Origin of the sequence: Bacteriovorax sp. BAL6_X, assembly GCF_000443995.1 — a bacterium.
GTDB lineage: Bacteria > Bdellovibrionota > Bacteriovoracia > Bacteriovoracales > Bacteriovoracaceae > Halobacteriovorax_A.
Genome location: NZ_AUMC01000003.1, coordinates 346,029 through 403,699 on the forward strand (window position 1 = coordinate 346,029; position 57,671 = coordinate 403,699).

50 protein-coding genes and 2 tRNA genes (2 of these 52 cut by a window edge) are annotated in these 57,671 nt (G+C 36.7%); 24 read left to right on the top strand and 28 right to left on the bottom strand.

Features of this window, described 5'->3' with window-relative positions:
• Positions 1–362: the 3' portion of a hypothetical protein gene (locus M902_RS01810; RefSeq protein WP_021265879.1), read on the top strand. It extends 160 nt beyond the left edge of the window; only the last 362 of its 522 coding nucleotides appear in the window; its start codon lies off the left edge, out of view; it ends in the stop codon at positions 360–362.
• Between the two features lie 61 nt (positions 363–423).
• Positions 424–2,343, top strand: coding sequence for a serine/threonine-protein kinase (locus M902_RS15650; protein ID WP_021266363.1), 1,920 nt, complete (start codon positions 424–426; stop codon positions 2,341–2,343).
• A gap of 28 nt (positions 2,344–2,371) precedes the next feature.
• Here the strand turns inward: M902_RS15650 and M902_RS01820 are convergent, their stop codons facing one another.
• Positions 2,372–3,118 carry a hypothetical protein gene (locus M902_RS01820; protein ID WP_021266474.1) on the bottom strand — a complete coding sequence of 249 codons (747 nt, stop codon included), beginning with the start codon at positions 3,116–3,118 and terminating at the stop codon, positions 2,372–2,374.
• Positions 3,119–3,281: 163 nt separating this feature from the next.
• On the opposite strand from M902_RS01820, the gene M902_RS01825 reads away from it, so the two are divergent.
• The gene (locus M902_RS01825; RefSeq protein WP_156979690.1) at positions 3,282–3,926 is read left to right on the top strand and encodes a hypothetical protein; all 645 of its coding nucleotides are present in this window, start codon (positions 3,282–3,284) and stop codon (positions 3,924–3,926) included.
• Between the two features lie 19 nt (positions 3,927–3,945).
• Here M902_RS01825 and M902_RS01830 read toward each other — a convergent pair whose 3' ends face one another.
• Positions 3,946–4,374 (bottom strand): hypothetical protein, encoded by a 429-nt coding sequence (locus tag M902_RS01830; protein ID WP_021266268.1) that lies wholly within the window; start codon positions 4,372–4,374, stop codon positions 3,946–3,948.
• Between the two features lie 246 nt (positions 4,375–4,620).
• Between M902_RS01830 and M902_RS01835 the strand changes: the two genes are divergently transcribed.
• Both M902_RS01835 and M902_RS01840 read left to right on the top strand, forming a co-directional pair.
• Positions 4,621–5,529, top strand: a complete 909-nt coding sequence (locus M902_RS01835) for a YihY/virulence factor BrkB family protein (RefSeq protein ID WP_021265899.1) — start codon at positions 4,621–4,623, stop codon at positions 5,527–5,529.
• A complete protein-coding gene (locus M902_RS01840; RefSeq protein ID WP_021265734.1) occupies positions 5,526–6,956 on the top strand; it encodes a hypothetical protein in 1,431 nt (476 codons plus the stop codon). Before M902_RS01835 ends, M902_RS01840 begins: the two co-directional genes overlap by 4 nt.
• Here M902_RS01840 and M902_RS01845 read toward each other — a convergent pair.
• The 4 genes from M902_RS01845 to M902_RS01860 are packed head-to-tail and all read right to left on the bottom strand — an operon-like array spanning position 6,949 to position 13,119.
• Positions 6,949–7,797, bottom strand: coding sequence for a class II glutamine amidotransferase (locus M902_RS01845; protein WP_021266068.1), 849 nt, complete (start codon positions 7,795–7,797; stop codon positions 6,949–6,951). The genes M902_RS01840 and M902_RS01845 overlap by 8 nt on opposite strands.
• Positions 7,798–7,829: 32 nt before the next feature.
• Positions 7,830–8,441, bottom strand: a complete 612-nt coding sequence (locus M902_RS15655) for a TetR/AcrR family transcriptional regulator (protein WP_021266503.1) — start codon at positions 8,439–8,441, stop codon at positions 7,830–7,832.
• The gene (locus tag M902_RS01855) at positions 8,441–11,638 is read right to left on the bottom strand and encodes an efflux RND transporter permease subunit (protein WP_021266486.1); all 3,198 of its coding nucleotides are present in this window, start codon (positions 11,636–11,638) and stop codon (positions 8,441–8,443) included. Before M902_RS01855 ends, M902_RS15655 begins: the two co-directional genes overlap by 1 nt.
• Entirely contained in the window at positions 11,635–13,119 is a 1,485-nt protein-coding gene (locus M902_RS01860; protein WP_021266112.1) for a TolC family protein, read from the bottom strand. Before M902_RS01860 ends, M902_RS01855 begins: the two co-directional genes overlap by 4 nt.
• Positions 13,120–13,510: 391 nt before the next feature.
• Here M902_RS01860 and M902_RS01865 point away from each other — a divergent pair, with 391 nt between their 5' ends.
• The 5 genes from M902_RS01865 to M902_RS01885 all read left to right on the top strand — a co-directional run bounded on the left by M902_RS01865 (position 13,511) and on the right by M902_RS01885 (position 18,160).
• Entirely contained in the window at positions 13,511–14,029 is a 519-nt protein-coding gene (locus M902_RS01865; RefSeq protein WP_084710412.1) for a YkgJ family cysteine cluster protein, read from the top strand.
• Positions 14,030–14,041: 12 nt separating this feature from the next.
• Positions 14,042–14,683, top strand: a complete 642-nt coding sequence (locus tag M902_RS01870; RefSeq protein WP_021265872.1) for a class I SAM-dependent methyltransferase — start codon at positions 14,042–14,044, stop codon at positions 14,681–14,683.
• Positions 14,680–15,012, top strand: a complete 333-nt coding sequence (locus M902_RS01875) for an arsenate reductase family protein (RefSeq protein WP_021265763.1) — start codon at positions 14,680–14,682, stop codon at positions 15,010–15,012. The genes M902_RS01870 and M902_RS01875 overlap by 4 nt, the downstream gene beginning before the upstream one ends.
• A 3-nt stretch (positions 15,013–15,015) precedes the next feature.
• The gene (locus M902_RS01880; RefSeq protein ID WP_021266034.1) at positions 15,016–15,747 is read left to right on the top strand and encodes a tRNA-uridine aminocarboxypropyltransferase; all 732 of its coding nucleotides are present in this window, start codon (positions 15,016–15,018) and stop codon (positions 15,745–15,747) included.
• 127 nt (positions 15,748–15,874) lie between these two features.
• Positions 15,875–18,160, top strand: a complete 2,286-nt coding sequence (locus M902_RS01885) for a hypothetical protein (RefSeq protein WP_021266088.1) — start codon at positions 15,875–15,877, stop codon at positions 18,158–18,160.
• Between the two features lie 6 nt (positions 18,161–18,166).
• On the opposite strand, the gene M902_RS01890 is transcribed toward M902_RS01885, so the two are convergent.
• The 3 genes from M902_RS01890 to M902_RS01900 all read right to left on the bottom strand — a co-directional run bounded on the left by M902_RS01890 (position 18,167) and on the right by M902_RS01900 (position 19,354).
• Entirely contained in the window at positions 18,167–18,538 is a 372-nt protein-coding gene (locus M902_RS01890; RefSeq protein ID WP_021265722.1) for a hypothetical protein, read from the bottom strand.
• Positions 18,539–18,620: 82 nt separating this feature from the next.
• Positions 18,621–19,259 (bottom strand): hypothetical protein, encoded by a 639-nt coding sequence (locus M902_RS16285; RefSeq protein ID WP_084710413.1) that lies wholly within the window; start codon positions 19,257–19,259, stop codon positions 18,621–18,623.
• A gap of 18 nt (positions 19,260–19,277) precedes the next feature.
• Positions 19,278–19,354: transfer RNA gene (locus tag M902_RS01900), tRNA-Arg, on the bottom strand.
• Between the two features lie 115 nt (positions 19,355–19,469).
• On the opposite strand from M902_RS01900, the gene rsgA reads away from it, so the two are divergent.
• The 7 genes from rsgA (at position 19,470) to M902_RS01935 (ending at position 26,155) form a co-directional block, all read left to right on the top strand.
• Positions 19,470–20,456 (top strand): ribosome small subunit-dependent GTPase A, encoded by a 987-nt coding sequence (rsgA, locus tag M902_RS01905; RefSeq protein ID WP_021266375.1) that lies wholly within the window; start codon positions 19,470–19,472, stop codon positions 20,454–20,456.
• 133 nt (positions 20,457–20,589) lie between these two features.
• The gene (locus M902_RS01910; protein WP_021265844.1) at positions 20,590–21,051 is read left to right on the top strand and encodes a PilZ domain-containing protein; all 462 of its coding nucleotides are present in this window, start codon (positions 20,590–20,592) and stop codon (positions 21,049–21,051) included.
• Between the two features lie 45 nt (positions 21,052–21,096).
• Positions 21,097–22,185 carry a hypothetical protein gene (locus M902_RS01915; RefSeq protein WP_021266354.1) on the top strand — a complete coding sequence of 363 codons (1,089 nt, stop codon included), beginning with the start codon at positions 21,097–21,099 and terminating at the stop codon, positions 22,183–22,185.
• Between the two features lie 19 nt (positions 22,186–22,204).
• Positions 22,205–22,948, top strand: coding sequence for a hypothetical protein (locus M902_RS01920; protein ID WP_021266458.1), 744 nt, complete (start codon positions 22,205–22,207; stop codon positions 22,946–22,948).
• 9 nt (positions 22,949–22,957) lie between these two features.
• The gene (locus M902_RS01925; protein WP_021266247.1) at positions 22,958–23,494 is read left to right on the top strand and encodes a peptidylprolyl isomerase; all 537 of its coding nucleotides are present in this window, start codon (positions 22,958–22,960) and stop codon (positions 23,492–23,494) included.
• A gap of 135 nt (positions 23,495–23,629) precedes the next feature.
• On the top strand, positions 23,630–25,135 hold the full coding sequence (locus M902_RS01930; protein WP_040313746.1) for a BspA family leucine-rich repeat surface protein: 1,506 nt from the start codon (positions 23,630–23,632) through the stop codon (positions 25,133–25,135).
• Between the two features lie 90 nt (positions 25,136–25,225).
• Positions 25,226–26,155 carry a hypothetical protein gene (locus M902_RS01935; protein ID WP_156979691.1) on the top strand — a complete coding sequence of 310 codons (930 nt, stop codon included), beginning with the start codon at positions 25,226–25,228 and terminating at the stop codon, positions 26,153–26,155.
• On the opposite strand, the gene recJ is transcribed toward M902_RS01935, so the two are convergent.
• From recJ to M902_RS01950, 3 genes are all read right to left on the bottom strand, one after another.
• A complete protein-coding gene (gene recJ / locus M902_RS01940; protein ID WP_021266058.1) occupies positions 26,152–27,873 on the bottom strand; it encodes a single-stranded-DNA-specific exonuclease RecJ in 1,722 nt (573 codons plus the stop codon). The genes M902_RS01935 and recJ overlap by 4 nt on opposite strands.
• A 46-nt stretch (positions 27,874–27,919) precedes the next feature.
• Positions 27,920–28,165 carry a hypothetical protein gene (locus tag M902_RS01945; RefSeq protein ID WP_021265840.1) on the bottom strand — a complete coding sequence of 82 codons (246 nt, stop codon included), beginning with the start codon at positions 28,163–28,165 and terminating at the stop codon, positions 27,920–27,922.
• Between the two features lie 145 nt (positions 28,166–28,310).
• Positions 28,311–29,654, bottom strand: coding sequence for a hypothetical protein (locus M902_RS01950; protein ID WP_021265739.1), 1,344 nt, complete (start codon positions 29,652–29,654; stop codon positions 28,311–28,313).
• Between the two features lie 144 nt (positions 29,655–29,798).
• On the opposite strand from M902_RS01950, the gene M902_RS01955 reads away from it, so the two are divergent.
• On the top strand, positions 29,799–30,542 hold the full coding sequence (locus M902_RS01955) for an acyl-[acyl-carrier-protein] thioesterase (RefSeq protein WP_021266261.1): 744 nt from the start codon (positions 29,799–29,801) through the stop codon (positions 30,540–30,542).
• Position 30,543: 1 nt separating this feature from the next.
• On the opposite strand, the gene M902_RS01960 is transcribed toward M902_RS01955, so the two are convergent.
• The 4 genes from M902_RS01960 to M902_RS01975 all read right to left on the bottom strand — a co-directional run bounded on the left by M902_RS01960 (position 30,544) and on the right by M902_RS01975 (position 39,654).
• On the bottom strand, positions 30,544–34,119 hold the full coding sequence (locus tag M902_RS01960) for a fibrinogen-like YCDxxxxGGGW domain-containing protein (RefSeq protein ID WP_021266269.1): 3,576 nt from the start codon (positions 34,117–34,119) through the stop codon (positions 30,544–30,546).
• Positions 34,116–38,243, bottom strand: coding sequence for a tail fiber domain-containing protein (locus M902_RS01965; protein ID WP_198011850.1), 4,128 nt, complete (start codon positions 38,241–38,243; stop codon positions 34,116–34,118). Before M902_RS01965 ends, M902_RS01960 begins: the two co-directional genes overlap by 4 nt.
• A 140-nt stretch (positions 38,244–38,383) precedes the next feature.
• Positions 38,384–39,181, bottom strand: coding sequence for a transglycosylase SLT domain protein (locus tag M902_RS01970; RefSeq protein WP_021266125.1), 798 nt, complete (start codon positions 39,179–39,181; stop codon positions 38,384–38,386).
• Positions 39,181–39,654, bottom strand: coding sequence for a hypothetical protein (locus tag M902_RS01975; RefSeq protein WP_021265828.1), 474 nt, complete (start codon positions 39,652–39,654; stop codon positions 39,181–39,183). Before M902_RS01975 ends, M902_RS01970 begins: the two co-directional genes overlap by 1 nt.
• A gap of 178 nt (positions 39,655–39,832) precedes the next feature.
• On the opposite strand from M902_RS01975, the gene M902_RS01980 reads away from it, so the two are divergent.
• Complete coding sequence (locus M902_RS01980) at positions 39,833–41,212, top strand: M48 family metallopeptidase (protein ID WP_021265807.1); 1,380 nt, start codon at positions 39,833–39,835, stop codon at positions 41,210–41,212.
• A 32-nt stretch (positions 41,213–41,244) separates the two neighbouring features.
• Here the strand turns inward: M902_RS01980 and M902_RS01985 are convergent, their stop codons facing one another.
• A complete protein-coding gene (locus tag M902_RS01985) occupies positions 41,245–44,079 on the bottom strand; it encodes a peptidase MA (protein WP_021265997.1) in 2,835 nt (944 codons plus the stop codon).
• Between the two features lie 92 nt (positions 44,080–44,171).
• Here M902_RS01985 and M902_RS01990 point away from each other — a divergent pair, with 92 nt between their 5' ends.
• Both M902_RS01990 and M902_RS01995 read left to right on the top strand, forming a co-directional pair.
• Complete coding sequence (locus tag M902_RS01990; RefSeq protein WP_021265748.1) at positions 44,172–44,804, top strand: NAD(P)H-binding protein; 633 nt, start codon at positions 44,172–44,174, stop codon at positions 44,802–44,804.
• A gap of 170 nt (positions 44,805–44,974) precedes the next feature.
• Complete coding sequence (locus M902_RS01995; RefSeq protein ID WP_021265841.1) at positions 44,975–46,837, top strand: CheR family methyltransferase; 1,863 nt, start codon at positions 44,975–44,977, stop codon at positions 46,835–46,837.
• Positions 46,838–46,867: 30 nt separating this feature from the next.
• Here M902_RS01995 and M902_RS02000 read toward each other — a convergent pair whose 3' ends face one another.
• The 7 genes from M902_RS02000 to M902_RS02030 all read right to left on the bottom strand — a co-directional run bounded on the left by M902_RS02000 (position 46,868) and on the right by M902_RS02030 (position 52,001).
• Positions 46,868–47,584 carry a phosphoribosyltransferase gene (locus M902_RS02000; protein WP_021266381.1) on the bottom strand — a complete coding sequence of 239 codons (717 nt, stop codon included), beginning with the start codon at positions 47,582–47,584 and terminating at the stop codon, positions 46,868–46,870.
• Between the two features lie 12 nt (positions 47,585–47,596).
• Positions 47,597–48,082, bottom strand: coding sequence for a cyclic nucleotide-binding/CBS domain-containing protein (locus M902_RS02005; RefSeq protein ID WP_021266453.1), 486 nt, complete (start codon positions 48,080–48,082; stop codon positions 47,597–47,599).
• A 265-nt stretch (positions 48,083–48,347) separates the two neighbouring features.
• Positions 48,348–48,423: transfer RNA gene (locus M902_RS02010), tRNA-Gly, on the bottom strand.
• 97 nt (positions 48,424–48,520) lie between these two features.
• Complete coding sequence (locus tag M902_RS02015; RefSeq protein WP_021266000.1) at positions 48,521–49,699, bottom strand: APC family permease; 1,179 nt, start codon at positions 49,697–49,699, stop codon at positions 48,521–48,523.
• 218 nt (positions 49,700–49,917) lie between these two features.
• The gene (locus M902_RS02020; RefSeq protein WP_021265873.1) at positions 49,918–50,847 is read right to left on the bottom strand and encodes a KamA family radical SAM protein; all 930 of its coding nucleotides are present in this window, start codon (positions 50,845–50,847) and stop codon (positions 49,918–49,920) included.
• A complete protein-coding gene (locus M902_RS02025; RefSeq protein ID WP_021265792.1) occupies positions 50,844–51,110 on the bottom strand; it encodes a hypothetical protein in 267 nt (88 codons plus the stop codon). Before M902_RS02025 ends, M902_RS02020 begins: the two co-directional genes overlap by 4 nt.
• A gap of 15 nt (positions 51,111–51,125) precedes the next feature.
• Positions 51,126–52,001 carry an exonuclease domain-containing protein gene (locus M902_RS02030; protein WP_084710418.1) on the bottom strand — a complete coding sequence of 292 codons (876 nt, stop codon included), beginning with the start codon at positions 51,999–52,001 and terminating at the stop codon, positions 51,126–51,128.
• Between the two features lie 151 nt (positions 52,002–52,152).
• On the opposite strand from M902_RS02030, the gene lpdA reads away from it, so the two are divergent.
• Both lpdA and sucB read left to right on the top strand, forming a co-directional pair.
• Positions 52,153–53,541: a dihydrolipoyl dehydrogenase gene (gene lpdA, locus M902_RS02035; RefSeq protein WP_021266414.1), complete on the top strand. Its 1,389-nt coding sequence runs from the start codon at positions 52,153–52,155 to the stop codon at positions 53,539–53,541.
• Between the two features lie 19 nt (positions 53,542–53,560).
• Positions 53,561–55,192, top strand: coding sequence for a 2-oxoglutarate dehydrogenase, E2 component, dihydrolipoamide succinyltransferase (gene sucB / locus M902_RS02040; protein ID WP_021266298.1), 1,632 nt, complete (start codon positions 53,561–53,563; stop codon positions 55,190–55,192).
• A gap of 48 nt (positions 55,193–55,240) precedes the next feature.
• Here sucB and M902_RS02045 read toward each other — a convergent pair whose 3' ends face one another.
• From M902_RS02045 to M902_RS02055, 3 genes are all read right to left on the bottom strand, one after another.
• Positions 55,241–55,813 carry a glutathione S-transferase N-terminal domain-containing protein gene (locus tag M902_RS02045; RefSeq protein WP_021266233.1) on the bottom strand — a complete coding sequence of 191 codons (573 nt, stop codon included), beginning with the start codon at positions 55,811–55,813 and terminating at the stop codon, positions 55,241–55,243.
• Positions 55,814–55,821: 8 nt separating this feature from the next.
• Complete coding sequence (locus M902_RS02050; protein ID WP_021266115.1) at positions 55,822–56,436, bottom strand: hypothetical protein; 615 nt, start codon at positions 56,434–56,436, stop codon at positions 55,822–55,824.
• 93 nt (positions 56,437–56,529) lie between these two features.
• On the bottom strand, positions 56,530–57,261 hold the full coding sequence (locus M902_RS02055) for a cyclopropane-fatty-acyl-phospholipid synthase family protein (RefSeq protein WP_021266035.1): 732 nt from the start codon (positions 57,259–57,261) through the stop codon (positions 56,530–56,532).
• A 120-nt stretch (positions 57,262–57,381) separates the two neighbouring features.
• Between M902_RS02055 and M902_RS16735 the strand changes: the two genes are divergently transcribed.
• Complete coding sequence (locus tag M902_RS16735; protein ID WP_021265781.1) at positions 57,382–57,516, top strand: hypothetical protein; 135 nt, start codon at positions 57,382–57,384, stop codon at positions 57,514–57,516.
• Here the strand turns inward: M902_RS16735 and M902_RS02060 are convergent.
• A protein-coding gene (locus M902_RS02060; RefSeq protein ID WP_021265834.1) for an endonuclease I family protein crosses the window boundary here: on the bottom strand, positions 57,496–57,671 show its end. Its footprint extends 577 nt past the window's final position; only the last 176 of its 753 coding nucleotides appear in the window; its start codon lies beyond the right edge, outside the window — the gene reads right to left on this strand; it ends in the stop codon at positions 57,496–57,498. The two genes, M902_RS16735 and M902_RS02060, sit on opposite strands and share 21 nt — an antisense overlap.

Genomic DNA, 57,671 nt, shown 5'->3' on the forward strand with positions numbered 1-57,671 from the left:
ATTCAGAGCTTAACCTAATGTATGATGTATTCTTAACAAAAATGGAGCCTAGTTCTCCTTTTTGGCAATGGTTTTCAGAAAGTGAATCAAGACGTTTAAAAGAATGTAAAGCAGTCTATGTTGCCATTACGTTTAGTTTAGACTCTGACAGAATTTCACATGCAATGTTTTATAATCAAATTTTATCGAAAGAACTTCAGCCTGTCGTAACAAATGACTTTGATATGGCCATTGCTAATCATCCAGACTTCAATAAATTCTTTTTGTCTCTATATAAGAGTAAAACGCTCTGTGCAACATCTGATATCGGTGACTTAAGGATCAAATTTCCTAATTTTAAAACGAGAACTCTGCATTTTTAGTCAAAAACATATCTAAAGTTTGAACTTAAAAGCTCCGATAAAAATTTGAGGAGCTTTAGTAATGAGTGAAGAAAAGAAATTTGAAAGATTTGGTCGATACCTTATTCTAGATCACTTAGTTGATGGTGGTATGGCCAAAATTTGTCGTGCACGCTTTCTGGGGGAGCAAGCCGATAAGATTGTTGCTATCAAAATGGTCCAACCACAATTTTCATCAGACGAAGCATTTCAGACAATGTTTATGGATGAGATTAAAACGACTTTTGGATTGTTACATCCAAATATCGTTCAGACCTATGATTATGGTTTCCATAATGGCCAGCTTTTCGTTGCGATGGAATATTGTGATGGAAGAAACCTAAAGCAATATATTGATAAGCTAAAGGAACATAATTATGTTTTTCCAGTAGAAATTTCGTCTTTCATTACGATTCAGGCCGCTCAAGGTCTTCACTATGCTCACACATTTACAGATAAACTGACAGGAAAGCCTGCCAATATCATTCACCGTGATATTTCACCTCATAATATCATGTTAACTTTTGATGGCTCTGTTAAGGTTATTGACTTTGGTATTGCAAAGTCTGAAACAAACTCTGAAGCGACTCAAGCGGGAACAATTAAAGGAAAGTTATCTTACCTTGCTCCTGAATACTTAGATGGATTAGATCTTGATCCACGTTATGACTTATTTGCAACGGCAATTACTCTTTGGGAAATGCTGTGCTCTCGAAAATTGTTTAAAGCTTCAAATGACTTAGCTGTTTTAAAGAAGATTCAGGAATGTAAAATTCCAGTTCCTTCTTCAATCAATCCAATGGTTCCAAAAGAACTTGATAAGATCATCTTAAAGGCACTTCATAAAGATCGTAATAAGCGCTATCAATCTCTTGAAGAGTTTGCTCGCGCTCTTAATAAGTTTCTATATTCGACGTATCCAGACTTTAACTCTTCAGATCTTTCATACTTCGCGAAAGAACTATTTAAAGACGAAATTAAAGTAGATCGTGAAAGAATGTATGAGTTTGGTCAAATTGAACTAGGCCCATATATTAGAGACTATAAAAATGAAACAGAAGGTAAGCCTTCTACTGGTGATAGCGTCGATGCAACTGAGCCTTCTGATGCTAAGAAGAGAAAAGAGAAAGAAGCTCTTTTTGAACTCGATATTGATGAACAAACAGATATTCAGGTTGAAGGTTCAATACCTAAGCTTGATATGGCATCAAAATCGGCAAAAACAAAGATTAATAAGATTGATATTCGCTCTAATAAAACAAGTGCGAGTACAAAAATTAAGCGTATAAAGAGAAAGAAGAAAGTTGAAACAAAGAAGAAGAATTACTTCATTCATGTTGCTTCTATTGCGGCAATTGCTGCAGGAGTCTACTTCGCTAAGGATCATATTCCATTCTTAAAGGACTCGAAGACTGCTCCGACAGAGGTTGCAGAGGCGCCGGGCACAAAAACAAAGGCTAAACGTACTCCAACGAGTAATCAAAATGGAATGATAACGCTTAAGAATTTCAGTAGAAATAAAGATAAGTTATATATCAATGGTGCTGAAAAAAGTGTTGATGTTTTAAATCGATTAAAAGTTCGTGCAAATGAACTACTGACAATTCGAGTTGAAAAGACAGGGCGTGAGCACTTTATAGCACAAGATATATCTGTACAGGATGGTGAGTCTCGCAATATTCAAGTAGAGTCGATGGCAAAGGCATACTATGGTTACCTACAGACAAGCTCTGCATGTATCCGTGGATCAATTAGCTTTGAACTATTTGGAGAGCAAAGAGAAGAAAAATTACCAATTCGCTTTGTTCCGGGGATTCCTTTTGCGACAGGTATGAATTCACAAGGTGACAGTATTCCAAAAGAGTATGAAGTCGTCATTAAGGATTCAAAGAGCTCTGTGCCACACAAGGTGAGCTTTGAGATACAGAATTCTAAAGTTGTTGATCTTTGTAAGCTACTATAAAAAAGGCCCGTTTAACGGGCCTTTTATTTTATCTTGATAATGCTTTAATTAGTGTTGCAAGAACTGACTCTTGAAGCTTTGTGATTTGGCCGATATTCGCCATGATAATAAAAGGGCTTTTTAGAATATTACCGCAAATTGATAGTTCACCCTTATCTTCATTATACTCGACAATCTGGAAAGCGTTTACGAATTCTTCTTCAAAGTGCTTCATAAGCTTTGCTTCAAAATCTTTACCTTTGACAGGGTTTGGCTTCTTGTCACCATCGATAGTGATGTGAACTAACGCTTTCTTGTCACTATTTTTCGAAACGTCTTCAATATCATTATAAATAAGCTTTAACTTGTTTGCGCCAAGGTTAATTTTAAAGATATGCCATAGCTCTTCAAAGAAAGCAGTTCTGTCATTTGGCCATAAAGCTTTTAGGTGATCTACAACTTCAAAAAGTTCCTCTAGGAGTACGATATTATTTTGTAGGATCCAATTACTTGAGATCTTATTGAATACTTGCTCAAGCTTCTCATTTGATTCTGCTTCAAATTGTTCAGAGTTTTCAAAGAACGTTCCTAGCTCGTGAAGGGGAGTATATTTTGATTCTTTCTTTAGAAAGTTGTGTACGCTTTCTTCTTCTAACAACTCAGGAGAATAAAAAATACAGTCAAAACTCTCTTCAGATACTTCCGATACATCAGCAATTTTGCTTTTTGTCGTACTATTTAAATCTCTGATAATAATTTGATTCTGATTTTTTATAAAACCAATCTGACGTTGCATTATGTCCCCTCTGTGTATCCTATTGCAAAATATTATCGAATTAGTCGAGCATACGTCAATGCTGTATGCCCGCAGGAATAAGGTTTGTAGCTGATTTTAGTTAAATAGGGGAATAAAAGAGCATAGTACTGTAGATATTTGAACTCAATGTTATAATTAACATATGTTGTCATTAAAATGGATGATTGGCCTTTGCCCGATCTTATTATTTTCAACAAATAGTATTGCTCAGGATGCCTGGCTTCTCGATGATTTTTATAACCAAGGTGCCAAGCAAGTTGATCAGAAAAAAGAAAAAGTACATTACAAGAAAGACTCGGCCTTATATCAAGTTGATATTAATGGGGACATTGTAAGAGAATATATTGGAACATCAATTACTGATGGGGTACCAACTCTACAGATTTATGATGTACAGAAACGACTCATTTTTAGTTATAAATTTCCTATTTCAGGATTTAACTCACATCTCTATCGAATAAAAAGAAGAAAGATATCTGCTAACAAGACAGCAACTCTCTTTTATCAATTTAACGGTAGCACAAATTATATCAATACTTATGGTTCATCTAACTTATGGGGAATTGTTGTTGAAGATGGCCAGTTAGATAATATTAAAATTCATAATTTTGGCCAAATCTGGCAAGAGAATAAAGATGACTATGGCCTTTATAAACGAGCACATCTCGTGAATTTCATGGATGTTAATAAGGATGGACAACTGGATGTCGTAATCTCTAGCGGGGCAGTTTATAAAGCCTACTCCCATATTAATGGGAGTAAGTGGTCACAAACTTATAAAAAATAAAATATTTTAAATGATTCTCTTATGAAGCTTTCTTAACTTCATCAGATTCTTTTGAGCTTCTCTTATCAGATAACTGAGTAACATTAGTGTGATCAGCAGATTCTTCACGCTTTAAATTACTTGCATATGAGTCCTTATTCGCTCTAAAGAAAGTATAAGCGCTAACTGCAATAGGAAGAAGAATGAAGAATAGATAAAGTAGACTTTCAGAAGCATTATTTTCAGTATAACTTTCTACTTTTAAAAGCTCCGGACTATGGACCCTTTCTGTCTTCGCTGTTGAAGGCTTTCTTGTTGGAGAAAAATCGTAGCCTTTAGCTTTTGAAGGTTCAACTTCTTTATACTCATCAATTGATGAAGTGTATGTATCTTCTACCGCTGGTTTTCTTGCAAAAGAAAATTGTGATGATAAATACATTAAAGAAATTGCGATTACTAATTTACTCATTATTTTCTCCATCCTAGAAGTGGCGATGGCCACCTTAGTATTTTACCACCATTTTTAAGGCAGTTTGAGATGGTAATCTTTGACCATCAGCTAATCTTACTTATCGGCTAATTTTCATAGGTACTTAAAATTGCACTAAAAAAAAGAATGAACAGACTAAAATTCAGGGATTTATAACCGATGAATATATATAGGAATCGATATAAAGTAGATATGGGGAGTCGGGTATTCGTGCCTGGATAGAAAATGAAAAAGTATATGAACGCCGTTAGGCTCGATCCTGACAAAATTGAAAAAGACTTTCTTGAATTTTGTAAGACATTCGTACTTCGCTTAATTGCTTCGATTTTCTTGTTTAAGAAGAGAAAGGGAGAGGTTCTTGCTGGAGCTACTACTTTTTTTACCATCTTAAGCTTTGGCCCTGCCATAATGATCTTAATTTCAATTATTGGTGCTTATCTTGGAGATAGTGATACAGCCAAAGAGCATATTATCACTATGATTTTCTCTAATTTTCCGCAAATAGATACATCTGTTTTAAATGCAATTAAGCATTTAGTTGAAGAACAGGTTAAGGGTTCATTTATCGATTGGCACCAACTAGGACTATGGTTCTTTGCCTGTCTTGGGATTAGCACTTCATTTATCTTTGGAATTAATACCCTTTCAAAAGTTGATATCGATGGAGGGATGATTCAGGATGATCTTAGATCAGCTATTTTTGGTATCGTTTTAGCTCTCTTTTTTCTCATCGTTTCTTTTCTTATGGAAAAGAATGTCATCGTTGGTTTGCTATCAAATTTAACAACACATTCTAACGAACTTTATTACCTTATCGAATTACTTTTACTACCTTTTACGATCACAACTTTTGCACTCGTTTATAAGGTTTCAGCTCAAATCAAGGTTAGTTATAAAGATGCTCTGTGTGGCGCATGTGTCTTCATTATGTGCTTTTTTGTAGGGAAGTCGACTTATTGGGTTTATCTTAAGTATTTTAAAGACGATTTAGTTAGTGATTACGGAAGTTTTTATAACCTACTCGTGGCAATGATTTGGGTTTATTATATTATATGTTCCTTTTATTTAGGGGCCTGTTATACGTATGTTCCGAAGATAAAGATTTTCGACGGTAAGAAAAGAGGTAAACGTTGATTAAAGAAGATGTCATTCTACTGATGTGCCATGAGGTATGTGAAGATTTGCATATCGATAAGGTACTTCGTAAGAACTTCTTTGCTTATTTCTACTCATGGACTTTTAGTTCATATAATCAAGTTGAAAAAATTATAAGTGAAATTGATAATGATCAATCTTTTTTCAACCGTTGGAAAAGCTCTTTCAAATATATGAATGCTAAATTTAGCTACGAAGAAAAGAAACTGGTATTCTTTCGTCTATTTGATATCTTTAGTACTAAGATAAGAAATAAAAAGGCACCTCATATTTTACGAGAAGCCTATGAATACCTAGAAATTAAAGAGTCAGACTTTGAATATATTCGAGATGGCTTTTATCGCACTCAGTATTTCAATCAAGCAGGACTTAGAGATTATTCTAATGCACTTTTATTTTCATTAATGATCTCATATTCAAATGACGGGATTTTAGATCAAACGGAATTTAAAAGTTTAAGGAACGTCTTACACCATATTAGTGGTCATATGCCAAAGGTACCAATTCATTCATTTGATATCAAAAATGTTTTGGCCGTAAATGCTTACTCAAAAGAAGAAATTTTAAAAATGAGAAGCGAGGTTGTCGAAGCAGTTAAATCTGATGGAGAAGTTAATAAGAAAGAAATTGCGGCCGTAAAGTCTGTGGTTAAAAAGATGCACCTTGGTGAGTTTCATGACGATAGCTGGAAAGTTGTTTCTCCTTTTATTTCTTTGATTGTTTTACTTGCTGATAATGAGCTAAGTGAAAAAGAAGAAGAGTGGTTCCTGGAACACTATGATGAGAGTTTTATCGTTAATAATATAGAACAAGTCTTTTGGCTATTTAGTGTTTTAATTCAAGTACCAGACGTTTTTAAGAAGAACCGTTCATTCATTCGTAAATTATGGCATGATCAAAAACCACTTTATGATATGGCGAATATGTTATTTTTAACATTTGCCAAACACTTTTTAAGATTAGATGAAAATAGATTAAAAACATTTGCGGATTATATTAAAATAGGTCGTAAGAAGGATATCGTTGAAGGTATAGATGAAATCTTATCAGGAAAGGTTGTTGAGGAAGAAATATTGCTTATCATCAATCTTGTACTAAACGATCGATATGATCTTGAAAAAATAAATGGGTTCTTAAATAAAAAATATATTGAAAGAGTCTTTAAAGGGGTAAAGAAGGAGGACTCAAAGCTAAAGTACTTGGCCATTTGTCATATTCTTTTTGCCGATGAAACTATCGATGGAAATGAGTATAAGGCCCTATGGGAAGCTTTTGCTTCATCACGATTAAATCCACAAATACTTCAGTCTGTTATCTATGACTACTCGATCTGTAATATGAAAGTTTATAAAATGGATGACTATCACGAGTACTTAAATTCAGGGAAGTTTTATCGAGCTATTTAAGACTTTTATTAAATAATCTCATCTTAAAGTCGACCCCCATAATCTCCATCGGCTTCAGATCAATCCAGATATTATCGCCAGATAATGGTTCACTAGAAAATATAAGATGATTAACATAACCGGTCTGTGTTGGGGCTTCACACTCTGGTGAGAAACTGCTACAAGTATCGCGATCGAGACATTTGTTCTTATATGTTGAGTAGAAAAGTTTTTTCCCACCGTTAAAGGCAAGCATTAGGTTTCCATTTGTTAAAATAAACGAAATAAAGTTATCTGTCGGAGGTGCTTTGGGATCAAAATTAAGTTCTCCGATTATCTCAATTAACTTATTAATTGCACTATTGATAATATTTGTGACAAATTCGATATCAATCTCTTCTTCACTTAGGTTAATCTCTTTTGAGATCTTAGACAGAAGAAAGTAGAAGAGGACTTCACTGTCTGTTGTCCCTAGTATAAATTTTTGAAAATATTCAGGAATGTGTTCTAGGATCTTTTCACGACATTTATCAAAATTTTTAATATTTCCATTATGTGCAAAGGTCCAATGGCCATATTGAAATGGGTGAGTGTTTAGGATATTTGTTTCACCAACTGTTGCTTTACGAATATGCCCAAGGACAGTTTGTGACGAGACAACACCTGATACTTTTTTAAAGATCTTATCCTCAAGAGCAGCACAAGTCGATTTGATAATATGGGGAGAGTTTCTCACGTAATAGGCTACACCCCAACCATGTGGGTGTTCTCGGCTTTGTACTTCTAGAGCATTGTCTGCTTGAACAAGGCTTTGGTGAACTTGACTTAATATAACTGATCTAAATCCAAATAATCGACACATAGAAAAAATTCCTTCTATGTGTCTGATCGGTTTTATCTAATAAAATTTAAAGTTGCTTGGACATTTCTTTTGATTGACTCAATTTTTTCCGCTTCAGTGAAATGAAGCTGTTCTTCGTTAGACATTTTTATGAGAGAAGACTGGGAAACTAAGGCGATCATAGTCATATTGTGAAGAATATTCCTTGCTCCCCATAAAAGAAGAAATTCATCGTCATCTTTATAGTTAATTTCTTCTCTGATTAATTCAATTAAAATTTGAACACCTGGAGGTCCTTTTGCATCTTCAAGGCAGGACTTTGGTACAAGCTCTTTGTCTAAAGGAAGGTTATTCATTAAGAACATTTTTACTGAATTTAAAAATGTACTACTCTCATCCATGAAATATTTGAAAGTTTCGACAGAAAACTCTTCCGTATTATTTGTTCTATTCTTTATTCCTGTCATCACTTCATCCATACGCTGAGTGTTTTGATTTAAAACTTCAGCATAAAGTCCGGCCTTCGATTTAAAGTGGTAATTGATGGCCGAAACATTAGCATCTGCTTCTTTGGCGATGTCACGAATCGAAGTATTATCATAACCGCGGTCGGCAAAAAGCCGACTCGCAGTTGCTAAAATTAAATCTCTTGTTGTCTTGCTCATTATACTTCTACCTCTTTCGAATCAAGGATCTCTGTAGAAGCTTCATCTTGATGATTTGAAACACTAGCAGCATCTCTTTTGAAGATTTTATTTGCTATCTTATCTGTGAGCTCTACGAAGTCTTCGATGATTGCATAGGCACAAGGAATAAATATCAGAGTCATAATTGTCCCTGATGTTAGTCCCCATGCCATTGACATTGTCATAGGAACAAGCATTGCATCTGATCCACCAATACCGTAGGCAGTAGGTAGAAGACCTGATACTGTAGTAAGCGAAGTAACAAGTACTGCTCTTAGACGAAGTCCCGAAGCTTTTACTAAGATTTCATTTAGGCTTAGTTTTCCTTCTGACCTAAGTTCATCAATGAAGCTGATAAGAACAATTCCAGAGTTTACGATAATACCAGCAAGGCCAATAATTCCAATCAAGGCAAGGAAGCTGATTGGACGTGAACGATCTGGGTAACCACTAAGGATCGGTGTTGCAAAGGCAATTGAGAAGCCGATGAATCCTAGCGGAATTGTCATCATGATAATCATTGGACGTAGAAAACTCTTAAATAGGAATACTAGAATTGCAAAGATTGCAATAACCGCTAGTACTCCAGCTTGAGCAAGTGACTCAAGAGATTCTTTGGTACTCTCTGCGGCCCCTCCAAAACGAAGTGATACACCTGGGTATTTAGAAGCTACCTTATCGAAAATTTGCTTAAGCTTTATATTGGCCATGGCCGAAGTAGCATTAATATTATCAACAGAACCAATTAAAGTTTTAGACCTCTTGAAGTCATAGCGCTTAACATTTGGCGTTCCATTTTCTTTGCGAATTTTGGCAAGTGACTTTAATGGGATAAGGTTTCCACGATTATCCATAACTTGAATATTAAGGATATCATTAGGTTTTCCTCTAAGTGCTTTCTTAAAACGCACTTCTAGGTCAACGTCCTTATTATCTAATGTCACAGTACTCGCAATACTACCAGCGATAGCGGCCCTTATCGCCGTACCAATTTGTGATGCTGAAACACCTAGTTGATCGGCGCGGACATAGTCGATATCAACGTAAACTTCTTCATCTCCGTAAACATCATCTGTTTTAAGGTCTAGAATACCGTCAATTTTTTCTAATTCACCTGAAATTTCCGCAATGATTGCATCAAGTTGCTCAAAGCTATTAGCTCTAAATGTTCCTTGAATATCTTCACCTACAGGAGGTCCGTTTACTTGAGATTCAAATGTTAATGACTCAAGCTCTGGGATTTTAATTTCACGTAGCTTTTTAAGCATTTTTGTTTCAGCAATATTGTATTTGGCGTAATCATTTACATAAATGAAAAGAAGACCAACGTTATTACCTTCTTTATCCTTTGGATCTGAGAAACCAATAGCCGCTTTCCCTGCAAAACCTACGATATGCTTAGCTTCATCACCAATCTTCTCTTTAATCTTGCGACTAACTTCAAGCATATACTTTTCTGTCATTTCAACAGGTGTCCCTCTTTTTGCTTCAAAGCGAGAAAGGTAAATTTCCGTTTGATCTGCAGGGAAGAGGATAAACTTATTACCTAGGGCCATAAAAACAAGTGAACCAATGATGATACTTGTGAAGAAAAATGCTGAGATATAACGATGTTTAATCGCAACTCTCATAAGAGTTTCAAATTTAGTTTGAAATTTTGTAAACCAATCGGCTTTCTTTTCTGCTCCTGTTTTCTTTGCTGAACCTGAATACTTTGCAAGTCTCATTGGTAATAGAAAAAATGATTCAATTAGAGAAAGAATAAGAGAGATTGTTACAATGATTGGAATGGCCATGATGAATTGCCCCATAATTCCTTTTGTCACAAGCATAGGAATAAAGGCCGCAATCGTTGTCATTGCCGTACCAGTAATTGGAAGCCACAGCGATTTAACACTCGATAGGGCAGCTTCTTTAGCGCTATATCCTTCCTCATTCATTAGACGTGTAAAGTTCTCGCTGATAACAACACTATTATCAACAAGCATACCTAGTGCAATTACAAGTGCTAGAACAGTCATGGCGTTTAATGTAAGACCGTAGTCCGGCATAAAACCTAGTGTTCCAAATACAGCAAGTGGTAGTGACATACTAGCAAGAAGTCCAATACGTCCAGGAAGAAATATAAATAGGAAGAATATAACAAGAAGTAGTCCTGATACAGCGTTTGAAGCTAGTACTTCAAGCTTGTTAACAACCTTTAGTTCTTCGTTATTGTAGACGTAGAACTTATACTCTGGATAACGTTTTTCAAACTTCTCCATATGAGCTTTAATCTCTTCAACCATAGTAATAGTATCTTCACCTGATTTTTTTGAGATTGTAATTAGTGTCGCTTCTTCACCATTATATGAAGTAATTACTTTCTTTTCCTCTTTCCCGTCAATTACTTGAGCAACGTCATCTAGGAAAATATTAGCTCCTGAAAAGTTTGAACGGATGAGAATATTCCTAAGCTCTTGAACATTTGTAACTTTTGCTTCAATACGAACAAGCTTTTGATCATCTACAGTTTTTAAAGTTCCACCTGGAACGTTTACGTTTCTTAGACGTAGTTTATTTAATACCTCATCAATACCAATATGTTGTCTTTCAAGCTTTTCTAGATCAAGAATAATCTCAAACTTTCTTTTAGCAAAACCATCTAGTGTAACACCTTTTACGGCCTTAATATCTTCAATGTCTTCTTTTAAGATATCCGCTACTTCATCTCTTTCACGAATTGAATTAGGGCCAACTAGTGCAATTTGATATACTGGAATTTCATCCGAGTTAATCTCCTGGAATAGTGGAGCATCTTGAAGATCTTGTGGTAGATCAGATACACGGTCTACTGCTTTTTGAAGATCACTCATAACATCATCAACACTATCAACATTATCCATATCAACTCGTATGACGATTTTAGAAAGACCAGCTTGTGAAGTTGACTTAACGTCCTTTACACCTGAAACGGTCCTAATTTCATCTTCAATAGGTTTTGTGATTTTAATTTCAATGTCATTTGCTGAGGCACCGTCGTATACTGTTGTTACAATAGCTGTAGCAAATGAAACGGTAGGATATGACTCAGAAGTCATTTTGTTCAGTCCCATTAATCCATAGATTAAAAGGAAAAATGTGACAACAATTGTAAACTTATGATTCTCTATAAAGAATTTCGATAATTGATTCATAGTTTTGCTCTTTTATTTAACTTACAGGGAGTTTGATTAAAAACTGTGAAGTAATTAATAATAGTTTCTATTACTTGATACTTTGTACTGATTTCATCAAGGTTTGAGTTTAAAAGCAGATTCTCATCAATCAGTAAATCTTGAGATGTAACACGTGCTTGTTTAAACTTTCTTTTTGAATCTTTTAAAGTATCTCTTAAATGCACTTCGTTTCTTTTTTGAGCTCTAATTACATTTTGTAGAGTCAATACTGATCTAAGAGTTTGGGCGTGAAAGGCATCTAACTTTCCTTTAACTTCTTGTGCCTGGGCAAGGTTTTGACGCTTGATTATTTTATCTTGAATCTCTCTAGTCTTATCTTTTTCTCCACCAATTGGCATTGTCCATTGAATACCTACTGATAAACGATTATCACCATTATCAGTTAATTCCTGAAAGCTATTTGAAAAACTATATTCTTTACCAACAACTTCGAATTGAGTTGTAAGTTTTAGATCTGACTTATCATAGTTATTATTAACTTTTTGAGATAATTCTAAGTCTTTTTGAAGAAGGCCTAGGACTTCATCATATTCTGTGTATTCAAGTGGTAGCGATGATGAGTGCTGTGCAATTGTTTGTGTACACCCCATTACATCTTCAACTGTTCTATCAAGGTTATATGCTGCAAGTTGAATAGTTTTCCCACCAAGTTTTTGAGGAAACAGTGACTTTAATGTCTTTAAAAGTTCATTTCTTTCAAATTCTAAAAGATAAAGTTGGCCATTTCTAGCTTCTACTTGTGAGCTAATACGTGAAAGATCACCCTTGTCTGCAATATTACTGCGGTAGCGCTTTCTTGTATCCTTCTGTAGTTCCTTTGTTGTTTTTAAAAGGGCCTTTGCAATTTTAGTCGACTCATTATTAGCAACAATTTTCCAATATAGCTTTCTTGCTTCTTGAACAAAGGCGTGAGAAGAAATCTTTCTTTGTCTCTTCGCAATTTCTTCTTGTACCATTAGGCTTGCATCTTGTGCTCTAGAAGTCGAGCCAAGAAAGTCCTTGTAGATATCTAGAGCTAAGAAAGCACCTGCTGAAGAAGTTGTTCCATCTTTTACGAAGTTATTGGAGTATTGGTTTGTGTTAACCATGACTCCGTAAGAAAGTCCGTACTTTGAATTCTTACTTAGCTTCATTTGAAAGTCTGTAAGAGGTGAGGTAACTGGAATAAATTGAGCAAAAGATTTCTCTTTCGTTTCTTGGTAATTAGCTTGAGTATCTAATTTAAATCCAAAGTTTTCGTCATACTTTGCTCTTTCTTGTTTCTTAGCAAGCTCCTCTAAAGAGATTCTTAACTGGTTAAAGTTTTCTTCCTCGGCCCATTGAATGAGTTTGTCTTCATCGAGCATGACGGGAAGGGTATTGGCCCAACTATATGAAGCGCCAGTAATTAGTACCGTAAGGACAGAGAATTTAAGTCCGTGGCGTAAGTACTTATTCATAATTAAATTACTCCCTTATGTGTTCAAACACTTGTTTGATTCAAACGATTGTTTGAAATTTACTACACTTTGATTTATGTGCCAAACATTTTATGGGCCGAATGAATTCCCTTTATAAATGAACATTGTTTCCTATTACTAAGTACAACTCGTAAATTAAGCTATAATGATAGCTGAGAGTAAGCCGTGACCGGAGGTCGAGCTGAATTATCCAAAAAGAGCACTTGAAACTTTTAAAAAATACTCACAACTAAATGAGTTTAGAGAGTTTTATCTTGCTATCTATAATCGATTACAAAAACGGGTAAGCTCTGTTGAGAGGGCCCAGCTGTCTCATGAACTTGTTGATCATTTTACTAATGAAGCTAAATCAGATCCTACTGCTAAATCCATGATTTCTTGTCGGAAAGGTTGTTCGGCTTGCTGTCATACTCAAGTGTCAGTTAACCAGGATGAGGCGGAGCTTTTGGCCACTCGTATCTTAGAAGATGGAATAAAGATTGATATCGATTCATTGGTAAGACAATCTACTGTCGGTAACGATTCTGCTGCGTGGTTTGCAATCCCTTATGAACAAAGGGGCTGTGTTTTCTTAGACGATAAGGGTGCATGTCGTGTGTATTCTGATCGCCCAAGTGTTTGTCGTTCAAATTATGTTATAAGTGATGCCAGATATTGTGATACGTCAAATGGTGAGTATAAGACGATTAGAATATTAAAAACGAGTAAGGCCGACTTTGTGACAATGGCCGCCTTTAATTTAAGCTCTAAAGGTGGAGCATTACCTTTAATGCTTGTTGAGTCTCTAAATAAATTAGGAGAACAAAAATTATCTAAATCAATGAAGAAGAACTTCAAAAAGAATAGCTTTAAAAGGCTAAAAGAGCTTTTCAATAGTAGTGCAATGTAATAAAAATACTTCATGCACTGTCCATTATGTCATAGTAACTCAATTCATCTGTATGCCAATACTTTAGGTAGTGACTACTTTGAATGTAAGAATTGTTCTTATGTTTTTAAGGATCGCTCTAAACTACTTGATAGTGTCGTGGAGAAGTCACGCTACGATACTCATGAAAATAATAGTGAAGATCAGGGTTATGTTGATTTCTTAAATCGACTTATTTTACCGTTGAGTGAAAGACTTTCTGAAAATAGTTATGGGTTAGATTTTGGTTGTGGCCCAGGGCCTACAATTTCAAAAGAGATGAGCAAGCGTGGTCATCATGTTGAAGACTACGATATTTATTATGCCAACAAACCTGAGCTTTTAGAAAACCAGTACGACTTTGTTACTTCGACAGAAGTGTGGGAACATTTTTACGAACCCGCAAAAGATATAAAAAAATGCTGGGATCTTGTGAAGCCAGGTGGACATTTAGGTGTGATGACATATTTTACACCGGAAGAAAAAGAGAAGTTCTCTAATTGGTGGTATCTGCGTGATGAGACTCATGTCGGTTTTTACAACGAAGCAGTCTTTCGCTATATTGCTAAAGAACTAGGGGCGAGTTTAGAGATTTTAAGTCGCCAAGTTGTTATTCTAAAAAAGGATTTATCATGAAAATTTACGGAATTAAAAACTGTGATACTGTAAAGAAAGCTCTTAAGTACCTTGAAGCGAAAGGTGCAACTTATGAGTTCATTGATTATAAGAAAACACCACCAACAAAAGATGATCTAAAGAGATGGGATGAGGCTTTTGGTGAGCTTCCTGCAAATAAGCGCGGTCCAACTTTTAGAAAGATTAAAGAAGAATTTGAAGGTGCGACAAAAGCAAAACAAATCTCTCTTTTAATTGAGAACTCATCTGCAATCAAAAGACCTATTCTTGAAAAAGGGAAGAAGACTCTTAGAGGTTTCTCTCAAGAAGAGTGGGATCAGTTATTCTAAATTATGCTTAAAGATTTAAAAGATACAAATTCATATCGCATAAAGTGTATGGGCTGCTCAAGGCCCAAAACACTTTGTGTTTGCAGCCTGATTAAAACTTCTCAAATTCGCTCTAAAATTGTGATTCTTATTCACCCAATGGAAGCGAAGAAAGAGAAGCTTGGAACAGGTCGAATTACTCATACTGGACTAGCAAATAGTGAATTAATCATGGGAATTGATTTCACAAGTGATAAGAAGGTAAATGATCTTTTAAATGATGAGAGTTACTATCCAATGGTTCTTTACCCAGGCGAAGACGCACTTAATATTTCTGCTCCTTCAAGTGAAGAAGTTGAGCTATTAAAGAATAAGATCCCATTGATTTTTGTCATTGATGGAACTTGGCCATGTGCTAAGAAGATGATGAAATTATCCACGAATATTAATCAGCTTCCTCGTATCTCTTTTTCGTCAGACAAGGAATCAGCATTTCTTATTAAGCACCAACCTCATAAACAGGCCCTTTCAACTGTTGAGTCTGTTCATGTCTTAGTCAAAGAACTTGGAAAATATGGTGTCGAGGACCTCGATGGCAATGAAGATTCGATGATCGATGCTTTCAAGGCCATGGTTCAAAAGCAGATCGATATCGCCTCTGATCCTAATGTTCCAACGTATCGTGGACGTAAAATGGATAAGCAGAGAGTCGCACTTGTCAGAGAGAAGAAAAACCGCTCATTTATTCTAAAATAACCCATTTTTTTGGCATCACCATTAAAGCCTAAGTCCTTAATATTAAAGAGAATGCACTTAAGTTCCGGCTTTTTTAGGAACTCTTAAGGCCCTATAATAAAATATAAATTATTAAAGAGGGATTCTTATGAGAAGCTTAAACGTACTCAATAAATTATTAACAGCGACTATCATCTTCACGATGATCAACCTCAATATTGCAATCAATATTGAACAGGCACGCTTTAATATCACAGGCCAACAAGCGATGGCACAAAGTACACTTCCAAAAGAAGATCGTTCTATGTCGGGGGACGGTTCATTCAAGTTAAAGAATGCTCAAGAATCCGATAGTGATAGTATGGCCCGTAAGCGTCAGCAAAATAGTGGGACCTATACAAAGGAAAAAGCAAGTGGGGGATTACTTGGAATATTTAGTAATCAACTTTTTGCACCTCTCATTTTGTTAACAATTGCATTCTTAGTAGCAAAGATCTGGCTTTTCTTTAAACCAAGTAAGCCTTATGACGTATATGCCGCAGCTCTAGGAGCAGGTATCTTATTACTAAATGAAGTGATGAGTGCGTTTAAGCAGAATGAGTCACTTAAGGATCGTAAGGATCGAATTGAATACGAAGGTCTTGATGAAGATGGGCAGATTGATGTTTCTCAAAAACAGATGCTTGAAGAAGAGAAAGCTGCTCTAGAGGAAATCAAAGGAACAGCAGAGAATAAATCAAAATATCAAAAAGCCGCAGCCGCTGCATTTGCTGTAGCTTCTGGAATCGCTTTTGTTCAAGGAAATGGTGAGCAAATACAGGCACAAGCATGTGCTGCAGCTGTTAATGCAAGAGCGAAAGCATTAATGGCACTTCAAGCTGGATCTGTTGCTTGTATGGATCCATCAGCTGCTGACACTGCAGTTTACACTACTGCATGTGAGGCAACGGCTGTAACAACAGAGGCTATTGAGACTCTTAAATTAATTCCAGGTGAATCAAAGATCCAATATGCGCAGCTTATGAGTTTAATTGAAACGAAGGAAACAAATAAGCAAACTTGTAAATTAGGTGCAGATGCAAAGGCTACACAGGCAACGACTTTATGTAAGGGGAACCTTGCTAAAGCTCAGTCTGCAACCCCTGTATCAGCAGCACTAACAGCAAAGCTATCAGTTGCCTTAGGAGAGATTCAAGCCGCTACTGGTGCGCTTGCTGGAACGAAGGCAGTAGTAGAAACAGCCTGTCTAGTCCATACCGAAGAAACTGTTAAGAACTCAGGAGAAAGTTCTGAAGTTAAAACAGGAGCAGATGCAAAACCAAGTGTAAAAGCTGGTTTCTATGCGTCGATTCTTACACTACTTATTAATAAAGCTCATGCTGGTTATGGAAATCTTATTGGGGCCCTTGGTGGATTAATTGCCGCTTATAAATTACCAGTAGGGACAGCAATGGATACATTCATGCTTTCAAGTACGAAAAGAGGAACATTGTGGCTTGCTATGAGTGGAACTTCTTTAGCTTCATCGAAAGCAATGGATAAGGAAGCTGATACCATTCAAAAAAATATTGATAAGATCGATTCAATTTTAAAGAAATTTAGATCTGCTGATTCTGTAACAAGTGCACAAGCAAAAACACTTCAAAAGAAGACGACAATGTTAAGTGCTTATACGCCTCAACAAATTGGTGAGAAATTTGAGTGTATTGGAGGCCTTCCTAAAATTGCTACAAATAATGGCTCTAAGGCGTGTCCAAATGCTAAGAAGTATATTGTAAGTGGAACAGATAAATTGAATGCCGCTGGTTTTAAGATGCCAGATAGTTTAGTGGGGTCCCTTGTTAATGCCGCTAATGGAATTCAAGATACGACTTCTATTTCACCAACGACACAAGAGGCATTTGACGCCCTTGGTTCATCTGCTAACGCTCTTAATAAGAAAGCAAATGCTGTTATGAAGAAAACACTTGAACGCGCTCAAAAGGCAAATAAGAAGAAACCTGTTGCTAAAAATTTACTTGCTTCATTTGGAAGGAAGTTTGGAAACTTAAATAAGAGAGCAGGTGGTTCAAGTGGTCTTATGTCAGCTCTGCCATATCTTTCTCAACCAAATCAAGGTTCAAGATTTGATGAGAATGAAGATGAAGAGGAATTACAAGATGGCCTAGCTGTTGATGCTAAAGGTGGAGAAGGTCTTGATGCCGCCGGTGCTGCTAATAATGGTGGGTTTAAGTTTGACTTTGGTGAAAGTGATGCTGATCAATATGCACTTCATAAGAATTCTGAATTTGCGGCAAATGCAGACGCGGTTGCAGCAATGGAAGAAGATAGCGAAGGTGAGATTATTGAAGATTCAAATGTTGATATCTGGAAAGCAATCTCTGTTCGTTATAAGAAAACAGCTTACGATAGATTATTAAAGCGAATTGAATAAAGGAGACTAGAGGTCGATCTTTTTGATTCGCTTATCAATACCAAGATTCTTCTTACGATATTCTTCGCCGAATCTCTTAGGACAATCAACTTCTTGATAAGAAAATAATTTAGTATCTTTGAAAAAGTAGTGTGGCTTCTTTCCTTCGTAAAACCATTGGGAATGCGACCACGAGCTTACTTTTATTTCTGGCTCTTTGCTCTTTTGGTTAATAACGACTTCATCTATTTTGTAAATTGAGCTTGGAGAACGATTCTCTCCAGCATAGCGATTATCTACTTCCTCCACACAAGTATCCACATCATAAGCAACATGATAGCTAGGTGAGCACGAGGCAAAGAAGTAAATTGAAAGTAGCGCTAGAGTGATTCGTTTCATGTAGAACCTATCGTCATCTCGTGGAAATTCCTTTAACTGTCAAAGTTTTATTTAAGTAAATTTAGAGGTTTAGAGATTTAAATTAATTTAAATATCTTAAAAAAAGACCTAAAGCTAAATAAAAAGAGAAGTGAAAACCAAGAGATAGAAGGTAGCCACGGTAGAAATAAGAAATGAGATAGGCAAAGAGGAGCCCGCCTGCAATTGAAGGTAAAATGAAATAAAGGGCATCCATTCCAAATATATAAAATAGTGGCAAGTGAATGACAGCGAAGAAAATCCCAAAGTACTTCACACTATCTCTTCGATTATAAAATTTTAGATAGTGTTCAATTAATATATTAATTAGTAGCTGTTGAAAGATAATATCAGCAGACTTCGAAATAAAAACATTCCAATTAAAAAGTGGAAAGAGAATTTCTGAGTTAATGATTTCAAATTTCTTAATCATTGAAATAGGAAATAAGTAATTAATTGAAACGGCCATTGCTAAGAAAGCGATGCTCACAGTTAAGTAAGATCTAATATGCTCTTTAGAGATCTTAATTGAATTTGTGATGTAATTAAATACTAGGGCGCTAGCAATAAAGAAAGCAGATGTCGGGGCCCAGCCTGAATTGTAATCAATTCCGTATGGCTTAAACACAAGATTTATAATACCCATGATAAGCATCCAGAAGCTGCCCACGATAATTGTAAATTTAAGTGATTGTTGATTCATAGAAAGTCGTTGAGAAAATGGCGCACTCGTCAGGATTCGAACCTGAGACCGTCCGCTTAGAAGGCGGATGCTCTATCCAGCTGAGCTACGAGTGCGTACTTGGACTTTGTGTTCAGTTAAAATAATGGCACATGCCAGATTTGTCAATATAAGATGTAAAAATGTTGAAGAGATGGTAAAGTTTATAGAAAGTTTACACAGTGGAATTCTATGTCAGATAACGTACTAAAAGCTAAAATTATTCGCTCGCACCAGCGCGACTTCGATTGCCTCATCGACGAAACTAAAGAAGTAGTCAAGGCGACGGCGCTTGGTAACCTTCTTAAGAAGGGTGAAACCCTCGTTGTTGGCGATAACGTTTATTTAGATACGATAGCTGAAACGGGAGAGTTTATTATTAAAGAGGCCATGCCTCGTAAAAATGAAATCTTTCGAATTCTAGTGAGAACATCTAAGCGTAAAGTAACGGCCGCTAATTGTGACTATCTTGTAATCCTATCAAGTGCCGCAAGGCCAAAGTTTAAGCGTGGAATTATCGATCGTTTTCTTGTGCGTGCCTTCCAGTGGGGAGTAGAGCCAATTGTTGTCTTCAATAAAATGGATCAATATGATCCCGAAGAATTTGATATCCAGTATGAAATTCTACGCCTTAAAGAACTGGGCGTTAAGTATTTTGAGATCTGTGCATTGGATAAGGATTATGAGACCCAATACCTAAAAGGTGGAATGAATGAATTCAGAGAGGCGCTTAAAGGTAAGACAGCTCTCTTTGTTGGCCAGTCTGGGGTAGGAAAGTCACAAACGATTTCATGCCTCTCTGAGGGGGAAGTTGAGCTTAAAACTAAACAGGTTGGAAAAGTTGGTAAGGGCTCACATACGACAACTTGGTCAGAAATTGTCGACCTTGGTGACTTCTATCTTATTGATTCTCCAGGGATACGTTCGTTCTCTCTCGATGATATTGATCCAGATGATCTGATGGAGCTCTTCCCTGATCTTGAAGAGATCGCTCGCCACTGTCAGTTCTCAAATTGTAACCATGAACCAGAGAATCGAGGTTGTGCCTTTTATTCTGAGGAATATGATCCAGAAACTGAAGAGGGACTTATGGTTCACTCTAGGCTTGATAGTTACCAATTATTTCATTCTGAAATTTCTTCGACTCCTTTTTGGCAGAAAAAGAAAAAATATCGCTAAGTATTTAATTTTACTAAGTCTTTAACATTTGGACCTTCTTGCCTAGTGCAAGATTTATCTCTTATTCACCTCATGATTTATGCTCTTTTGACGATAAGTCAGACAGCTAAAATATCTGTAATAAGGGGTAATAATGTCTGATAACAAAGTAATTAACTTCCAAGCTAAGAGAGAAGAGAATATCGAAAAGAAGCGTAGAAGCTTTGAGCGTATTTGCTTTAATAACTTTATGGGAGCTTACTCGGTAATTGAATCAGATGGTTATTCTTACGCTATTAATATGGTTGATATCTCTCATGATGGATTGTCATTTAATGTTCCATGGACAGATAAGACAGATGCAAAGCTCAAGGAAGGGGATGAGCTAAAGCTTAAATTCTACTTCACGAAAGGATCATATATTCCTGTTATCGTTAATATTCGTCACAGCGCACTAACTCAAGGTGCGGACGGTGTCACTTATATGCAATATGGTTGTGAATTCGACAAGTCGATGCACTCATTTAAGGCCATGGAGCAATTTATCAACTTCATTTATGCATTCTCTGAGTACTCAGTAGTGGATAATGGAGAGATGAAATCTCTTTTTATTTAATGGTATCTAATTGTCATTAAGCCTTTAAACTTATAAGATCGGGCCATGAAAATCGCGATTTTAGGTAGTGATAAGCAGGCCCTTGCCGCTTATCGTTTTTTTGAAGACTTAGGTGTCCACGTTAAAATTATTGGTCAAATTCCAAGTGAATCTCTTGAAGATTTTAGAGATGTTGCCCATCGTAATGTAGAGGTGATTCGCGTTCATAAGCGCTTCCTCAGTCCATCTTCAGTTTTAGAAAATCGCTCTCGTGTGGCCGATACTTTCCGTGTCGTGTTTAAAGTCGATGCAACACCTGAAATTGAGCGCCAAAAATTAGAGAATCCAGAAATATTTGAAAAACTAGGTAAGGACGTTCTTGATTCTCTAAAGAATTCAATCGAGTCTTTTGAGGACTTTGACTTCATTTGCTATTCAAACGAATTAACGATGGCAAACCCAATGGGGGCAGCTCAAGTTCATGCTTTAAATGAACGAGCTCTTGCAGATGATAACAGAATCACTTACCACATTGAGCACGAAGCTTCTCTTTCTGCTATAAAAGCCGCGAGAAACCTATGCTTAGTAGGGACTGGAGTTGAAAACCTTAAACTTCTAAGTTTAATAAAAGATGTCTATCTTGAAGACCTAACTAAGACCCTACAGATAATAACTTCTGAAGAAGTTCCATTTGGAAATTTAACTTCAGCACAAGTTAAAGAATATAAAGATGAAATTTCTCAATTTAGTGACCTTTTAGCAAAGGATCGTCAGCAATTTGACGATGAGAAGAGAGAGTTTGAAGAAAAAATAATGCAGTGGAGATCTCTTGAGCCACATATTAAGGCAAAAACTCCAATGCCTGCTGAACCGAAGCCAAGGCTTATGATTTATAACAGTGCTGTTGTTTCTTCTGTCGATAAGCTCTTAGATCGTAAAGGTTTATTTGTTACTATCGAAGGAAGTGAACTACTGGGTGGTGCTGAACAGCTAAAAACTCTTGCCTGTGACCGTATTTGTGTCGATCAAGGTGTGAGTGTTGAGTCTAGTAAGGTAAAAGGTCTAACGAGTGATGAAGAGGGATTCTATTCTCTCTATGAGATGGCGTTAGAAGAAATTAAAGAAAATATGTTAAAATATTTTTCTAAGCAATAATTGAAAACTAGGTTTTATATTGAGACTATTTTATATCGTATTCATATTAGCACTTCTTTCTTGTACGACGGCCGTTGACCGCGAGTACAAAAGAGTGCAAACAGATGAGTACTACCGCGATTCTGGTGCCGCTGTTTATATGCTTCCAATTCTTCCTGAGTGGAGAAATTTTTCAGGTGAAGGGCAGTGTAAACGCACAAGTGACATGAGATACTTAAATATTTTGAACCTTATGGATAGCTTCTCTATTGACCATCAAAGTGCTTCTCAAATTCAATTTGCTTTTAATCGCTTGTACACAGAGCGTGCTCAGAATATGGAGAGAAGTCCGACTCTAAAAGAAGTTGAGCAAATCTTCTTTAGTGCTAACGACTTTGTTACGGCCACTGGTGGTTATCTAAAGCAACCAAAGTTTTCTCAAGTTAATATTATTTGGTTTGATAGCTACCGCGATAATATGGCCCAGCTTAAGAAACTTATGTCTTCTAAGTCAATGCTTGAAGGAAGACCTGTCTTTGTTTCTCTATGTCTTAAAGACACTGAAATAAAACCTGCACTTAAAGAAGCTAGTGTTAATTTTGAAGGTGCTTATTTTGTGGACTATCGCTATTTAACTTATTACACACCTAAAGGAGAGTTATCTTCTGAAGAAAATTTCTACTTAGACCAATATCTAAGCTCAAGTGTAAGAAGACGTCGTGTTTATTCTCATAAAAAGCGCCCGAATTTTATAAAAGGACGCTTTAAATATATCAATTATTAAGGAGTAATTATGTTCGGTTTTGGAACTAAGAAAGATGCCCATAAAGAAGATCTAGATCGCCTATACGCTAACTTTGAAACAAATATGGGGAATTTCAAAGTAGAACTTTATGCAAAAGAATGTCCGGAAACAGTATGGAATTTTGCCAACCTTATTGAAGGTAGACAAAAGACTCCAGCGAAAGAAGGGCCATACTACGATGGATTAATTTTCCACAGAGTTATTGCTGGCTTTGTTATTCAAGGTGGATGCCCAGATGGAACAGGAATGGGTGGACCTGGTTATAAATTTGAAGATGAGTGTCGTGCTGATCTTCGTCACGACGGTGCAGGGATTCTTTCAATGGCAAATGCGGGGCCAGGTACAAATGGATCTCAATTCTTTATCACTCTTGGTGCCACTCCACACTTAGATGGACGCCACACTGTTTTTGGTAAAGTTATCGAGGGAATGGATGTTGTTGAAAAAATCGGTGAAGTTCGCACTGGTATGCATGATCGTCCAATGCACGATATCGTTATGGAAAAGGTAACTATCGAAAGATAATTTTTAATATCTGCTCCTTATAAATTTATAAGGAGCAGCAACTGGGTAAAATAATCCTAATTCTTTACTTTTTTTCTTTATATTACTTAAATTAAATTTACTTCCGAAGAGGTCATTAAGAACTTCGGGAGACTTATGAAAGTTATCTATATTCTAACTTCTTTACTAATACTGTCTTGTATACAGGACCCTCAAGTTAAGTTTATGCTTAATAATGATGGCCCAGGTGACTCTGGTGGAGGTGGAGCTAGTGAAAGCCTAGAGCTTGAGTACTTAATTCCAGGGAGTAATCACGATATTACCTTCAATTTTGATACAGCAAATGAGGCTAATGTTGTAATTGATTGGGGAGACGCAAGCCCTGTTGACACAGTAACTAAGCCTGCCGCTACAGCAGGTAGTATCACTCACACGTATACTAACTCTGGAACATATACAATTACTATGACTGGGTCATTAGGCAAGCTAGTTATTAATCATAGTGAATTAGAACATGTTTTAAACTTAGGTGATATGGCCTGGAACGACTTCTATAATATGTTTGCTTTTGCTAGCAATTTAAAGAGTGTAAATGGTGGCGTTACAGATAACGTTACTAGTATGAGATGGATGTTTCGAAATTGCCCTTTAATTGAAACAGTGAATATGTCGACTTGGAACTTTTCAAATGTTCAACTTATGACCGGAATGTTTTTATTTTCTGGCAATGGAGCACTTAATATCAATTTGAACGGACTGAATGCTCCTAATCTAACATCTATAGAGGGAATGTTTTCAAACTCCGATATAAATAATGTTGATTTCTCTTATTGGACAGTTCCCGCCTTAACAACAATGAACAACTTATTTATCAATTCAACAGTAAAGTCGATAAATATGAATGAATTTGATACTTCAAATTTAACAGAACTAGATTCTGTTTTTGAAGATACAACATCTTTAGTGAGTTTAACCTTTGACAACTGGGATGTATCTAATGTGACGTCATTTAATAGAATGTTTTCAAATACAAATGCAAGTGATTTAAGTGATGTTCAAGCGTGGAATACGGCAAGTGCTACAAATATATATAGTATTTTTTCAGACGCCCAAAATGTAACAAGTCTTGATCTTACAGGTTGGACGATATCTGGTGTAACAAATTTAGCAAGTGTTTTTTCTAATATGACGAGTCTTTCTAGTTTGAATATTTCAAATTGGGATACTTCAAGTTCCAGAAGTTTTTCATATATGTTTTCTAATACATCTAATTTAAATTCGTTAGATATTTCAAGTTTTAGTAATTCTTCTTTGAATAATGGTGCTCGCAGAATGTTTTCTGGCTCTGCTGTAAATAATCTAACGTTTCCTGCAACATTTAACATAAATACTAACGGTGAATATAATGAAATGTTTTTAAATTTTATAGGTGGTGGGACTCTTGATGTTTCAGTGTTTGACCTAGCTACATATGCTCAAATTCCTCGCATTTTTGAAGGAGTTGAAGGAGTTACTATTGATGCTAGAGGGTGGCCGGATGATAGTTCTATTGGAAATGCTAACTATCGTTGTTTAGGAAACCCACAAGTGCCTTTAGATGGAAGTGTTGTTTTTATGTGTGACACAGGTAAAACCGTTTGTGGAATAAGTTGTGCTCATTAATGGAGAGATATGAAAAAAATAATTTGTTTCCTTTTAATCTTTATATTTCAGCTTAATACTAGTGCTCTTAGTAGTGCAGAAAATCAAGAAGTGAAATTTTTCAAAATTAAACTTGTTGTGAAAAAACAGACAAGTTTAAAGGCTATTTATAGTCGTCTTCTATATGAAGAAGTTGAATATTCCGAGACCTATAAGATGGTTAGAGCAACTAAGAAATTTAATCCTGATATAGAGGATTGGAATAATTTAATGCCGCAGAAGATTCTTCTTTATATTGATACTTCTAAAGTTGATATTAATAAATTGTATAAAGCTCGCAAAGTAAGTACTACAAATAAGAGTGATATTTATAAAAAATCTAGTTCAAGTAGCGAGAGTGTATTAAAGAATCTAAAAACATCCGTTTTCTATATGGCCTCATTTGGTAATTTTGATCAAAGTAAAAATAATTCTAAAGTTGTATTTAAACAAAACTCGTCTTTTACGCTTGGCTTAAGTCTTAGTTACAAACCAAATATAAAGGATGTAAGCTTTTCATCAAGTTTATATTATTCATACTTAGATACCGCATCAACAAATCTTGACTTTGGAGATATTCAAGTCGATGCAGAAATTGGCGGTAATTTCTATGGTAACTATGATATTAAAAATAATATAACGTTATATTCCGGATTGGATTATGAAAGGTTCAATACATTTAATATTGATGAGCTTGTAACAAATTCTGAAATTGCTTTTGATAAAAATAGCGTGATTTATTTTACTTTGGGTATTCAGAAGAACTTTAATGTATATAGAAAAAATGTACTTCTTAAGATTAGTTATTCTTATTCTATGTTCTCCTCTAGTTCATCTTCTTCAGAGGATTATGAGTTTAGTGGAAGTAAGCTAATGGTCTACTCAGCAATGAATATTTATAACAAGTTCTTTATGCATGCTTTATTTAAAATGCATAATATGACGGGACCAAGTGACTTAGTCGTTAATCGATTTGGACTGGGAGTTGGATATAGCTTTTAAGTTATCTCAACTCTATCAACCATCAGTTGAATATATTTATTACCGTTGAAATAGTTTAAGGCCAATGTGAAGTAGACCTCTAATACACTATTGGGGTCTGCTTGACGGTCATATATTTGATCAGGTGTAAGTTGTCCCCACTTAGACATATAGTTAAAACTAATCCCTTTAAGATTAATTTTCTGATTTGTAATCGAAGTAAAATTCCATCTTACGTGAACATCTTTTAATAGATCAAAGCTCTTAAGTTTTGCGCCTTTTAATTTGAAAATAGGCTTCTCATTGCCCATTCCAAATGGCTCAAGAGCGTCTAGTCCTCTAAGGAGTCCTGGGTCTATTTCATCTGGTGTGATCTCAAGATCATAGAAGTCTTGCACAGTTCTTTCTATTAATGGAATGGCCTGAAGCTTTTCATTCATTGAAGTCTTGAATGTCTCAAGGTTATCAACTGGCATTGAAAGACCGGCCGCAGCCTTGTGTCCACCAAACTTTAAGAAAAGCTCACGGTGCTCATCTAGTAGCTTGTAAATATCAAGCTCTCCTGCAGATCTAGCAGACGCCTTAATTACACCTTCGTCTTCAGCATTACTAAATACAATAGCAGGAACTTTAAAAGTTTCAACAAGCTTTGAAGCAACAATGCCAATAACGCCCTCATGAAAGTGTGGGGCATAAACAATTGCAATGTCCAATTCACCATTTCTTTTGAGTTCATCAATAACTTGTTCCTTGGCCTCTTCAAAAACTTCTCTTTGAATGGCCTTGCGTTCAGTATTGCAATTTACTAGCTGATGATAGTATTCACGAGCTTCGTTATAATCTTTTGATATTAAAAGTTTTAGAGCAACTTCAGGGTGGTCAAGTCGACCTTTTGAATTAATGAGGGGTCCTACATTAAAAGACAGTTTTTCACTTGGAATAATATCTTTGCCACGATCTGTTGGATCAAAGAAGGCCTTAATTCCTTCGTATTGAGTATTCTTAATCAGTCTCATCCCATGACGAACAAGTTTTAAGTTCATTGGAGAAAGTGGAGCAAGGTCACAAATAGTACCAATAGCAACGTATTGAAGAAGATCGTAAACAGACGGAATCTCTTGTCCACGGGCCAATAGCTTCTTTCTAATTTCCACACAAATAGCAAAAGCTACACCAACACCTGCAAGAGGTTTCATTGCTGAATCAGCAGGCTCATCACGGCGAGAAGGGTTAACTACGGCTACAGCTTCTGGCATTGTTTCACGTCCATCCTTATGGTGGTCAGTGATAATAAGCTTTAGGCCTTTCTCTTTTGCATAAGCTGCTGCTTCAACATTTGAAATACCACAGTCAACCGTAATCATAAGGTCAATGCCTTCTTCAATAGCGCGATCAATTGAGCAATTATGAAGGCCATAGCCTTCGACAAAGCGAGAAGGTTGAATAAGATCAACTTCTAAATTTAGCTTTTGAAAGAATTGGTAGAAGAGTGCACAAGACGTCGTTCCGTCTACATCGTAGTCTCCATAGATGGCAATCTTCTCATTATTATCAATGGCCTTGATGATCTCATCAGCGGCAATATCAATATCAATAAGTTCACCAAAGTTAGGTAATGCTTTCAGGTCCCAAGAAAGAAATTCTTGAATCTCTTCAACGCCCATTCCTCTTTTTTGAAAGAGTCTTTGAACGACTGGGTGTAAATTAAAATTTTGAGTTGCTTGTGTTGTGTTCTCCATTAGAGAACGATATCACGTTGGAACTTGATCGAGAATTAATAAAGTCTTACCAAAGTACGGTAATACCTTTAATAATATCTTCTTCGTGCAGCTCGTTAACATCTGAAAACAATAGCTTAAAGTCAGAAGAGTTTTTTGCGTGGACTTTATCAAAGTATTTTGTTGGTAAGAATGATTTCTTGCAGCTTTGGCATTTTTGTACTTCGGTTGCGGTATCGTGCACATGGCCACAAACATGGCACTTTTTAATAATTCTTTTTTTAGCAACTTCCATATTAATTTCTTTCATCATTCTAACCTTAATTCCTTTAGATGTAGTACATACCTCTTCGAAAGATAGGTGAATAAGTTTAGAAAAATCGGCAATAATTACCGAAAAAAGTAAAGGCCGAGTGTCTAACTCGGCCTTTGATCAAATTTAGAAGGGGGGATGGGTATTAAAAAAGTTTTATGTTAGCACTATCATTAGCGTCTAAAGCAGTCGTGTAATTATTTAAAATAGGGTTACTGTCTGCAGTATTGATACCCATATTAAAGTTTTGGTTTGGAATATTGTTATCCCAGTTATAGCCATGTTTTGAGTAATCAAAATTCTGCACTTTAATTGATTGTTCTGGAGCGTAGTAGTTACCCCAAGGCATTGATTCACTTACTCTCAGCATCGGTGCACTTGTACCGTAATAATCGTTATAACTATAATTCCAATTATTAAGGCGATTCAAATCTTGCATCATAAAAGATTGCTCTCTAAAGTCTCTAACCATATTTGAAAAGCTCTCTTGTCTCTGATTAAGGGCATCGTATGTACCAAAGTATGAATTCACCTGTGGTTGCGTAAATTGAGAGGTAAGCATACTAACAAATTGTTGCATGGCCACGGCCTCTTGCTGTTGTTGGCGTTGGTACTCTGCTTGCTCCTTCATCTCTCGGATATATTCAATGAGAGCAAGTTCGGCCTCTGAGAGCTTGTCGTCTTCAGACTCGTCTTTTTCTTTCTTCTTTGCTTTCAATTTATCTTTATCTATTTCTTTACTATCTGCTTCAGCGGTAACTTGCTTTTCTTCTATATCAGTTGAATCATTCTTATAGTCTTCAAGCTCTGCCGTAATCTTTGCAAGTTCATCTTGAAGTTTCTTTATTTCATCAGTGTCAATCTTAGATTTTGCATTCTCCAGCTCACAAACTAAGATTGCATTTTCTTTCTTTAATTCTTCATTTTCTAATTCTAGTGCTGAAAACTTCTCACTGATTTCTTGAAGCTTCTCTCTTGTTTCATCAAATTTTGAAATTGCTTCTTTTGCCGTATCTAGCTCGGCTGTTCTTTGCTCGATTAATTCTTCGAGTGCCTTAATTTTTTCTTGGCGTATATTGTCATCAACAGGATCAGATGATTGTACATTTGCTAATTTCGATTTTAGCTTAGATATTTCCTCACTACTTTTTGCAAGTTCTTGCGAGAGAGTATCTGATTTACCTTGTAGGTCCTCATATCTTTTTGATAAGTCTTTGAAGTCTTTGACAAGCTTTTCATCGACGTCTTTAATTTCAATTTTTACAATATTTTCAACCTTGCCAAAGAGTTTCGCTGTATCGAACCAAAGATCAAAAATACCTTTTTGGTGGACTTGATAAGATGTTACAGAAACTTGCTTTTCACCAGCGATCTCGCGGTAATGGCCACTATGATATGAGTTGTCTGAAACTAGCATTTCATTTTGCACGTAAGTGCTCGATAGAAATAATGCACTCATAATAAACAGCTTTTTGTAACAAGCTTTCATAAATTCCTCCCAAGAATTTGATTCAATTTATTAGTTGCAACTGCTATGCCAAGAAAAAGGCCAAAAACCATGCAAAAATGCCATAGATACTGTTCATCTTTTAGACACTGGCCAAAACCAATACGCTTTTGCTTTAATAGATGCATGAAAGATAAAGTATTTAAAAAGACGTATCAGGTTAGTATCAATAGTGTGAATATCAACAAGAAATTGGGCCTATTCGGTATTCTTGGTTATTTACAGGACATTGCTACTGTTCATGCAGAGGTGATGGGTTTTGGTTTAGAAGATATGATAAGAGATCAATCCTTTTGGGTTCTCGTAAGACAAAAACTTCGTATGACAAAATTTCCTGTATGGAATGAGAGCGTTGAAATTCAAACTTGGTCGAGGCCTCCCGAAGGAATGTACGCCTTTCGCGAGTTTGAAATCTTTCTTGATGGTGAAAAAATTGGAGATTGCTCAACTGTATGGATGATCCTAGATGGTGTGACAAGAAAGGTGAAAAAGCCTGACTTCTCAATGGAGAGAATTAATCCACGCACTGATTATCATTTAGATTATATTGCTCATAAAGTTGAGGTAAGGGATAACTTTGAAAAAGTTAATACCATTACAGTACGAAATAGTGATCTTGATTTAAATATGCATGTCAATAATACGAAGTATTCACAGTGGATTCTTGATTCGATTCCGATCGAACTCCATAAAACGGCAACGCTTAATGAATTTGAAATTAACTTCATGGCCGAAACTCACCTAGGGGATGAGATCGATATTTACCGAGCTCGAAATGTTGAAGGGGAGTTTAAGCACGATATCACCTATAAAGGAGTTAGGCACTCTGATGGCAAAACTTGTTTTTTAGCAAAGCTCTTAGCTGATTAGATTAGCGTAGATAGAATTCAAAGCTACAGGCGCCTTTTCCTGAGTAGCACACTTCTGTTCCATATGCTGGTACAACACCTTCATTTCCACCATTGATGGTAAGATTATATGCATCGGCTCCATCATAATTATCATTGGCATTTTGACCAGCGCATCCTTCTGTTCTACTTGTATGGCGAAGGTTTCCTGTACAATCCACTTTGTCGTAATCCCAAGTTCCATTGCCATTTTCAATAATCGGAGCACCGCCATTGTAAGATGGAGAGATAAACATAGCATCAGTTGTTCCATTGGCCCGTGAGAAGTACTCTGGGTTTATTGATGCTTGAGTATTAGGCAGTGTTCTCTCTGTTAAGAGATTGTCTGCAATTGCACTCACCATAATAGAGTTATCAAGATCTGTAACTCCACTTGAGCGAACAACAAGAGTCCAGCCTCCGCCATCTGTTGTCATATCACAGTAAACCGTACGCAGAGCGTTTTGTCCTGGTTGGAAGTTGATCGTGTAATTTCCTGAAGGAGCATTTGGATTCTCTTCAAGAATTTGCTTACAAGAGGATTTGTATTCTCCATATGAATTCGATTCACGAATCATAAACCACCCATTTCCAGCACCAATTGCTGTTGCTGGATCTGTTGCCCATTGCTTAGCGGATCCACTCCAGTAGGCACCGTTAAAGTATCCACCTTCAGATGCTTCTCCCCCTCCATGAATTTTACCGCTCCAGCAGCTTGCATACCAGAAGGGTGTATCAGTATAAAATGTCGCACAATTCCCTGTATGAGTATCATTGTCTTGGTCTGTAGTAGACCACATCATTCCATTATGACTTGTAGCAATTGGTGCAGCTACTGTTCCTAGTAATTGAGTATAAGATTCAATATTTAATCGATACTTATCAGCAGGATCAAAATTTTTCACTGTCATGATTGCCTGTTGCGAGATCGTTTGTTCATAATCAGGTGACCAGGAATAGAGGAGCTGAAAATCATTATTTCCAGAAATCGAATTCCAATGTTTTAGACCGAGGAAATAATTAAAATATTCTAGGTAGTAATTCAGTGTTTGTGCTGCAGGCATTCCCGGTCTGGCGATTGGAGAGCATTTTCCCGTGAAATCATTTGATGATGAACGATCATATGAACAACGTGGAGTTGTATTTATTGAATCACTATATGTAATACCTGTCGTTGGCTTATTTGTTCCTTCTCTCGTATTCCCCCATACTAGTGTCCAACCACCTCCTTGAGTCCCCATATCACATACTGTTGGAAAAGGAGGAGTTTCTCCAACGGGACTATCTGGATCAATTATATAAATCCCTGTTCCACTTGAATAACCACGATCAAGAATCTCTCGACATGACTTCATTGAAGGAAGTGAACGTACCCAAACACGTGTTTCTTGATATTGTTTAAGAGTAAGACCAAGACCTGATTCAACTTCGGTACTATTATAAGCATTTGTACAGTAGTTGTTATCAGAAGATGTACAAGTCGTGATATCACTTCGTACCATTGAGTCTCTAGGAGTACATCTCTTACCGTAACCTCCACCAATGAAGATTCGGTCTGTAATATTTGGATCCACATTGACGCATGAATAGAAGACACGCCAGTTATTCCCGTAGCCATGGAAGAAATACTTCCCAACAAGTTCTACATCTTCTGTACCATCCATATCTGCAAATTTTACTTGAGGGCTTGTCGCATCTGCTTGGGAAACGACTTGTTGAAAATAGTCTGGAATTGTCTTATCGAGGTAAGCCGTCTCCCAAGTGTTATCTGTAATGCTAAATCCAGTGTTTACACTTTCGATGCGCATTTGATTGAAGGCAATCGAGTTTGATTTCGAGTATACTTCCGCAGAAGTATCACCTCGAACAGCGTGGGTCGGGTAGCCATGCCATACTTTTGTCCAGCCACCGCCTTCTGTCGTCATATCACAGTCAACTGTAACGGCCGTTCCTTCTGGATAAATCGTATAAGAACCATTCCCTCGTGATTTACCACTTAAAAGAATATCCATACAGTTCTTTGGACGATTATATTTTTCTCTTAAAAAGTAACGTGCCTTGACAGTAGCTTGTCCTGTGTTGAAACCACCAACTCCACGAACACGTGAAAGGTCGTCGCTTCCATTTGTATGATAAATATAGTGACGTGGCTGATCGTGTACGTCAGATGTTCCTGTTTGATTGTATGCGGGAAGACAGTCTCCCCATCCAAAACCAACTCCTGCCCAGTTAGTTTGACTATCTAAGTAGTAACTTGTTCCATTGCTATTTCTAAAGTGAAATTGTGAGCCACCTGTCATAATGTCACAATCTCCTGGTGTCGTCCTACTTGGTCCTGCCTTAATATCAACAACAAGGTTAAAATCTTCTGGGTTAAAGAATTCAACAGTCGAGTAGTCAGTTGCTCCCCAGTTGCCGATATCTCGTGCCATCATTTGCGTTGCCGAGAAATCAAAGAAATTATGCATCCCAATTGTATTAATATCCGCATAATTTGTACTATTGATATTGATGCCAGCAAATTCATTTTTCATTATGTTATATGACTTCTTCGTCGTCATTGCAGGATCTGCTGCATTGGCATAGAAGAGAGTCCAACCACCATTGTCGATATCCATTTCACAATAAACTTGTGTGGCAGTAACTTGATCTGGATAGATCGTATAAACTCCTGAACCCTTGGATTCTCCTAGCTCTAAGATATGTTGACATGACATTGGTCTCATCCCTTCATCGTGGAGATAGAGCTCTGCTAATTGTGTCCCAACATTATTATTGTGATCTGAAGGAATTCCCGTTTTATAAGCAGCATCTGAACCAATGGCAAAGTACCAATTTGAGTGGTTAACTGAACCATCAATAAGAGATTGATCACTATTTGAGTAGCCAAAACTATTATTTCCAAGCTCTAGGCCACCCCATCTTTGACTATTCATTTCAATATCAATTTCTCGATAACCACGAACAGGAGTGTCGTAAATTGGATTTGTAAATTGTGACCAAATATTTTTTTTACCTTCGTTAGGGTAGTTAATCCAAAAAGTAAAACGATTAAGATTTTCAAACTCATCAATATACTGAATGATGGAATAGAGGTTACCAGTCGGTGCTGCTTGATTATAGAGTAGAGCCGAATTAGTCGTAGGAAAGAATCCACCGGCGACATTATGCTTATAGATTCTCGTCCAGCCACCACCATTATTATCCATATCGCAATAAACGCTTAAGGCCGCTAGCGGTCCTGCTCCATCGATGTCAATTGTGTAAAGACCACTTGGATATGTTCCTGTTTTATTTAATGTCGAGCATGAAACTTGACAGTCACGAACGACAATATCAGATGGTGCATTGGCATAGAAATTCATCCATTCTGGATTAGTCTTCGTTGCAACAAAATGTTCATTTGTTGTTGATGTATTCCATACTTTCTTGCAAGTATTATGGGCCACTATTGTTTTAAGTTCATTGGTTGCTAGTTTGAAACCAGTATCAACAGTATTGATCGCAAGAACAGCTTGCGAGAAGAGTAGAGTAAATAGAAAACCTATTTGAATGTTCATTTCTTATTTGCTTTTTGTAACTCTTTAATTGCTTTGCGCATCTCTTGCATATCTGCTTTAAGTTGCTCGTTTTCTTCTTTAAGTGAAGCAATCTCTCTTTTAACTTCTTCATCATTATTAAAGAGCTTATCAATCTTATTTGAAATTGATTTTACTGCTTCTACTAAAAGCGCCGTGATATTTCCGTACTGAACAGATTTATAGCCATCTTGTCCTGTCTTTACTAATTCTGGTTGAACTTTTTCAACTTCCTGGGCGATAAAACCTACAGTCTTTTCTTTTGGAAAATTTCTCTCTGGAAATTCTTCTGTTTTCCAATCAAAAGTTACCCCACGTAGAGAGTTTACCTTGTGAAGTGGATCAATAATCGTTTCCACGTTTTCTTTGAATCTCTCATCTGAAGTGTAGAGGTAAGCTGCTGCGAGAACATTCCCCGCTACATGAAGCTTTTCTGTTGGAGTAGAAGTTCCTACTCCTATATTTCCTCCGGCCATCATTCGCATGATTGTTCCACCACTGTATTGTGTCGTAATATTTAAAGCATTAGTATCACCGCTTCCAGTTCCATCATAGGTGATGCTAAAGTCAGAAGTATTAGCAGAACCGGCCTCTACAAAAGTAATGGACTTAGATCCTCCATTAGTAATATCTTTCATTAAAAGATTACCATTATAAATTTCTAGTTTTTCACTCGGGGTAATAGTTCCGATTCCAACATTTCCAGTTGGTGTAATTGTCATATGAGTATTTTTATATGAGGCATCATCATTTCTTTGGCCAAGGTATAGATAGCCGTCATTATTGTTGAATGACCATATCTTATTATCGGCACCACCGGAGCGATCTTCTAGGTATATATAAGAATTAAGAGCTCCACTTACATGTAGTTGACTTTGTGGTGTGGTCGTTCCTATACCTACGTTACCAGAGTTATAATAGATATTACTTCCAGTTGTTGTCCATTGAGATTGATTAATACCACCAATTTGAGTTGTTACATAACTTTTCATTGCACTAACTGAAGGAGCTTGTACCGTTTGAGCTCCAGCTGTCGAGTTTACAACTGCTGCTGATTGAGCTCGTCCATTCGTAAAGTATAAATTGGTTGCACCTTCGGCCAGGTCATCAGTATTTGCAAGACCCGTAATTGCTGTGTAGTTCGCATTGATTTGTGCCTGTAGTTTTCCGTAAGCATCCAGTATTGTATCTGTTGCAGCTAGTACAGAATTTGCTCCAACTGAATATCCTGTAAGAGGTGTGCTCATTACATTTGATGCTGGTACACGTCCACTTCCATCGAGTCTTAAAAGCTCATTGGCACCATTTGAAGTATTAACAGCTATATTCACATCATCAGTGTTCGCCGTTAGAGTAAGATCACTAGAAGCTGTTAGGCCTTTGAATACTAAGTCAGTTCCAGTCTTTGTCTTATAGAGAGAAGTTCCACCGGCACTTGAAGCAGTGTTTTGTTCTCCACTTGCTGCAACAACACCTGATAAACAACCTACACCGTCAATACAGATATCATTGCCTGTTGTGACATTCATACCACCATCAATAGTAAGCTTCTGTGTTGGTGCGATATTTCCAATGGCAACATTTCCACCAGAAGACTGAAGATAGACATCAACATCACCAGCATTAGGGCCTGTGGCAAATGTTCTAAGGTATGTATGAGTATCACCACCTTCATAGATTAGGCGGAAGTTCATGTCTTGAAAGTCTGGTTCACCATTATCTTCAATTAGATCAAAGAAAGATGCTGTATCTCCAACAGTTAGTGAGAATGCTTCAGTTGTTGCACCTGCTCTTGAAATATAGAATGGTTGAGTGCCTGAATCCGTTGCAAAGTTTGCACCACCATTTACGGTAAGCTTGTGGCCTGGAGATGCAACACCAATCCCAACATTACCTGCACCATTAATTCGCATTCTTTCTTTATTAAGATCTGCAATTAATGAACCACTTGTTCTAAAAACAAGGGAGGCTTGTCCATAGTCTGCATTGGCACCATCTGTTTCCTGAATCGAAGCAATCGATGCATTGGCAACTTTTGAAGATCCTGAGTAGTTAGATGTAAATAGAATATTACTTTCAGCGCCGATCGCTGGATCTGTCGAATTTAAACGTAGCATCGCAGGAAAATCTCTTCCTGCCGCAAGACTTACGGTTTTATCTACACCGTTAATATCAAGAAGCGAATATGGTGTTGTTACACCAATTCCAATATTTCCTGTCGGATAGTGAATATCACTTCCTGCTGTTGTCCATTGTGTTGCGCGATTATCAACATATGATTTAATAGCAGCAACTGAAGGTGCCTGATCTGTCTCACTGCCTACTGTCGAGTTCACAACTGCTGCAGTTTTTGCTCTGGCATCAGTGTGATAAAGGTTCGTTGAGCCCTCTGAAATATCATCAGTGTCATAAGCTGAGATTGATGCAAGAGACGATGCGTGAGAGTCAAGTTGTCCTTGAACTTTTTGGAATGCTTGAAGGACACTATCTGTCGCAAGTACACTTGAAGCTGCACCTGTTGTAAACCCTGTTAAGGCAACATCAATGGCAGGATTATAGTTAATAATTGAATCTGCTAATTTATCACCAGCACCTACTTGAGCAATCTTGCCATTCGTTGTTCCGACATCAACTGCAAGAGTTCCCGAAGAAGTAATTGTACCACCAGTAAGTCCTGTACCACCAGTCACTGCTGTTACTGTTCCTGCGTTTCCTGTAGGCCATGCCGCGCGACAGTCAACACCGATACATAGCTCAGTTGCTTTTACCTTTCCAGCTACATCAAGTTTTTCTGTCGGTGTATCTATTCCAATACCAACATTTCCAGATTCAGTTATTCTCATGGCCTCAGAATTTAGTGGCCTAAAAATAATATGTGCTTCATCAGCATCATTGGCCATTGTTCTAATCTTTAGCCCTTGATAGTCATACATCATTTGAAAGTAATCAGTTGTACTATCCCATGAACGGTCCATTCTAAATGAGCTCGCCCAAGTATCATCAACTTCTTTGATATGAAGTTGCGATGTTGGAGCGTTAATATTGATACCAACTTTACCTGTTGAATAATGAATGTCGCTACCACTTGTTGCCCACTGAGATGAAGTAATAGCACCTGTTTGAGCTGTTACATAATTTTTTACTGAATCAACAGAAGGTGCAGTATCTGTTTCTGTTCCTGCCATCGAATTTATAACTTTTGCATCGGCCATCGCTTGCGCAGTCGTATCGACGTAGCCTTTTACTGCAAGCTCACTTGGAACTTGAGTTGCTGAATCTAAAGTTCCCGAGTTATCAAGGTCACTTGCCGGAATTTGTGCTACATTGGCAACATTTCCAAGTCCGACATAAGTTTTATCAATTGTTGGCGCATTAATCTTTGACCAACTAATAGCTGCTGCTGCGTTAATATCCGCATCCATAATTGACCCATCTTGGATTCCACTTGAATCAATTTCTGGACTTGAACCGCTGGTTACACGTCCGAAGTTATCAACTGTTACCGATGTGTAAGTTCCGGCAGACCCAATATTTGCTTGACCAATAACTCCCGCATTATCAACTAGAGTCGTATCAACAGCAACCGCCGCCGTTTGATTCACACATTCAAATTCATTTGATGCATTTACAGAAACAACTTGTCCTGGAGCACAGGCTCCATTGAAATCAACACTGTCAGGAGTCACTGCATCGTTTACAATGGCCTCTGCAAGAGCTGCGTGATTTGCATAAACTGAAATTGGATTCGCTAAGATATTTTGATAATCAAAAACGATTGAGTTCGTCGTATCTGTCACACGAATAACTAAGGTCTCTCCTACAGGAATAGTATTAATGACTGTTGCAATACCGGCAAAATCTAATTCAACGGTATAAATTCCATTAGAGAGTGGAACACTATTAATTGTTTGAGTTGCAACAACTGTAGAAAGATCATTTGAATAGAAGAGATCAAATTGAAGATTAGGAGTTCCTGTAATAGGAGTTCCATTACTTTGCACAAGACGTCCCGAATAACCGAGCTTACTTGTCGAAGCGTGTAGGTTTAAGGATAAGAAGCTTAAACTAAACGCTAAAATAAATATCAAGATTCTACTTACGTACAACAAAGTTCCCCTGTGTTTACAGTGGCATATCGACATATTATTATGAAACATTAAAGAAGAGAAATTTAGGTAGTTAAGTGGATAAATTTTCCAATTTAAGTGCCGGAGGTGCCAATTTTATTGGGCTTACCCTCCAGTTATTAAGGGGTTGCATTACATGGTGGATACATACGTGCAAGTTCTCCAATTGGCCCACCTGTCTGGCTATGATTAGGTCTTAATTTTTCCCAATAAGAGTTCGTTGGAAATATTTTACCATTCGCTTTATACATACCTTTTTTACCAAGGAGGATATTGTACATGATATCCATACTGCAGCGAACTTGGTTAATTGGTTCAATTGTCGACTTATACCCATTAGCAAATTGACAATTTTTACCTCGCCAATAACGTGCATCTTTTTTGCGATTTAACTGAAAGAGGCCAGTAGGGCGATCTGTAGGGTCTGGTACACGACCGGTATTTACTTTTGTTGGGTCACATGAAGATTCAACTTGAGCGATGGAAGCAAACATCCAAACCCAAAACCTCTTTCTTTGTTCATTATTAAGATTATACCAATTTGGACACGTATATGGTCTTGCTGTCATTCCCTTGATTTCATTATGTAGAAATACATCAGCAGCACCTGCTTCGTTATCGATATAATTTGTAATCATTTGTCCCCAAACACCTTCATTACCATCTTCATTAATGAACATCTGGCAGTCTTTGTTAAAGTACTTACCATCTCTACGGTGCTCAGTAGGGAGAGGGTCTCCTTGAGATATTGTATTATCTTCGACCTGGCAATTATGGCAATCTCCATCGGGAGGATTCGTGAAACTATTGATTACATTATTGAGTTCTTTCAAGAAATCTGCCTCTCTTGATTCGAGATCGTTACTATAAGAGTTAAAATTAAAAAATAGAATCAAAAAAAGAATAAGAGACTTCATTACTTTGCCTCCTTATTTTTTTGAACTTTAATATAGGAACACTTGATACCACTCTCTTTTGATTCATAGTTGATCATATCACTCTTTATTTCTAGAGTTTGAGTGCTCAACGAATCTTTCTGCTTAGTGGAAGGCATACAGTTCTTAACCTCACTAATTTGTACTACTTTTGTCTTCGTATAAGTGAATGTTGAAGTGTATGTACAATCTGACTTTTCACTTTTGTTCTTATCAGTAAGGGGTCCGATAAAAATTCGATGACCAATTCTTAGACCTTTCATAGGTGACTTTTCATCAACAAATTGAATTTCTGAGGCATCACAAAAGTCAGAGTTCTTTACAAGGGTATTGTATTCACCGACGTGTTTCTTCATCGTGGAGATGAAGTCACTTGCGTTCGAGGCAAAAGCAATTGAAGGAAGTATTAATATTATTACCAGTTTACAGATACTTATAGTTGAAATCTTAATCATACTAATCCTCTTATTAACTTCTGTATTGTACCATTTTATAGGGGGTTAGGGCACTAGGGAGACAAGTTTTCCACATCGATTATGACATGGCCTATGTTTTGTGTTCATTATTACACACTCTATGACAAATTAAGGATTTCGTTGGTAGTAATGAATATTACAAAAATGGGAGAAGCTTATGAAAAGAATGGTCAATATTGCGACGTTAATGACACTTGCATTACTTGTGTCATGTAATACTGAAAAAATATCGAAGATAAAATTTATCCATGCTCTAGAAGGTGAGTCTCTTTCTGGTGAAATGAAAATCAACGGCCAAGAGCTAAATCTATCTGGATCAGCGGAAGAATCATTTGAAGTTAAACCAATGTATCCAAGAAAGTTAAAGTTAAAGCTAGATTATAATCATGGCCCAGAGCTTAATAAACTTTCAGCAACTGAAATTAATATGGAATTTGAAGTACGTAATTACGACTCTGAAGAGGGAAGTGTTGATCTAAGAAAAGCAGGAACTGTAAAGCTTCAAGGTGATAAGCTTAAGCTAACAAATTGTACTAACACAGTTGATTTCAAAGTGAATGGTGATGAACTTGTAGTTGATATGTCGAAATTCAAAAGTCTTGCATCTTGTAAAGTAGTAGGAAAGTACAATAACTATAATCGTATTGGCGAAGAAGGTCGTCTACACAATGGTTTTGGACGAAACTTCTTTAAATTTGCAACTGATTCGCAGTTTGGGAAGGACGCTGCCTACGAAATTGTAAATAACTTCTCACGCTATATTTATCAAGATGGTGAAATGGCCGAGTACTTAAAAACAATGATTTCAAAAATCGCGAAATCATCTGATATGCCAGATGTTGAGCCAAAGGTTTTCTTTATTAATGCACCAATTGAAAATGCATTTGCTCTACCTGGTGGATATGTTTTTGTCTTTAGAGGTTTAATTGACTCTCTAGAAACTGAAGCAGAGCTTGCAGGTGTTTTAGGACACGAATGGGCACACGTAACTGAAAGACACGGTACTGAGTCTGTTACTAGAAATCTAAAGTCAATTGCTACTAAGTTTGTTGGTGCAGGATTTGTTTGGGCAAACTTTGGAATTCTTGGTGGTGCAGCAACTTACTATGTTTATGATAAGTTAGAAGATATTCCGCTTATGGGGTTTAGCCGTATTCAAGAACTTGAAGCCGATAAGCTAGGTGTTCAGTATGCTTATAAAGCAGGATATTCTCCTTATGGACTTGGTAAGTACTTCTCATCAGTTCCTGATTATGATGAGACTTTCTTCCAAGCAATTACTTCGAGTCACCCGAAATCATCAACTCGTGTAGAAAAAATTGAAGAGTTAATCTTTAATTATATTCCGTATGATTCTTCTCTTGTTGTGACAAGTACTGAGTATGAAAAAGCAAAAGAGTCGATCGATGAATTACAGGCTATGCCACCATATGTTGTAAGACAGCTAATGGTTTCGATGGGCGCACTTGTTGAATCAAGTATTAAAAAGAGTGTACGTAAGAAATTAAAACTAGATCACAAATTAGAAGAACGATAGAAAATAGGCCCTCGAAAGAGGGCCTTTTTATTTTAGAATGTAAGTCCAATTCCCAAGAAAACTTCATTTATATTTTCTTCAGTTTCATGTGTTCTGACAAAACGATAACCAAAATCTACAGGGATTGACCTGAAGATAGATGTATTAAAGACAATCTCTGCCCCATAACTACTTATATGAAATCCATTGTCAGCTGAAATTGCATAGACTTTCGTATTGTCATAAAAGAGATTCATATAGATACGCTTAAAGTAAATTAGAGATGCAATATTGTAATCTGGATAGAAGAGAGGGAATAGGTAATTTGAACTTGTTTTAATATATCTATTGGTAGCAAAATAATCATACCCACGAGAAAATACATATCCCATAATCTCTTGTGATGTCGGCTGGAAGCGATAACTTGTTCCTTCTCCGTACTTTTCTCCTGTAATAGAGAATTTAAATCCATTGTTTCTAAATAGACCTGGCGTTGTTAATGCGATGTCACCAAACCATCGATAATCTCCAACGACACCTGTTGTATCATTAGTGTCTGCATCTTGATACATACCAAGTAGTGAAAAGCTCCATGGGGAAATAATTGATCTTGCAGTAAAGTCTTTGTAAAGATCGATATTCAACGTTGTCGTTTGACGAATTAAATCGGCTTCACCATTAATATCAATGTCATTTGAGTTGTAGTCCTTTGTTTGCACGTATTCAGCACTGTAACCTAATGTAATATTCAGATTGTATAAGTTATGGCGAGAAACAAATGGAAGCTGTGCTTGAACTCCTACTGTATTTTCATCCCAACCATAGTTATCATTATCTGTTCCAAGACGGCTCACTTCTCTCTCTCTTAAATCAGCGATAAGGCTAAAAATTGGCCAGTATCTCTTAAAGTCAATTTGTAGTGAAGAATAAGATGTGTTCTCAGCTGCTTCATACCCAAGGTTAACATTCCAGCCAAAGTCTCTTAGATAATTATCTGCCCATAGAGATAGGCCATAACCTTGTCCAACAAAGAAGCTCCATGAGTGAGGCGTTAATGCCCTCCAGTCAAATCCTGAGTAATCTTTTTCTTTGTATTGCTCATAATTCTTAGTTGCGACTTCTTTTCGATCTTTAAAATCAATTCTTTCAAAATTATTTAAACGGTCACTAGGACTATCCTTAGAGTAGTATTTATCAGGATCTGTAAGGTATGAAATAGGAATGGACAGACAATTATCTGTTGTCACTTTACTAATTCTTTTCCCATTGATCGTTTGTTCAGAGAAGAGAATTTCACCATTTGTCATTGTCGGTGTATAGGCCGCGATTTTAGAAGTTGTACACTTCGCTAATGATTTGGTTTCAAAATTAAATTTGAAAACTTCTACCGCACCGTTGTGTTGCCCTTCAAATAAAATATTGCTTTTGAAATCTGTTTGTAGCCAGTATAGATTGTTAAAACTGATAGGTATTAAAGTTGTTACTTGTTGTGTTTCAAAATTTGCTTTTACAATTCCTTTTCCACCTGTGTCGATTGTCACTAGAGCGATAACTTCATTTCTGTTAATGGCCACTGCTTCAAGAAATTTATACTTTTCATTTTTAATGTGACGTAGCATATTTCCCGCAAGGTCCATCTCTTGGACAAGCCACTTATTTTTTGAGTCAAAATTAATCGCAATGATTTTGTCTCCAGCTTTATTAAAATGAGGATTGTATAATCGATGTCCAGAAGTGATATATTTTTTGCTTCCATCTTTTAAATCGATAAGACTTAAATCAGAATAGCTTTTAAATCCGTAGCGCCAATGTGGTAAGAAGTGCGACTGAATAGCATGACTCTTACTATAATCAAGTCGTGTTAAATCTTCACTGTAGGGAATATCTGTAAGAACTTCTTTTTCCCCATTGGATTCTCTAATTAAACGATAGAAGTTATTAAGGTCATATTCTAAGTAATATAAATCATCACCATTTTTAAATTGGTTCGTCTTAATCTTAAATTCTGTTGCTTTTAATTCTGGGAAGCTATCTTTTTTCCACTTCTTTCTAAGTTCTTCAAACGCTTCGTAGTAGAAGTCGTAAAAGTCGACACCAGAAGCATTTTCAATTGCACCAACAATACCATTTGGATATGGCCTTGCTGTCATATTGTCCATAACAATGTTCCAGAAATTATCACCATATTTTTTGTAACCATGAGAGATGAGTACATATCCATAAATATACCAATTAACGAGTTTGTCATTATATGTACCATTTACAAATTGATCGTATGTTGGAGTTTCACCTTTTAGTAGGACTGCCTTAAGCCTTGCCATAAAACGAGAAGAGCGTCCACGGCCTGATTGTGTGTATTTTGTTTCAGCATATATAGCATCTCCTTCCATAAACCATGGCTTACTTGCAAGAAAATTTAGAATCGATTGTCCGGAATCACCCATTAGTACATCAAAAGCTTTAACCGTTTTCTTATTGAAGATATCTTGTTGGATTATGTGGCGATATTCATGAATTGATAAATTTTCGTGCCATTCAACAGTACTCACGTGAGCAAAGAAGTTCGTCGAATCGAACCACTCTGTTCTTCTTGGCGTAAGAGTAACGAAACCATTTGGATTACCCATCTGAGGCCGATAAATTAAACTAACTTGTTTTGGCTTTTGTAGGCCATACGAGAGTCCAACGTATTTTGAATAGTGCTCCATAAGGTTTGCCATATAAATCGCATTATTCTTGAAGCCTGTAGGATATATAACCTGAACAAAATCATTTTCTACTGATGACCAGCTTTGCGGAGGACTTTGAGTATTTGCCCAATTATGTTGGGCCAATGTGTGAAAAGATGTTGATAATATAAAGGCAATAAAAAGTGCAAATCTTTGCATTAATGTCTCGCTATGTTTAAGTCTAATTTTATTTATATAAATTAAACTTTATTGTCGTGAATATGTAAACGAAATGCTGCTAAGGATAGTTTATGAGAATACTTCTTTTAGGTGCAACAGGACTGGTTGGCGGCCAAATATTAAAACAAGCATTAGAGAATCAAAGTGTTGATTTTGTCGTTGCACCCGTACGTCGTGAAATTAGTTCACACACTAAACTAAGTGCACCTATTATCGACTTTGATCATATAACGAAAGCTATGCTTAAAGAATGGAATGTCGATGCCGTTATTTGTGCTCTAGGGACAACCATTAAAGTGGCCGGGAGTAGGGATGCTTTTTCAAAAGTCGATTTTGAATACCCTCTCGCATTTGCAAAATGTGCAAAAGAGGCCGGTGTTGAAATATTTGTTTTAAATTCAGCAATGGGTGCAGATGAGAGTTCAAGGATTTTCTATAATCAAGTTAAAGGTAGAATAGAAAATGCCTTAAAAGAATTAAAGTTCAGATCGCTCTATTTCATAAGGCCAGGACTCATTGGTGGGGAGAGAGCGGAGTTTCGTCTTGGTGAGATTCTTGGGAAAATAGTTTTAAAATCACTACACTATGTCTTACCAAAAAAGTTACGTATTAACCCCGCTTCATCAATTGCAAGTGCCATGCTACAGGCCGCTATTGAGGGGAAGGAAGGGGTCGAAATTATGACATCTGACAGATTAATTTAAATTCGAAAATGAGTTTTCAATACCTTACTTCGAGATTGATATAAATTTTGTTCCGATTGTATTTTATAATTTAACTATTTGAAATTACTGTTAAGAAATTGAAATAGTTGTCGATAGGTAGAGATATAGATTTTTCATCTATGGGGATTTTTTATAATTCGGAGAACTATGTGAGCGAAGCTTTTAAAAAAGGTATTGAGTGGGATATTATCAGTCTTGCTAATTATGTGTCAGAAATTGTTTCAAAAGAAAGTGGAAATATTTTAGGGCCAGCACAACAGTCGATGGTAACAAGTCGTCTTAAAAAGAGAATGATGACCTTAGGTTGTTCGACTCCGGAAGATTACTATAGTTATCTTACAAAGAATTATAATAAGGAATCGTCTCATCTCATTTCGATGCTAACGACTCACCATACTTACTTTTTTAGAGAGTTCTCGCACTTTGAATATCTCTTGAAAAATATTGATAGTATTGTTGCAAATGCTAAGAAGCGTGGAGACTCAACAATTCGAATTCTTTCGGCCGCTTGTAGCCGTGGACAAGAAGTGTATTCACTTGGAATGTTCTTTAATCATCATTTAAAAAACTACCCAGGTATGCGTTTTGAAATTATCGGAACTGACATTGACCCAGAAAGTGTAAAGATCGCTAAGAATGGTGTTTATCGCTATCGTGAAATTAAATCAATTCCAACTGTTTACCTAACTGGAAATTGGATGCGTGGCTCTGGTGAGATTTCGAAGTTTGCAAAGGTAAATGCTAACATTAAAGATAATTGTCAATTTGGTGTTATGAACCTACTTTCTCCTGAGAAGTTCTTAGGTAGTAAAAAGTTTGATATTATTTTTTGTCGTAACGTTTTTATCTATTTTGATCAGAAATCAATTGAAAATATCGTAGTTAATTTTAAGAAGTATCTTCATAAGGATGCTTTATTTGTCACGGGGATTAGCGAGTCTCTTAAAGGCACTAGCTTAAAAGTTCAAACATTGGCACCAAGTGTTTATAGTCTTGACCCATCAGCACCAGTTAAAACTGAGAGAACTCTTAGTCTTGTTAACGATGGTAGCACACCAATTACAAGAACGACTTCGAGACCTAAGTCATTGCTTTCATCTATCCCTAAGCCTATTCGTATGCTAGTTGTAGACGACAGTTCTTCTGTTGTGAAACTACTAACAAAGATCTTTGAGAAGGATGAGGATTTTGAGGTTGTTGGTACAGCTGCTAATGGAGTTGAGGCACAGGAGTTTCTTAAAACTAACAAGGTCGATGCAATGACTCTTGATATTCATATGCCTGAGATGGATGGTGTTGAATATCTTAAAAAGAACTATCGCATGGGGCATCCTAACGTCATTGTTGTTTCTAGTGCTAGTCGAGAAGATACACGCTATGCTCAAGAAACTCTAAATAATGGTGCATGTGATTTTGTTGAAAAGCCCGCTTTAAACAATCTTTCGGAACGAGCGGAAGAAATTAAGAATAAAATTAAAATGTCATTCCTGAACTCAGGAACAGTATTGACACGAATTGACCGTTCGTTTCAGAAGAGCTTCGATATTAAATCGCCAGATACGAAGGCGCGCTTTTTTGTCGGTAACTTTAGTGATAAGAAGAAAATTGTCGCAACACTTGATGAATTAAGAGGGAATCAGCCTCCAACATTCTTATTTTTTGAAGGTAACGGAAACTTCCTTGAGATGATTAGTGAAGAGTTTAAGTCTGTTCCAAATGTTGAGGTTTTTTCTCAAATGACTACAGTTGTGAATAATGCTGTCTATATTTGCGATTTCAAGACTCACTTTGCAGCTGTTAATTCAAAAACATCATCTAGAAAGAAAAGCTTATCGGTTTTTGGTATCGTTTCAAAGCAAGTGGAGAATTCATTCTTTGAGTTAAAGAATACTCAAATACTTATTGAAGATACAGAAAGTATTAACGAGAGTGTCAAAGAAGTCGCTTCAGATATCTTCCCATGGACGAGTTTTGCTCACCTTGGAACTGAATATCTTGCAGACGATGAATAATTAATACTTTAATATTGAAAGTCAGGAAGATTATTTCCTGACTTTTCTAACTGGTTCGTCCTCACATTCAAATTTCTGAATTTGCTCGTATTTACGTTCATCTTTAGTTAAGAAATAGATCTCCTCTAAGAATTCTTGAGCTTGTGTGTTACTGACCTGTGGAAAATCTAAGTAAAATTCTGCTACAGATAAGAAGTTATGAGGTGTCTCAAGTACTAGCAAATCATCAACAGTATTAGTGATATCACTCCACGCTTCTCTAGAACAAACAGGAGTGAGAACTTGTATTTGATTTGGTTTATGTTGCTTGATTAGTTTTATCGCTGCTTTGACTTTCGCACCCGTTGCAATACCATCATCCACAATGAGAATATCACGGCCAGAAAGATCGATTGGTGAATTCTTCTTTCTTAAGAGTTTTGCTTGCTGTATTGCCTCTTGTTTTTTTTCATTTGTTAATCGCCGCAGTTGTAGTTCATTAAGTCCAAAATGGCTCACTAGCTCTTTATTGTAATAAATTTCCCCTGACTCGGTTACTGCACCGATCGCCAGATCTTGATTTTTTGGAGCGGTGATTTTCTTGACACATATAATATCAAGAGGGAGTACGAACCTTTTTGCAATTTCGTATGCTACTGGAACACCTCCTCTTGGGAGTGCAATGACTACTTTATTGCCATCATCGAGTATCTTATCTTTAAACTCTTCAGCAAGCAGTTTTCCTGCCTCATTTCTACTCTTAAACATATTGGCTTCCTCTTATGCAACTTTTACTTGTCTTTTTTCACCTATTGGACATTGAATGGCCGATTCTTTTTCTATTTCTAAATTAACAATTTTAGATAAGTCATAGAGCTCATTTCCAATGGTTTGAATAATATCATCAGAGGAGATAATTCCTATGATCTGATCCCTTCCATTAACAACCGGAAGACGTTTAATACCATTTGCTTGCATCTTTTTTATTGTGTCCACCACGCTATCATTGGGTGTACATAGAACAACATTTTTAGTCATAATTTCACTTACTTTAGAATTTGGTTCAATTTTACCTTTTTTACCAAATGAAATAGCTATATCTCGATCGGTTAAAATTCCAATAGGAGTGTTCTTCTTTCCTGTAACATTATCCACGACAACGATAGCACCGACATGCTTCTCATACATCTGTTTAGCAGCGTCTTTTAGTGTCGCATTTGAATTTATGATGACAGTGTTCTTTTGAATCATATCTTTGATTGCCATTTTTTCTCCTTTTAAACTCTTCATCTCAAGATGATTATAAGAGGAGTTATTTGCAGATATGATTTAATTATTTTTAAAGAAAGGTTTTGATTAATTTGCGATTATTGTTCAGATTAGCGCCGGTGTATCGTCTAAAAATGGAAATATCTTATTTATTAAAAGAATGGAGCGCGTGATACTGAACACGCAAGTGTTCAGCAAGATTAACCAAGCGTTAGCGCCGGTGTATCGTTTAAAAATGGAAATATCTTATTTATTAAAAGAATGGAGCGCGTGACAAGATTCGAACTTGCGACATCCACCATGGCAAGGTGACACTCTACCAACTGAGTTACACGCGCTTACTTGAGTGAAAAGGAATATATTGCTGAGAGAAAAAGTTGTCAATACTTATGGATTAAAAAATCTAAGAAAAATTTTAAATACTTAATTTTACAATCAAATAATAAGAAATAATATATTTACTATGACGGCCAATATAGGCGTCCAAAGATATTTAACTTTGATCTGTCTATTCTTTATTCTAATTAAAACAAGCGACGTGTTTACCAAGGTGAAGATAATAAGAATAATAAAGCTTGTGGCCATGGCCAATGATTTTAATTCAAAAAAGCTTATAAGTATGGTGATGACAACAGCTATAACAATAGTTGCGTTGATAGGTGTTTTTGTTTTTTTATTCACTACAGATAAAAAGCTCATCCACTTAAAAGGGTGCCTAAGTCCATAGAGTATTCGTGATCCCATAATTACTTGGGCCATTATTCCGTTGAATATCGCAAAAGATCCTATCAGGCCAATAACAAAGGGATCGCCTCCATGATGTACATACATATCTTTGATGGGAGCAGGACTAGTATTTAATTTATTTAAGGGAATACTTGAGATTGCGACAATCGCCACTAGAATGTAGAGAATAGTCGAAGTGATTAAAGCAATATAAATGGAGCGACTAATAGTGACTCTAGCAACAGTCGTTTCTTCTGCAAGATTTACCATATCTTCAAATCCAATAAAGGCATAGAAGGCAATGAAAGCTCCAGCAAGGATTGATTGAGATTTATCCCAAGAAATATTTTCTAACATTTTTGGAATCATGAAGTTACTTTCAACTAGTTCTGGCCACGCCACTAAGCAAACTAAAATAAGGCCAGTTACTTCAATAAGAGTGAAGATGATAATAAGATTAATTGATTCCTTAATTCCTTTGATAGCGAGAAGGGTGATAACTAGAATGACAAGGGTGGCTATGAGAGAATTTGGTATGTCTATAAGTACTTTGAAGTAACCAATAAACGCCTTCGTTAAAGTCGATGCACTAATAACGCCAGTAAAGGCCACTAACCAGCCGACGAGGTTTGACAGGCCTATGTTTTTAAATCCTTGATAGACATATTCTGCTTCTCCGGCACTTTTGGGATGGAGCTTTACTAGTTGTGAGTATGATATTGCCGTTAAAGAAGCAATGAGTGCTGAGAGCATAAAAGAGACAGGGGCCAGAACTCCTGAGGTTGCAGATATTTTTCCAATAAGTGAATAAATTCCTGCTCCTAAGATTGTACCAATACCATACAAAGAAACTTGAAATGTATTGAGAGTTCTTTTTAGTTTTACCATCAAAGAACCTTATCAGGTACGCGGACACTTTTCGACTTATTAAAGCTTTAGCAATTCTTTACTTAAAAAGTCTCAACTTTTCGGGCATTTTTTATTCGTTTTCGATGAATTATGCACCTTCTTATAAGGGCTAGCTCACTAACTAATGAATAAGTCGAAATGGGTTGATGGCAAGTTATGTCTAAGTGATTTAAATTGCGAAAAGTGTCCGCGTACCACTATAGATTTCTTTTTCCAGAGCCATCCGGAGAGTCCAGAATATATTGGGGGAGAAGCCAACCCGGAACTTGGCGACGAAGTTTGCGATAAATTTCACGGCCCTTATCTTGAGAGAGATAAAAGTGCATGGCACCTTTGGTTTGATCTGGATGATGGAGGTAGTAAGGTCTTACTCCTAATTCATGTAATGTGTAGATAAGCTTCACTAAATCATCAACATTATCGTTCACACCTTTTAAAAGCACGGATTGTGAAAGTAGTGAAAAGCTACTTCCAAGCCTTGCTATGCAATTACGTACATCTTTTGTTATTTCATCTGTGTGATTTATGTGAATAACAATATTGATATCGTTAAAATCTTGCCTGTAGTTGTTAAGAACTTCGATTACTTCATTACCAATATAATTTGGAAGCGAGGCCGGAGTTCTCGTATGAAAGCGTATGAATTTAATATGCTCAATTTTACTAAATTGATTTAGGTAGAAATCAATCTTTGAAGCAGAAAGCATGAATGGGTCACCACCTGAAAAAATGATTTCATTAATTTCTGAATGGGACTTTAAATATGCAATAACTTTCTCAAAGTCGGCCTTAAAGATTTCATGCTTGTCGCTTAGTTCGTTCTTTCTAAAACAGTAGCGACAGATAACTGGACATATCGTTGTCGGTGTAAAGAGAACGCGATTATCGTAGCGGTGAATGAGTTGTGGGGCAACGTATTTTTCTTGGTCGCCAATTGGATCTTCAAGTCCCATATCCGAAGACTCAAAAGCTGAAGGAAGGAATTGTTTGGCATGAATTCCGTCTAAGCCTTCTTTCTGAATGATTTCATTGATGTGGTCGGGGATAAAGACTTCGTAACGAGAAGGCCCTAAATTTAAACCAAAGCGAGCATTGATTTCATCTGTGCTTCGCAGTCCTTTTCTCATTTTTGATCTTGATCTTCTTGATTTCTTTGTGCTTCTTCGTGTTTCTTAATATCGTTTAAATGATGCCACTTGGCCCAAGCTGCACAACCACGAATAAGTAGGGCACCGTAAAGTGCAATTCCCGTAAAGTGAAGCATAACACTTATAGTTGAAAGAACACCTGTATTTTGAAGTAACCAGTAAATCCAATAGAGTAAGGCGATGTGAATAACGAAGATCACAACAAATTGGATTTTATATGAGATAGATTTTCCTGCTAACATTGCGCCTTTATATAACTACTTTGAGTCATTTTCAACATACTCACGGATTTCTTGAATCTTTTTAATGGCAAAAGACTTGTATATATCTGTAAGTAGGCAGTGAGCGTAGAGAACATCTCCTGCTGGCATTGGAAGCAAGGCAACAGGTTTTATTGGTCTAAACTTGCCTTTATAAGATCCGCCCTTATATTTGATATCAATTATTTCTTGTTTAGAAATATGCTCTTGAAGTTTTTGGATTGTTTCAGGGGCTTCTGCAATATTGGCCTTTCTGAAATCTTGAATATTTAAGATTTCACCTTCTTTGAGCTGGCGATTGGACTTTACTCCATCAAGGGTTTTGGCAAAAACTCGCAGACATGCGATTGTATCGTCTAGTGCGCGATGGTGATTTTCAAGTGGAATATCAAAATGTTTACACAATGAACTTAGTTTATGGTTTTCACTGCCTTTGACGTATTTACGAGAAAGTTTGCATGAGCAATAAACTTTGGCTTTATGTAATTCTATCTTAAGTTGATGCATAGCAAAGACGATAAAGCCTATATCAAATTTTGCATTATGGGCAACGAGAGTGTGAGTTCCACAGAACTCAAGAAATTTTGGTAAGACTTCTTCAATTGAAGGAGAGTCCTTAACCATCTCGTCAGTAATACCATGGATTTTTGTTGTGAATTCTGGAATTGGATTTATAGGTTTTACAAGGGTTTCGAAAGTTTCGATTTTATTCCCGATGACTTTAATAGCCGCAATTTCAATGATTTCGTCAACTAAAGGGGAGAGTCCAGAGGTCTCTAAGTCGAGTGCTATAAGGCCTTCTGGGAAATACTTATTGATATTTTTAATTTCGCTTTGTGTAAAATTAATGAGAATCCCTTTAAGTTGGCTTATAGAGGGCTGTTACGACGATTTGTAAATATTAACGAATCGTAGCAACGTGTCATGCCAATTTTAAATAATTTTAGTACGTTGAAGAACCTTAAATCTTAACTTTTATTACTGATTATGGGCCTTATGGTCAATAGTTTGAGGAAATATTTTTATGAAGAATTTTGATGTTATTGTTATTGGTTCTGGGCCTGGTGGATACGTCGCCGCTATTCGTGCAGCCCAACTTGGAAAGAAGACTGCGATCGTTGAAAGTAAAGAGCTTGGCGGTGTTTGTCTTAACCGTGGATGTATTCCAACGAAAGCGGTTCTAAAAGCGGCTCACAGTGTACACGAGCTTGCTGATATGAAAGATCTTGGTATTGATGTTGAACTGAAAGGTTTAAATGGTGGCCAAGCTGTTAAGCGTGCAAAAGGAATCTCTGCAAAGATTTCTGGTGGTGTTGCTTACCTAATGAAGAAAAACAAAATTGAAGTTTTTGAAGGTTATGGAAAACTTCGCACTAATACACAAGTTGAAGTTACTTCATCTCGTGGTCACACTGAAACAATTGAAGGAACAAATATCATCCTTGCAACTGGTGCTCACTACCGCTCATTCCCTGGACTTGAGCATGATGGGAAGAGACTGATCGGTGCTTGGGAAGCGATTAAAATGGAAGAGCTTCCAAAGTCAATTGGTATCATCGGTGCAGGTGCAATTGGTGTTGAGTTTGCTTACTTCTGGAATGCGTTTGGTGTTGATGTTCATATCTTTGAACTACAAAAGCATTTACTTCCAATTGAAGATGAAGAGTCATCTAAAGTTGTGGAGAAAGCATATAAGAAATACGGAATTAAAATGTCTCTTGGTGTTGAAAAAGTATCTGCTAAGAATAATGGAAATGACGTTACAATCACGGAAGTTAAAGGCGGAAAAACGGTTGAACACAAGTTTGACATGGGTCTTATCGCTGTTGGTATGACAGGAAATATCGATGGAATCGGACTTGAAACAGTTGGTGTTCAAACTGATCGTGGATTTGTTGCCGTAAATAATACTTACCAAACAAATGTACCTAATATCTACGCAATTGGTGACCTTGCTGGTCCTCCTCTTCTAGCGCACGCAGCTTCTCACGAAGGTATTATTGCAGCTGAAGCAATTGCAGGTCTTCACCCACACCCTCTAGATAAGATGAATGTTGCTGGTTGTACTTACTGTCAGCCTCAAGTTGCATCTGTTGGTTACACAGAAAGAGCTCTTAAAGAGCAAGGTATTAAATACTCAGTAGGTAAGGTTCCATTTACTGCAAATGGTAAGGCCATGGCCTCTAATGAAACAGAAGGGTTTGTTAAAACTCTTATGGGTGAAGATGGAGAAATGCTTGGTGCACACATTGTTGGTACTCATGCAACTGAACTAATTCACGAGTATGTACTGTTCAGACAAATGGAAGGTGTTGATGAAGAAATGTTCGCAACAATTCACCCACACCCAACTTTAGGTGAATTCCTAGCTGAGTCTGTGTTAAACGCTAAAGGTAGATCAATCAATTTTTAATTATATATAAGGACTGAGTATGAAAAATGATATCGTAATGCCTCAAATGGGGGAATCAATTACAAACGGAACGATTACGAAGTGGCACAAGCAAGTTGGTGACACGATTGAAATCGATGAGATCCTACTAGAGATCTCGACTGATAAAGTTGAATCAGAAATTCCATCACCATATTCTGGAAAGATCGTTGAGATTCTTTTTGAAGAAGGTGAAACTATTGATGTTGGGATTAAGATCGCAGCAGTTGATGATGATATGAATGCTGATGTTTCAGCAGCAGCTCCAGCGGCGGCACCTGCTCCTGCAGCAGCAACGCCGACTCCAGCTGCAGCACCAGCGGCTTCTTCTGACACACTTGAAGATGTTGTTATGCCTCAGATGGGTGAATCAATTACAAACGGTACAATCACGAAGTGGCACAAGCAAGTTGGTGACATGATTGAAATTGATGAGATCCTTCTTGAGATCTCGACTGATAAGGTTGAGTCTGAAATTCCTTCACCATTTGAGGGACGTATTGAAGAGATCCTTTTTGAAGAAGGTGAAACAATTGATGTTGGGATTAAAATCGCATCTGTTGAAACAGATACATCAAAGCCACAAGGGGCAGCGTCTTCAGTACCGGCAGCAGCAAGTGCTCCAGCAGCAGCACCAGCGGCAGTTGCAACAGCTCCTGCAGCGGCAGCATCTGTTCCAGCAGGACGTCGTTTCTATACTCCACTAGTAAGAAACCTTGCTCAAAAGCATGGAGTTGATCTTAACGAATTAGCTCACCTAAGTGGAAGTGGAGCAGGTGGACGTGTTAACAAAGCTGACTTCATGAACTATTTAAATAATAGAGGGGCAGCTCCAGCTGCAACAACTTCGGCTCCAACAGCGACAGCGGCAGCTCCGGCTCCAAAGGCAGCACCAGCTCCTGCAGCTTCTTCTGTTCCATCGGCAACAAGTGGACGTGTTGAAGTTATTAAAATGGACAATATGAGAAAAGCGATTGCTAAGAATATGATCGCTTCTAAAATGACTTCACCACACGTTAACTCGATTGATGAAGTTGATATGACAAATCTATTTAAGTTTAGAGAAGGATTTAAGAACCAATTCAAAAAAGAAGAAGGTTTCTCTCTAACTTACACGCACTTCATTCTTTATGCTCTAGTACAAGCACTTAAAGAGTTCCCAATGGTTAACTCTTCAATTGTTGGTGATGAAATCCACATGAAGAAAGATATCAACCTTGGTTGTGCAGTAGCAGTTCCTGGTAACGGACTTGTTGTTCCAGTAATCAAAGGTGCTGATAACTTAAATATTAGAGGTATGGCAAGAAAGCTTGATGAGCTTGTTCAAAAGGCAAGAGCTAAGAAGCTTACAATGGATGATATGTCAGGTGGAACTTATACTTTCACAAATAACGGATCATTTGGAATTCTTGCAGCTACTCCTGTTATCCTTCAACCACAACTTGGTATCTTCTGTGTTGGTACAATGAAGAAGCGTCCAATTGTAACTGAAGATGATGCAATTGCAATTCGTCAGATGATGTATGCAACTCATACATATGACCACAGACTAATTGATGGTGAAATTGGTTCTAAATTCCTTAGACATGTAATTAACACTCTTCAAACAACTGATTGGGCACAATTATTCTAAGAAGTTTTAAAATTTCATAATAAGAAAGGCTACCGATGGTAGCCTTTTTTATGTTCTTGGTGCTGACTTTTGATAGCGCTCTTTATCTTTTAAACTCTCATATAAGTTTTCTAGGGCCAGATGGCCTTTTTTCCAGTTAAAGACTTCTCGAAATGAAAGCCAATCAAGGACACAAAGTAACCAGTCCTTCTCCATTTGGTGAAGTCCACCTTTATCAACTTTTTTTTCTAGTGAAGCAAGAATGCTTTTAACTCTCTCAAATTGAACTTGCGAAAATTTTGACTCCCATTTGAGATCACATTCCCAAAGCTTTTGTTGAAAGAGGATAATACAGGAATCACAAAGCTCATCTATTAGGCGTAGTGCTAATTTAGTTTTTACATCTATTTGCTTTCCTTGCTTTTCAAGTAGGTATTCACAAATAATAGTCGAATCAAAAATAGATCCATCTTCTGTTTCTAGAATTGGAATTCTTCTTGCAGCATTGTATTTTCCAATCTGCTTTGCACCATCTGGAGTAAGAGATCTCACTTGCTCAAGCTCATAAGGGATTCCTAAGTCTTCGAGTACGAGAATTACTTTTCTAACAAAAGGTGATGTCGTTGATCCTATTAATTTCATACCGGTCCTTAGTTTAAATTATTATCAATTTTAATTTTTGGATTAACTGCCTTAATTGTAACGTTAAATTGGCATTGGTAGATATCTTTTTTCTCATTCTTTTCAATGTAGCAATTAAGGTGTTTTCCTTTTCTAACCTCGTACTTTTTATTTCCAATTGTATGATAGTTCTCAGCAATTAGATCGAGTTTGTTCCAAAAGCGTTTTGCTAGATGGGAATCGAATTTAATTCTTAGGGTATTATTATCGTAGCTAATTGTTGATTTACCATTACTCTTTGAACTCCCAAGAAACTCACTAATTGCTCCTTTGCCAAAATCTGTATCCTTATCAAAGGCCGATAATTGTCCTTCTCCACGGCCATTCAAATAAAGGTGGCAATGAAATTTATGACTTGGTTCACGTACACAAAAGAAATACTTATGATAGCGAAAGACAAGTCCATGAACGAGATCAGCGTAGGTATTCTTAACGGGGAGACCAAGAAAGATTTCTCTGGCATATTTTGAGTCGACGACAGAAAACTCATTAACGTGACTAGAGACGGCAATACCCGAGATTTCAGCAGCAAATGTTTTAAAGGTTAGGATAAGAGCAAAGGATATTAGTGCAAGCTTCTTCATAACTATGAACTATAGATTTCATCGATAATGAAGTAAAACAAGTTCACAAAAGCTTAACAAAGAAAACAGTAGGCCAACAAACTAAAAATCTAACTACTTGTAAATAGTAACAAGGCTTCGATACATCTTCTTTGCCTTGTGTGATTCTACATTTTTATTAATCTCATTGAACTTTGTACGATATAAATTTGAGTTTCCTTCAGCAATAAAATCAGGACCTAGCTTTTCTAAAAGTTCCTTGGCCTTATTATTAAAAATAAGGTCATCTTGAGTGAAATCCTGAACTTCAAATTTATCTTTATATTTATTGGCCAGGGCCTTACCAAGTCGAGTCTTGTAAAATGGCCTCTCGGAAGTATAAGTGAGGATGAATCTTCCCTTTGGCTTAAGGCTGTCCATAACCTTATTTAGAGTGCGGTAGAGATCATTTAGCATATAGAAGCCATCTAGTGAGATCACAAGGTCAAATTCGTTTTCTCCTAGCCATGTTGTTTCATAATTTGCTTCTTTAAACTCATGGTCACTTTCAACTAAATCAAACCCCTTGGCCTTAAGTTTATATTTTTTGGCAAAGTAGGCCGTTAGCTGACCTGTTCCACAGCCAATATCGAGAACTTTCTGATGAGGCTTAAAGTGGGAGGTTAGGGCATAGAATTGCTTCTTTGAAAGATTATTCTGCATGAAGCATTCGATTCCGTGCATCTCTTTACAGTAGATGAGATAAGATTGTGATTCTTTTGCAAAACGGTAGTAATTTGAAAAGGCCTGCTTCGCTTTGGCGTTGAATCCTTTCTGACTAAGTAATTTACGAATAATTTGAAACATAGTTTTTTATACTCCTATTTTCTTTAAAATTCTATCTTCATGAAATCTTAATCATTTAGAATTTGTGAGAACTTTAATTAAGTGTTTAAAATATATTAAGAAACCAAATAGGAGGTTCCTATGATTAAGTTTTTGGTATTTTTAGGTTTGCTTGTGACTTTAGCGAATGCTGCTGTAACGACGGTATTTATTGACGGCCTCAATTTACAAGGCCGCCAAAAAGTTGAAAATATATTAGAAGTCTTTGATATCTGAAACTAGCTCAGGAAAGTCGATAAAAGGATTTCTATTTCCTTGAATTCTCTCGATTTTATCATTGCGCTCGATCTCTTCACTATCTACCGGATCTTCCGCGTGCCATCTTCTTAAATAGTTTTCCATTCTACTGTTAATCTTTGCTCCATAGCGTG

What these genes read in the sequence shown, in the direction of transcription:
- M902_RS15650 (WP_021266363.1), top strand. Translation starts at nt 424, where the DNA reads ATGAGTGAAGAAAAGAAATTTGAAAGATTTGGTCGATACCTTATTCTA.
- M902_RS01820 (WP_021266474.1), bottom strand. Translation starts at nt 3,118, where the DNA reads ATGCAACGTCAGATTGGTTTTATAAAAAATCAGAATCAAATTATTATC.
- M902_RS01825 (WP_156979690.1), top strand. Translation starts at nt 3,282, where the DNA reads ATGTTGTCATTAAAATGGATGATTGGCCTTTGCCCGATCTTATTATTT.
- M902_RS01830 (WP_021266268.1), bottom strand. Translation starts at nt 4,374, where the DNA reads ATGAGTAAATTAGTAATCGCAATTTCTTTAATGTATTTATCATCACAA.
- M902_RS01835 (WP_021265899.1), top strand. Translation starts at nt 4,621, where the DNA reads ATGAAAAAGTATATGAACGCCGTTAGGCTCGATCCTGACAAAATTGAA.
- M902_RS01845 (WP_021266068.1), bottom strand. Translation starts at nt 7,797, where the DNA reads ATGTGTCGATTATTTGGATTTAGATCAGTTATATTAAGTCAAGTTCAC.
- M902_RS15655 (WP_021266503.1), bottom strand. Translation starts at nt 8,441, where the DNA reads ATGAGCAAGACAACAAGAGATTTAATTTTAGCAACTGCGAGTCGGCTT.
- M902_RS01855 (WP_021266486.1), bottom strand. Translation starts at nt 11,638, where the DNA reads ATGAATCAATTATCGAAATTCTTTATAGAGAATCATAAGTTTACAATT.
- M902_RS01860 (WP_021266112.1), bottom strand. Translation starts at nt 13,119, where the DNA reads ATGAATAAGTACTTACGCCACGGACTTAAATTCTCTGTCCTTACGGTA.
- M902_RS01865 (WP_084710412.1), top strand. Translation starts at nt 13,511, where the DNA reads ATGATTTCTTGTCGGAAAGGTTGTTCGGCTTGCTGTCATACTCAAGTG.
- M902_RS01870 (WP_021265872.1), top strand. Translation starts at nt 14,042, where the DNA reads ATGCACTGTCCATTATGTCATAGTAACTCAATTCATCTGTATGCCAAT.
- M902_RS01875 (WP_021265763.1), top strand. Translation starts at nt 14,680, where the DNA reads ATGAAAATTTACGGAATTAAAAACTGTGATACTGTAAAGAAAGCTCTT.
- M902_RS01880 (WP_021266034.1), top strand. Translation starts at nt 15,016, where the DNA reads ATGCTTAAAGATTTAAAAGATACAAATTCATATCGCATAAAGTGTATG.
- M902_RS01885 (WP_021266088.1), top strand. Translation starts at nt 15,875, where the DNA reads ATGAGAAGCTTAAACGTACTCAATAAATTATTAACAGCGACTATCATC.
- M902_RS01890 (WP_021265722.1), bottom strand. Translation starts at nt 18,538, where the DNA reads ATGAAACGAATCACTCTAGCGCTACTTTCAATTTACTTCTTTGCCTCG.
- M902_RS16285 (WP_084710413.1), bottom strand. Translation starts at nt 19,259, where the DNA reads ATGAATCAACAATCACTTAAATTTACAATTATCGTGGGCAGCTTCTGG.
- rsgA (WP_021266375.1), top strand. Translation starts at nt 19,470, where the DNA reads ATGTCAGATAACGTACTAAAAGCTAAAATTATTCGCTCGCACCAGCGC.
- M902_RS01910 (WP_021265844.1), top strand. Translation starts at nt 20,590, where the DNA reads ATGTCTGATAACAAAGTAATTAACTTCCAAGCTAAGAGAGAAGAGAAT.
- M902_RS01915 (WP_021266354.1), top strand. Translation starts at nt 21,097, where the DNA reads ATGAAAATCGCGATTTTAGGTAGTGATAAGCAGGCCCTTGCCGCTTAT.
- M902_RS01925 (WP_021266247.1), top strand. Translation starts at nt 22,958, where the DNA reads ATGTTCGGTTTTGGAACTAAGAAAGATGCCCATAAAGAAGATCTAGAT.
- M902_RS01930 (WP_040313746.1), top strand. Translation starts at nt 23,630, where the DNA reads ATGAAAGTTATCTATATTCTAACTTCTTTACTAATACTGTCTTGTATA.
- recJ (WP_021266058.1), bottom strand. Translation starts at nt 27,873, where the DNA reads ATGGAGAACACAACACAAGCAACTCAAAATTTTAATTTACACCCAGTC.
- M902_RS01945 (WP_021265840.1), bottom strand. Translation starts at nt 28,165, where the DNA reads ATGATGAAAGAAATTAATATGGAAGTTGCTAAAAAAAGAATTATTAAA.
- M902_RS01950 (WP_021265739.1), bottom strand. Translation starts at nt 29,654, where the DNA reads ATGAAAGCTTGTTACAAAAAGCTGTTTATTATGAGTGCATTATTTCTA.
- M902_RS01955 (WP_021266261.1), top strand. Translation starts at nt 29,799, where the DNA reads ATGAAAGATAAAGTATTTAAAAAGACGTATCAGGTTAGTATCAATAGT.
- M902_RS01960 (WP_021266269.1), bottom strand. Translation starts at nt 34,119, where the DNA reads ATGAACATTCAAATAGGTTTTCTATTTACTCTACTCTTCTCGCAAGCT.
- M902_RS01970 (WP_021266125.1), bottom strand. Translation starts at nt 39,181, where the DNA reads ATGAAGTCTCTTATTCTTTTTTTGATTCTATTTTTTAATTTTAACTCT.
- M902_RS01975 (WP_021265828.1), bottom strand. Translation starts at nt 39,654, where the DNA reads ATGATTAAGATTTCAACTATAAGTATCTGTAAACTGGTAATAATATTA.
- M902_RS01980 (WP_021265807.1), top strand. Translation starts at nt 39,833, where the DNA reads ATGAAAAGAATGGTCAATATTGCGACGTTAATGACACTTGCATTACTT.
- M902_RS01985 (WP_021265997.1), bottom strand. Translation starts at nt 44,079, where the DNA reads ATGCAAAGATTTGCACTTTTTATTGCCTTTATATTATCAACATCTTTT.
- M902_RS01990 (WP_021265748.1), top strand. Translation starts at nt 44,172, where the DNA reads ATGAGAATACTTCTTTTAGGTGCAACAGGACTGGTTGGCGGCCAAATA.
- M902_RS02000 (WP_021266381.1), bottom strand. Translation starts at nt 47,584, where the DNA reads ATGTTTAAGAGTAGAAATGAGGCAGGAAAACTGCTTGCTGAAGAGTTT.
- M902_RS02005 (WP_021266453.1), bottom strand. Translation starts at nt 48,082, where the DNA reads ATGGCAATCAAAGATATGATTCAAAAGAACACTGTCATCATAAATTCA.
- M902_RS02015 (WP_021266000.1), bottom strand. Translation starts at nt 49,699, where the DNA reads ATGGTAAAACTAAAAAGAACTCTCAATACATTTCAAGTTTCTTTGTAT.
- M902_RS02020 (WP_021265873.1), bottom strand. Translation starts at nt 50,847, where the DNA reads ATGAGAAAAGGACTGCGAAGCACAGATGAAATCAATGCTCGCTTTGGT.
- M902_RS02025 (WP_021265792.1), bottom strand. Translation starts at nt 51,110, where the DNA reads ATGTTAGCAGGAAAATCTATCTCATATAAAATCCAATTTGTTGTGATC.
- lpdA (WP_021266414.1), top strand. Translation starts at nt 52,153, where the DNA reads ATGAAGAATTTTGATGTTATTGTTATTGGTTCTGGGCCTGGTGGATAC.
- sucB (WP_021266298.1), top strand. Translation starts at nt 53,561, where the DNA reads ATGAAAAATGATATCGTAATGCCTCAAATGGGGGAATCAATTACAAAC.
- M902_RS02045 (WP_021266233.1), bottom strand. Translation starts at nt 55,813, where the DNA reads ATGAAATTAATAGGATCAACGACATCACCTTTTGTTAGAAAAGTAATT.
- M902_RS02050 (WP_021266115.1), bottom strand. Translation starts at nt 56,436, where the DNA reads ATGAAGAAGCTTGCACTAATATCCTTTGCTCTTATCCTAACCTTTAAA.
- M902_RS02055 (WP_021266035.1), bottom strand. Translation starts at nt 57,261, where the DNA reads ATGTTTCAAATTATTCGTAAATTACTTAGTCAGAAAGGATTCAACGCC.
- M902_RS16735 (WP_021265781.1), top strand. Translation starts at nt 57,382, where the DNA reads ATGATTAAGTTTTTGGTATTTTTAGGTTTGCTTGTGACTTTAGCGAAT.